Source organism: Streptomyces albus subsp. albus (assembly GCF_000719865.1).
Taxonomy (GTDB): Bacteria; Actinomycetota; Actinomycetes; order Streptomycetales; family Streptomycetaceae; genus Streptomyces; species Streptomyces albus_E.
Genome location: NZ_JOID01000005.1, coordinates 1 through 57,671, shown reverse-complemented (window position 1 = coordinate 57,671; position 57,671 = coordinate 1). Strand labels below are relative to the sequence as shown.

Here is a 57,671-nt window from a genome sequence, read left to right as displayed (position 1 = left end):
CACCGCCCGGTGGCCGCGCCGCCACAGGGGCATGCCGGCGGCCACCTGGAGCCGGGTGCCGTCGCGCGTCTCCAGGAACTGGCCCAGCGGGTCGTCGGAGACGGCGGTCCACGGGAAGGCCGTGGCGTGCGGGCCGATGAGCCGGAACTGGTGGAGGGCGTCGGCCCAGCGGCCGCGGATGATCAGCACCAGGGCGAGGACGTTGCGGACCTCGGCGGGCCACGGGTCGCCGGGGGCGTAGCGGGCGGACATGCCGATGGCGAGTTCGACGGCGGCGTCGACCCGGCCCGGGGAGGCGATCTCCGCCAGGTCCGCGGACTCCGCGGCCGCGAGCCGGGCCGGGCCGGTGCCCCCGGTCCGCGGCCCGCCCGCCGGGGCCGCGTGGGCGAGGAGGGCCCGGGCCGGGAGGGCCTGGAGCAGGGAGCCGGGGAGCGCGGCCTCGGCGGCCCGCTCCGCGAAGTAGAAGCAGGCGTCGTGGCGGCGGGCGCCGAGAAGGACGTCGCCCTCCTCCCGGTCCGTGTCGTCCGCGCCGACGACGGCGGCCCCCGTGCTCCGGGCGCCTCCCGCGCCCTCCGCGGTGTGCCACCGCCCGCCGTCCGCCGGGTCGGTGGAACGGCAGCGCGCGGTCAGATAGCGCAGCGCCGCCACGTGGCAGCCGCTGTGGTGCGGGGAGCGGACGACGGCCTCCGACCAGAGGGCGTCGAACCCGGCCTGCGGGAGGCCGAGTCCGCGCGCCTGGTCCAGGGCGATCCGCCAGGGCACCGGGTCGTGCGGCGCGGCCGCCGCGGCGGCGCGGATGAGCGGGGTCGCGGCGTGCAGCCACTCCTCGCGATCGGCGCGCGGCCAGGCGCGGCGTACGGCGAGGGCGGCGCGGAGCAGGGCGACGTCGGGGTCGCCCGGGGCCGCGTCGGCCTGCCAGCGGCCGAACCAGCCGGGACGGGAGTGCGCGAAGCGCGCCAGGACGCCGGTGCAGCGGTCGCGGTACTCCCACTCGGCGCCGTCCCGGGTGGCGGCGAACAGGGCGGCGGCGGGCCGGTGGTCGCCCGCTGCTGCGGCGGCGAGCACGCCGGAGAGCCGCTCGTCGGGTGCGTCGAGCACCACCTCGTGGTCGGGAACGAGGCCGGCGGCGAGACTCGAGGCATGGCGGATCATGCGCGCAGTGGTCGTCAGCGCGCGGAAATAGACCATGCTCCCATTGAAAAGCGCAGGTCGTAGCGGTTCCAGCGGTTTACGGTGACGCTTCGGTATCAGAATTTCGGTTGCTTGAGGGATGGTCAACAAGCGGTAAAAAAACCGGAGTTCCGGCTGCCCCGGCGGCCCGGCGGCCGGTCAGTTGCGCCGCAGCAGGCGCGAGGCCCCGGCCGCGACGGTCGTGGCGAGCACCCAGCCGAGCAGGATCATCACCACCGACGCCCACTGGTGGAAGCCCGTCATCCGCCAGGAGGTGTCCTGGCCCAGATTGATCACCGGAAGCAGCAGGTCGAGGGCGTAGATCGCCGGGTCCCAGTGCGGGGCGCCCTCCTCGCTGATGGCCGGCGGCCTGGTCCGGGAGAACAGCAGCGCGCCGGCCGCCCACAGGAAGGCCATCCAGACCGCCGCACGGCCCGGCCGGTAGCCGTACGCCACCGTCCAGTCCTGCAGGAATCCCCACAGCTTCCCTGCCAGCGGCAGGGTTTCGCGGCGCCGCCGCTGCTTGGCGAGCAGCACCTCGCGGGCGTGGGCGTCCTCGCCGCTCGTCCGCAGCGCGTTCGACAACTGCTCGTAGGGTTCGGGGGCGTACTCCGGGGTGGCGGCCGCGACCCACTCCAGCCGCATCGACAGCGGGAACCGGCCGCGAGGGATCAGGCACTCGTACGTGAACCCCGCCATCGACAGACCGCCCGGGCCCGGCCAACTCGACGCCTGGTCCACCAGATTGACCACCTTGGCACCCGACAGGGTCACCCGGCCGCGGTGCGGGCGGTCGCACAGGAAGCGCAGCTCCGGCGTCTGGATGCGTCGCATGGACAGCTCCTGGTCGGCCTCCATGACGAAGCGCGCCTGTTCGAAGTCGACGGCGTCACCGAAGCGCCCGTCGTCCAGCCGCACCCCGCCCACGCATTCGAAACGCTGGAGCCGCACGCCGCTCCCGGGCGTGTTGACGATCCCGTACGGCGGTGTGGTGCCGGTGGCGAACGGTGAGCTGCTGAGCCCGGCGGCGGTCAGGTAGAGCGTGCGCTCGACGGTGAGCTGGGGGGCGTTGAGCGCCCGCCGTCCGTGCGGATTGCGCAGCTTGCTGCCGCGCAGGCTGAGCGAGACGCCGATCTGCGCGCCGCGCAGGCTCAGCTCGCCGTGCGACTCGATCAGCTCCGCCTGGAGGTCCTGGCCGACGGAGATGCCGTCGGCGACGATCGAGCGGCCCCGGCGGTCGCGTTCCACGGTGATCTGGTTGAGCAGCAGATCGGTGCCGATCTGGGCGTCGGTGAGCCGGATGCCGTGGGGCACGGTGCAGCGCGGCAGATGCAGATCCCCCTCGGTCTGCAGCCGCGCGCCCTCCAGCCGGGGTATCCGGCAGCCCACCAGCCGCAGCGTGGTGAAACGGGACTCCGGCAGCAGGATCTCCTTCTCGAAACGGCAGCCGTGCATCTCGACGTACGGATCGACGGTGCCGCCGGCCAGGTCCAGGACGCCGGTGACGTAGGCCCCGTTCAGCTTGAGCGCGGTCACCCGCCCCGGCTGCGGCGGCGGGCCGTCCAGCAATAACAGCGCCAGCACGCGGGCGCGCACGGTGCGGTCGGGACCCCAGCGGTGCTGCCCGTCCGGATCGTCGTGGAGCGGATTCCTGGTGCGCAGATCGTGCGTGCTGCCGTTGCGGAACGCCTGCCACATCCCCCACTCCGCCGGGGTCAGTTCAAGAGATGCCGGCGGCTCGCCGTCCCCTGGCACGGTCACTCGCCCGTCCTCCTCCGTCGTGCACGGCCGTCCCGGCCCGTACAGCTGTCCCATGCCCGCTGGGTAACCGTATGAAAGCCGATGGTCACGAGTGACTCCGGGGTCCCGTATCAGCGAGTGATACGGCTGCCCGGTCCGCGTGCCGGGTCTGAGACACTTGACCTCGTGATCTCCCGAATCGATCTGCGCGGCGACGCCCTCCCCGAGGGGGCCGCCCTGCGCGACCTGCTGCCACGAGCCGAGTTCGACGTCGAGGCCGCCCTGGAGAAGGTGCGGCCGATCTGCGACGACGTGCGCCATCGGGGCTCGGCCGCGGTGATCGACTTCAACCGGCGGTTCGACGGTGTCACCCCCGACCGGACCAGAGTCCCCGCCGAGGCCCTCGCCCGGGCCCTGGAGGAGCTGGACCCGGCCGTCCGCGCCGCGCTGGAGGAGTCGATCCGCCGCGCCCGGCTCGTCCACCGCGACCAGCGCCGCACCGACCACACCACGCAGGTCGTGCCGGGCGGCAGCGTCACCGAGCGCTGGGTGCCCGTCGAGCGCGTGGGCCTGTACGTGCCGGGCGGCCTCGCCGTCTACCCGTCATCCGTTGTGATGAATGTGGTGCCCGCGCAGGAGGCGGGCGTCGAGGGCATCGCCGTCAGCTCCCCGCCGCAGGCGGCCTTCGGCGGCCTGCCGCACCCGACGATCCTCGCCGCCTGCGCCCTGCTGGGCGTGGCGGAGGTGCACGCCGCGGGCGGCGCCCAGGCCATCGCCATGTTCGCCTACGGCACCGACGAGTGCCTGCCGGTGAATCTCGTCACCGGCCCCGGCAACATCTACGTCGCCGCGGCGAAGCGGCTGCTCAAGGGCCGGATCGGCATCGACGCCGAGGCCGGGCCGACCGAGATCGCCGTCCTGGCCGACGCCGGGGCCGACCCGGTGCACGTCGCCGCCGACCTGATCAGCCAGGCCGAGCACGACACCCTCGCCGCCTCCGTCCTCGTCACCGACTCCGCGGAGCTGGCCGAGGCCGTGGAGGCCGAGCTGAAGACGCAGGTCGCCGCGACGAAGCACGTGGAGCGGGTCACCGCGGCCCTGGCCGGCCGGCAGTCCGCCATCGTGCTGGTCGACGGCATGGACGAGGGCCTGCGCGTGGTCGACGCCTACGCCGCCGAGCACCTGGAGATCCAGACGGCCGACGCGGCGGCCCTCGCCGCCCGGGTCCGCAACGCCGGCGCGATCTTCGTCGGCCCGTACGCCCCGGTCTCGCTCGGCGACTACAGCGCCGGCTCCAACCACGTCCTGCCCACCGGCGGCTGCGCCTGCCACTCCTCGGGGCTGTCGGTGCAGTCCTTCCTGCGCGGCATCCACGTCGTGGACTACAGCCGCGAGGCGCTCGCGGAGGTCGCCCACCACGTCGTCACCCTCGCCGAGGCGGAGGACCTGCCGGCGCACGGGGCCGCGATCACGGCCCGCTTCCCCGGCGGGCCGGGGGCGGACGGAGGGCCCGGGAGCAAGTGAGCGTGAACACCCCGGCACCCTGGGACGCCCTGCCCATCCGGGACGAACTGCGCGGTCAGTCCGCCTACGGCGCCCCCCAGCTCGACGTGCCCGTCCGGCTCAACACCAACGAGAACCCGTACCCGCTGCCCGAGCCGGTCGTGCGGCGCATCACCGAGCGCGTCACCGAGGCGGCCCGCACCCTCAACCGCTACCCGGACCGGGACGCGGCCGAACTCCGCACCGAACTGGCGCGGTACCTCACCCGCACCTGCGGGCACGAGGTCACGCGCGAGCAGGTGTGGGCGGCCAACGGCTCCAACGAGGTGCTGCAGCAGCTGCTGCAGGCCTTCGGCGGCCCCGGCCGCACGGCCATCGGCTTCGAGCCCTCCTACTCGATGCACGCCCTCATCGCGCGCGGCACCGGCACCGGCTGGATCTCCGGCCCCCGCCACGCCGACTTCCGCATCGACGTGGAGGGCGCCCGCGCGGCCATCGCCGAGCACCGGCCCGACGTCGTCTTCATCACCTCCCCGAACAACCCGACCGGCACCGCCGTCGAGGCGGAGACCGTCCTCGCCCTGTACGAGGCGGCCCAGGCAGCGAAGCCGACGCTGGTCGTCGTCGACGAGGCGTACGGCGAGTTCAGCCACCGCCCCTCGCTGCTGCCGCTGATCGAGGGCCGGCCGCTGCTGGTGATCAGCCGCACCATGTCGAAGGCCTTCGGCGCGGCCGGGCTCCGGCTCGGCTACCTCGCCGCCGACCCGGCCGTCGTCGGCGCCGTCCAGCTCGTGCGGCTGCCGTACCACCTCTCGGCCGTCACCCAGGCCACCGCGCTCGCCGCGCTGGAACACACCGACACCCTGCTCGGTTACGTGGAACAGCTGAAGTCGGAACGGGACCGCCTGGTTACGGAGTTGCGCGCGGCCGGCTGTGAAGTGACCGACTCGGACGCCAACTTCGTCCAGTTCGGCCGCTTCGACGACGCCCACAAGACCTGGCGGGCCCTGCTGGAGCAGGGCGTCCTGGTCCGCGACAACGGCGTGCCCGGATGGCTGCGCGTCACCGCCGGAACCCCGGCCGAGAACGACGCCTTCCTCGACGCGGTCCGCGCCGTGCTGCACCGCCCGGGGACCGCACCAGACCCCCGGAGCACCGGGAACCCCACCAAGGAGACGAACCGATGACCCGCGTGGGCCGCGTGGAGCGCACCACCAAGGAGACCAGCGTCCTCGTCGAGATCGACCTGGACGGCACCGGCAAGGTCGACGTGTCGACCGGCGTCGGCTTCTACGACCACATGCTCGACCAGCTCGGCCGGCACGGCCTCTTCGACCTCACGGTGAAGACCGAGGGCGATCTGCACATCGACAGCCACCACACCATCGAGGACACCGCGCTGGCGCTCGGCGCCGCCTTCCGGAAGGCCCTCGGCGACAAGGTCGGCATCTACCGCTTCGGCAACTGCACCGTCCCGCTGGACGAATCGCTCGCCCAGGTCACCGTCGACCTCTCCGGCCGCCCGTACCTCGTGCACACCGAGCCCGAGAAGATGGCGCCGATGATCGGCGAGTACGACACCACGATGACCCGGCACATCCTGGAGTCCTTCGTGGCCCAGGCGCAGATCGCCCTGCACGTCCACGTGCCCTACGGGCGCAACGCGCACCACATCGTGGAATGCCAGTTCAAGGCCCTCGCCCGCGCGCTGCGCTACGCCAGCGAACGCGACCCGCGCGCCGCCGGCATCCTGCCGTCCACGAAGGGCGCGCTGTGACGGGGCTGTCCACCGTCCTGATCGTCGTGGGGCTGTTCCTGCTCGGCGGGGTGATCTCCTTCGCCAGGCAGGGGCTGCCCAAGGGCGTGATCGTGCTGCTGGCGATCAGTTCGGCGATGTGCCTGGCGGCGGGCATCATGCGGCTGGAGGGAGTATGGGAATGACCGGCACGGACACCGGCCCCGGCACCGGCCGGGGCACGGGCACCGGCAAGAAGGTCGTCGTCTTCGACTACGGCTTCGGCAACGTTCGCTCCGCGGAGCGCGCCCTCGCCCGGGCCGGCGCCGACGTCGAGATCACCCGCGACTACGACCGCGCCATGAACGCCGACGGACTGCTCGTCCCCGGCGTCGGCGCCTTCGCCGCCTGCATGCAGGGGCTCAAGGAGGCACGCGGCGACTGGGTCGTCGGCCGGCGGCTGGCCGGCGGCCGCCCCGTCCTGGGCATCTGCGTCGGCATGCAGATCCTCTTCGCCCGCGGCATCGAGCACGGCGTCGAGACCGAGGGCCTGGACGAGTGGCCGGGAACCGTCGGCCCGCTGCGCGCCCCCGTCGTCCCGCACATGGGCTGGAACACCGTGAAGGCGGCCGAGGGTTCGCAGGCCTTCGCCGGCCTTGACGAGGACACCCGCTTCTACTTCGTCCACTCCTACGCGGTCGGCCAGTGGGACTTCGAGGCCGGCAACGCCTCCATCCGCCCGCCGAAGGTCAGCTGGACCACGCACGGGGAGCCGTTCGTGGCCGCCGTGGAGAACGGCCCGCTGTGGGCCACCCAGTTCCACCCGGAGAAGTCCGGCGACGCCGGCGCCCAGCTGCTGCGCAACTGGGTCGACACCCTCTGACCCCGGTGCCGCACCGCGCGCGGCGGGGGCCGCCGCCCCGGTGCGGCACCCCGCCACCGCGCACCTCTCCCCGTCCGCCACGACACCGAAGGCACGCCACGCCATGACCACGCACCGCCTCGAACTCCTCCCGGCCGTCGACGTCCGCGACGGCCAGGCCGTCCGCCTCGTCCACGGCGAGTCCGGCTCCGAGACGTCCTACGGCGACCCGCTCTCCGCCGCCCTCGCCTGGCAGAAGGCGGGCGCGGAGTGGCTGCACCTCGTGGACCTCGACGCGGCCTTCGGCACCGGCGACAACCGCGAGAAGATCGCCGAGGTCGCCCGCTCCATGGACATCAAGGTCGAGCTGTCCGGCGGCATCCGCGACGACGCCACCCTGGCCGCCGCCCTCGCCACCGGCTGCACCCGCGTCAACCTCGGCACCGCCGCCCTGGAGACCCCCGAGTGGGTCGCCAAGGTCATCGCCGAGCACGGCGACCGGATCGCCGTCGGCCTCGACGTCCGCGGCACCACCCTCCGCGGCCGCGGCTGGACCCGCGACGGCGGCGACCTCTACGAGACCCTGGCCCGGCTCGACTCCGAGGGCTGCGCCCGCTACGTCGTCACCGACATCGCCAAGGACGGCACCCTCCAGGGCCCCAACCTGGAACTGCTGCGGAACGTCTGCGCCGCCACCGACAAGCCCGTCGTCGCCTCCGGAGGCGTCTCCTCCCTGGACGACCTGCGGGCCATCGCGGCTCTGGTGCCGGAGGGTGTCGAGGGCGCCATCGTGGGCAAGGCCCTCTACGCCAAGGCGTTCACGCTGGAGGAGGCGCTCGCCGCGGTGTCGTGAGCGGTGACCGGCCGCGGCGCGCACCGCACCGCACCCACAGCACTGCCGCGGCCGGGGCGTACCGCCCGCCCGTTCGTCCGCCCGATACCGTCCCCGCCCGCCCCGCCCGCCCCGCCCGCGCAGCTTCGAGGAGCAGAACCGATGCCGATGCCCGGATCCGGACCGTCCGACGCCACACCGCCCTCCATACAGCGCGTGCAGACCGACAGCCCCTGGGAGGAGTCGATCGGTTTCGCGCGGGCCGTCGCGGCGGGGGACCGGGTGCTGGTCTCCGGCACCATGCCGCTCGTCGCGGGCGATCTGGTCGGCGAGGGCGACCCGTACGAGCAGGCGCGGACGGCCTTCCGCAACGCGCTCGACGCGCTGGCGCGGTTCGGCCTCGGCGCCGAGTCCGTGATCCGCACCCGCATGTATCTGACCCACGCCCGCGACGTGGAGGCGGTCGGCCGCGCCCACCAGGAGCTGTTCGGCGCCGTGCGGCCGGCCGCGACCCTCGTCGTGGTCTCCGGCTTCGTCGACTCCCGGGTGCTGGTCGAGGTGGAGCTGGAGGCGTTCCGCGGCGACGACCGCTCCGGGCCGGCCGGCGCCGCGGCCCCCGCGTAGGACGTATCCGCGCAGAACCACCCCGCACAGACCGAAGAACGAGAAGGAGACCGAGCGACATGACCCTGGCGGTCCGAGTCATCCCCTGCCTGGACGTGGACGGCGGCCGGGTCGTGAAGGGCGTCAACTTCCAGAACCTGCGCGACGCGGGCGACCCCGTCGAGATGGCCAAGCTGTACGACGCCGAGGGCGCCGACGAGCTGACCTTCCTCGACATCACCGCCTCCTCGGGCGACCGCGAGACCACCTACGACGTGGTCCGGCGCACCGCCGAGCAGGTCTTCATCCCGCTCACCGTCGGCGGCGGCGTCCGCTCCACGGAGGATGTCGACAAGCTGCTGCGCGCCGGGGCGGACAAGGTCGGCGTCAACACGGCGGCGATCGCCCGCCCCGAGCTGATCCGGGAGATCTCCGAGCGCTTCGGCAGCCAGGTGCTCGTCCTCTCCGTCGACGCCCGCCGCTGCCCGGAGGGCACCACCACCGCCTCCGGCTACGAGGTCACCACCCACGGCGGGCGGCGCGGCACCGGCATCGACGCCGTCGAATGGGCCCACCGGGCGGCCGAGTTGGGCGCCGGCGAGATCCTGCTGAACTCGATGGACGCCGACGGCACCAAGGACGGCTACGACACCGAGATGATCAAGGCCGTGCGCGCGGAGGTCACCATCCCCGTGATCGCCTCCGGCGGCGCGGGCAAGCTGTCCGACTTCGCCCCGGCGGTCGCCGCCGGCGCGGACGCGGTCCTGGCCGCCTCGGTGTTCCACTTCGGCGACCTCCGCATCGGCGAGGTCAAGAACGCCCTGCGGGACGCGGGCCACCCGGTCCGCTGAGAGGCCGGGCCGCCGGGGCCGCGGACGCACTCTTGGCGTCCAGCGCGCGGAGGATACGGGCCAGGTCGGCCGGGGCCGCCGCGAGGCGGACCCGTCGGCCCGCGTCGTCGAGTTCGGCGATGTGCCAGCTTCGGGGGACGACCTCGCTGTCGTCGCCCCGGACCCGGCGCACTTCCCCGACGGTGAGCCGCCCCACCGGTATCGGTCTCGCCGCGAACCGGCCCGGGCCGGAGTGGGGCGTCACCGCGGGCGGGCCGCCGCCCAGCACGATGTGGTTGCCGAAGCGGTGCGGGTTGTAGTCGGTCTCCTCCAGGAAGCGGGCCCGCAGGAAGACTTCCCCCTCGCCCTCCTCTTCCCCCGCGGACTGCCCGGCCGCACCGGCCTCTCCGGGACCGCGCACCCTGGTGGCGCGCCAGGCGAGGACGAGGAGTCCCAGTGTGACGAGCGAGCCCGCGGCTGCCCACGTGACCGCCACCGAAGAGGTGAACAGCGTCGTGGGGTGGAGGTAGCAGAGCGGCAGCAGCCACAGCGCCGTACCGGCGAGCGCGCCCACGAACGGAAGCGCCGACGGCAGCACTTCGTCATCGGGTAGCCGCCGCCCGCGCAGCCGCAGCAGCACCCGGGCCCCGGGGTAGCCCGCGGTGAGGACGAGCACGGCTGCGAAGACGGCCACGTCACCGGCGGGGATGACGCGCTTGCGCCACACATGGCGCTCCCCGGCGACCTCCATCACCTCGCGGCGCCAGACGGTCAGTTCGACGCCGTCGCCGGGCCGGAACGCCTGTGCGGCCTCTTCCGAAACCGGGAGCCGCTCCAGCGGCCGGCCGTCGCTGAAATACAGATGGCTGGGCTGCCTGGGCCCGTTGACCTCGGTCCGCTCGATCACGGCCGGCAGGGTGGAAAGGCAGTCCGCCCGCGGCTCCGCGGTGGAGGCTTCCACGGCGCACGGAACGGCCGACCGCCACGCCCGCATCTCCGACGCGGTGCCCGGTACGAACGACGCGGCCACGCCCGCGCCGGCGAGCAGCAGGACGCACAGGATCAGCGACCCGGCCCAGCCGCGCCCGGCGGTGCGGGACGAGACCACGGGCAGATGGTCCGACTCCGGGGCCCCGTAGCGGCGGTGCAGCGCGCGGAGCGCGTCCAGTTTCGCGTCGAACTCCAGGTCGGGGGCGGCACCGCTGCTCGGCAGCGGAAGCAGCCTCTTGCGTCCGTCGCGCAGCACCAGGCCGACGCGGCGGATCTCCTGGGAGTGGAACGCCCCCGCGGACTGGAGCTGTACCCGCAGGTCGGCGATGTCGCGCCACGGCACGCTCCGGTGGCGCAGCAGCGTCCTGAAGTGCAAGCCGTGGGCGTCACCGCGCACTTCGGCGCTGACCCCGCGGACCGAGGCGAAGCCCACCAGTGCGAAGAACAGGCCGAGGCCCAGCCACACGTCCAGGAAAGTGCCCCGGGAGGCCGCTCGTGCCAGGGCCAGGAGGGCCCCGGCCACCCCGAGGCCGAGGAAGAAGAACCCCAGGGCGCGGCGGTAGGGCGAACGGCAGATCACTTCCGGTGCGGTGGTCATGCGGGGAAGCGTGCCATCAGCCGCGCCGCGCGTTCTTGTCCGGTGTACGGCAGCGTTCCGGCCCGGGATGTTGCCGCCTTGCCCGTCAGCCGGGTTCCGGAGCAACGGGATCCGGCCGACGGCGGGCCCATGGCGCTCGGCCACGGCGCAATGCAGGTCGTACCGCGACCGGGCCGACGCCCGCGCCGAGATGACACAGTGGACGAATGACCGGTGGAGAGCAGGCTCGGCACGGCAGCCCGCAGCGCTACGCGGAAGCGTTCCTGCGGGCCGCCCGGCCCGCCCTGGAAACCTTCCTGGTCTGCCGGGGCGCGCGGCTGGAGTCACTGGACATCGAGTACTTGACGGAGGACGGGGACGAGGAGAACGCCGTCCGCGCCGTCTGCGCGGTGGCCGCCGTCACCTTCCGCGGCCGCCGCTTCTCCTACCGGCGGGGTATCTGGCCCCCGGCCCACCCGGCGCCCACGACCGCCGCGATCTACGCGACGGTCCTGGAGGAACGGCTGCTGACCCGTCCGCGTCCCCCGCGCGTCTCCGGGACGGACGCGGCGATCGAACCACCAGTCGCACTGTGAGGCGGCGGCCCCGTGGGCAGGGCTGCTCGCGTCCGCCGTCCGTTGGGCAGCCGTCGCCAGGCGGGCCGGGGCGGCGCTCAGGCGCGCAGATGCGCCGCCTGTGCGGTGAAGGCCGTCCACGCGTCAGGGGAAACGACCAGCGGGTGGCGCTCGGTGTCCTTGGAGTCCCGGACAAGGACGGCTTCGGGACGTATGGCGACCTCGACGCAGTTGTCGCCGCCGCCGCCGCTGTAGCTGCTCTTGAACCACACCAGTTCAGCCGTGTTCATAGCGCTCCTCGAATCTGCTCCAGCAGGCTCGTGGTGGCCTGTCGGCTCAGAGCCTGTGCGCGCATCTTGCCATAGCGCTGAAGCATCGAACTGGCTGCTTTCGGGTCGGTGATGAGGGCGCTGCTGTCGTGGCCCTCGACGTAGCCGATCCACCGGTTCTCGACTGTCTCCGCCAGATACATCGGCCCTTCGAAGCCGGAGTGATCCTCCTGCTCAAGCGGCATGACCTGGATGTCCACGTTCCGCAGGCGTCCCTGCTCGAGAAGATGGTCGATCAGTGCCCTCGTGACGTCGGTACCGCCCAGACGGCGCGTCAGCAGAGCCTGCTCGATGATGAAGCTGAACGTCGTGTTCGGCCGTTCGGCGAAGAGCCGCTGTCTGGACAGCCGGGCTGTCACCTGGCGCTCGAACTGCTCTTCCGTGAGCGGCGGCAGGCGGCGTTCGAAGATCTGCCGGATGTACGGCTCGGGCTGCAGCAGTCCCGGAACGACCCGGCACTCATAGGCATACAACGACACCGCCTCCTCCTCGATCCCGGCCCACTGCCGGAACCAGGAGGCGAGTCCTGCCTTGCGGGTGAGGCTGCGAGCCGCCGCGCCCAGGACGCGGGCCGCCATCGGGCCCAGCACATCCTCCGAGCGGTCGACGAGATTGAGGGGCGGGAACCGCTTGCCCTGCTCGATCTTGGCGATGTACGGCTGGGAGAACTGCACCCGGGGCGCGAACTCCTCCTGCGTCAGCCGCGCTTCCTCCCGCAGCGCCTTCAGCACCGCGCCGAAGGTCTTGAGGCTGTCGGACACCTCGGGCTCACCGTTCGCACAGCCGCGGCCCTCACCGCCGGTACCTCCGCGCCCGTTCCCGCCGCCCCCGTTGTTCGCTGCCATCGCCGCTCCGCCTTTCCGCCGCGCTCCCGCGCCACTCTCGGTGCGTCGATCGTCACGCAGCGGCATGGCTCCAGTCCAGCGAATCGGCTGATACAGCGCGAATCTGGGTCAGCGTCGTTCCTGGTCAACTGCCGTGACGGGCCGGAACGCTGGCTGTCATGACAGCACCACGCACCCAAGTCCCCGTCACCGTACGTACGTTCGCGCACCGCTGCCCGTCCACGCGGCGCGGTGCCCGGCTCGCCCGGCTGCTGGCCGGGCATCAGCTCGTCGACTGGGGGCTCCCGCGCGGCACCTGCGCGTTCGACGGCGCGACCCTCGTCATCGCGGAACTCGCGTCGAACGCCGCGCTGCACGGCCTCGTCCCGGGCCGGGACTGCGCGCTGCGGCTCGCGTACGACACCGGGACCGGCGTGCTCCGGATCGAGGTGTCCGACACCCACCCCGGCCGCCCCGTCCGTGTCGAGCCCTCGCCCGGCTACGACCGGGGGCGGGGGCTGGCCCTGGTCGAGGCGGTCGCCCTCCGCTGGGGCGTGCAGGAGCGGAACGGGCCCGGCAAGACGGTGTGGGCGGAGTGCGCCGTGGCGGCGGCCTGCGAGAACGCGGACCGTTGAGGGGCCGGCCGGACGCACCGCCTGTACGCGCACCCGGGAGCTTGGCGTTTAACGTCGGTGCATCCGGACGCCCAGGTTCGTTGGCAGCATCGCGAAGGTCACGCGTTCGCCGACCGGGCCCGCTGTTGTGTCGGCCTCCAACTCGAAGTGGTGGCACACCATGGCGACGACCATGGTCATCTCGATGAGGGCGAGGTTGCGTCCGGGGCAGAACCGGGGCCCGCCTCCGAAGGGCAGGAACGGTGATACGCCGTCCGTTCGCGGGGCGGAGGGGGACAGCCAGCGCTCGGGCTCGAATGCGCCGGGGTCCGGGTACCTGCTGTCGTCAACATCCGAACCGTGTGTCAGCAGCGGCATGACAAGGGTTCCGGCCTTCAGATGCAAGGCGTCCGCTCCGTCCGCAACGGTGATGTCACGGACGGCCTGCATGATCAAGAAAGGGCTCGTCGGGCGCAGGCGGATCGATTCGTGGACCACCGCCTCGGCATAGCGCAACCGGGACAGGGCGGCCGGGTCGGCTCGGAGTCCCGTGTCCCCCAGCACCGCCTCCGCCTCTTCCCATACCTTCCGCTGCACCTCGGGATGGGCGGCCAGGTAGTACAGCGCCCATGCGGCAGCGGCGGCAGTGTTGTCCTCCCCCGCTACGATCATGTTGACCACGGCGCTGACGACGTCCTTCTCCGCCAGTTGTCCGCCGCCGTTCGCGCCTGCCTCGGCGAGCGCCTCCAGGTAAGTAACCGGCTCCCGCCCTTCTGCCACGCTACGCCTGGCCTGGACGTACTGCTTCTCCACCAGGCCACGGAGCTCCGCAATGGTGGCGTCCAGCCTGCGGTCGGCGGGCAGGCGGACCCACCGCCAGTACGGGATCGGGCTGGAGATCCGGCGCCCGAGTTGCTCGAAAGCCAGTGGCAGGCGCCCGGCCAGGCCATCGCTTTGCTGTGGTCCCAGGGCGTCCAGATCGTGGCCTGAGAACAAGGCCGTCGACACTTCGACCGTGTAGCGCATCAGGTCGTCGAGGACGTCCACCCGCGCAGCCTCCTTGGCGGCCCAGAGCGTCCGGAGCCGCTCGACAGACCGGATGATCACGGAGAAGGAGTCACGCAATGCCTCGGCACGTAAGCCCCGCATTGCGATCTGGCGCATGCGGTGCCAGTCCTCGCCTTCCGCATCGAACAGACCTGGAGCGCCCATCTCGTGGATGAGTTGCGCCAGCAGCGGAGCCCGCCGGAATGCTCCCGGTCGCTCGCGCAGAACTGTCTGAACGATGTCCGGCGACGAGGTGACGACCAGGGGAGTACGGCCGAACCGGATCCGGTAGACCGGGCCGTACGTGTCCCGCCAGTCATGGAGCACGCGGTGCATGGCCGGACCGCGCGCCAGGGCCGGGAGGTGACCCAGCAGGGGAAACGCCGACGGCTCCGGGAGGTCGTTGACAGTGAGCATGCTCTCGGTCCTTTCCATGGCACATCGCGCCTGGGCACACAGGTTGACGCCTGTTAACCGCGACTGAAGTTAACAGCTGTCAACCTGTCATGTCGAGTGCCGTCGGCCTCGGATGACCGGAGCGGGAAGGGGGACCGCTGAAACGCCGAAAGGCGAAGAGGGAGACGAGGGGCGGCCTGGTGACGGCGTTCAGGCAGTGAAGCCCCACAGGATGAAGAGCCGGTCGACGTGTGTCTCCACGTCCGGCCACGCCAGGTGTGGTTTGTGGATGCGCAGGGAGACCACTCCGTGCATGCCGACCCAGAGATCCTCAGCAGTGACGCGCTCGTCCGCGCCCGCTCCTCTGGCCAGTTGGCCGATGCCTCTCAGGACAACGTCCGCCGCCCCGCTCTGTACGTAGTCCTCGCCCAGTTGGCCGGCACTCTCAAAACGCAACTGGTACAGCCCCGGGTTGGCGATGCCCCAGGCCAAGTAGGCAGCGGCGATGCGGCGGAGGCGGTCGAGAGGAGGCAGCTTCGGATCGTCGGCCTCGGTCAGCGCAGCGACGAAGAGGGCATCGGTGCGCAGGAGAACGGCTCGGTTGAGTTCACTCTGCGAGGCGAAGTGGCGGTACACCGCAGTGGCGGACACCCCACAGGCCCGGGCCGCCGATCGCAAGGACGGCACGGTGAGAACCAGGCCGGGAGAGGCCAGTTCAAGGGCCGCGTCCAGCAGCCGGTCACGCAATGCTTCGCCAGACACCCGCCACATCCCTCATTCGGTCGAGTTCGTTCGCAAGAACTTAACGCGGCGCCCCGGAGAGACCCATCGCCTTGCTCCTCACTCAAGATCCTGTTCTACGTGGCCGCACCACGGTGCCGCTTCCGGGAGGGCTTTGCAGTAGGCAAATTGCCCTGCAAGCCCTTACTGAGCCCGGGCGCGGAAACGTACTGGTCCGGACGGCGCCGTCCCGGATGCCGCCGGGGAGGAAAGGGGCGAGGATCGTCTGATGTGACGAACACCGGGCCACACCGCGACGGGAAGGGCTCCTTCGGTGGAAACGGTGGCACCGCCGGGGCCGGCGGGGCCCAGCGAGTGGAGACCTTGTCGGACGGGGTCTTCGCCATCGCCATGACGCTCCTGGCGCTGGACATCTCCGTACCGGCGGGCCTGGACAGCGCGGGCTTCCACCAGGCGCTGAGTGATGTGCTGCCGAACATCGCCGCTTACGCGCTCAGCTTCGCCGTCATCGCCCAGTTCTGGCGCGATCACCGCAGCATCCTCGGCGCCGCGCCCGCGGCGGACGGCGCGGCGCTCGGTCTGACGCTGCTGGGACTCGCTCTGGTGGCTCTCCTGCCGTTCCCGACGTCCCTGCTCGCCGAGTACACCGACCAGGCACTGGCCGTGGCGGTCTACTCGGGCACGGTGGCGGCCATCAATGCCGTTCACACGGCCTTGGTGGTCGCCGTTCGCCGCAGCGAGACGGTCCGGGACCGCGCCGGACCGGCCGACGGGGGCCCGACGGCGAGGAGGCGGCGGCTCGCCGTGGACTCGGGGGTCACCGCCGTGGTCTTCGGTGCCGCCGTGCCGGTGGCTTTCGTCTCCCCGGGGGCGGCCATGTGGTCCTGGCTCGCACTGGTCCCGCTGAACTTCGTGATCGGCCGCAGACGACGGCGTACGCGGCGGGAGGCCACGCACCGGGAGCCCGCGGAGAGACCTCCCGAGGTGTGACACCGGCGGGATCGGGCCGGTGTCACACCGCGGTCCGGACGACGCGTACAGGCCACGCGGCCGACGGCTCCCCGGAGCGCCGAGTACGCCTGCCGTGCCGCCGGAGGCCGGCCGGGTCGGGCTCCGGGTCAGCCGCCGCCCAGCTCCCGCGCCAGGCTCTGGATCTCCTCCGCGATACGGCGCTGGAGGCCGCCGCCGAACGTGACGCGGGTGGCGCCCAGTTCGCCGAGTTCGCGCGGGGTGGGGCCGCCGGGGACGGCGATCGCGTTGAGCGGTCCGCCGATGCCGGCGGCGAGTTCGGGCAGCAGCTCCGGCGGGGCGAGGATCGGGTAGACGCAGTCGGCACCGGCCTCGCGGTAGAGCCGGCCGCGTTCGATCGCCGCCCCGGTGTCCGGCACACCGCGGAGGAAGGTGTCGACACGGGCGTTGACGAACAGGGCGTCGCCCGCCGCTTCCCGGACCTCCGCCAGCCGGTCGGCGTGCCGCCGGGGGTCGGCGAGCCGCCGGTCCGCCGGATCGGAGTCCTCCAGATTGCAGCCCACCGCCCCGGCCTCCAGCAGCCGTTCGACCAGCTCGGCGGGCGGCAGGCCGTAGCCGTCCTCGACGTCCGCCGAGACGGGGACAGAGACGGAGCGGGCGATCCGCCCGATCGCCGCGAACATCTCCTCCGGCGGAGTGCCGCCGCCGTCCGGATAGCCGAGGGCCGCCGAGACGCCCGCGCTGGGCGTGGCCAGGGCCGGGAAACCGGCGGCCTCGAAGGCCCGCGCGCTCACCGCGTCCCAGGGGCCGGGGAGGACCAGCGGGGCGGAGGGCGCCCGGTCGTGGTGGAGGGCGCGGAAGGTCTCGGCCCGCGAAGCGGACCCGTGGGTGCCGCCGGCGGTGTCGGTCGTCGCAGTCATGTGCGTCAGCGTAGGCAACTGCGCTGGGGCGCGGGGCCGTTCGAGACGGGGTGGTCCCGGCCGCCCGTCCGGAGAAGGTTCCGCGCATCCCGAGGGGCCGGGAGGGAAGCCCGGCTCGCCTCCGGTGTCGCTGGCGGGGAGAGGCGGCCCCTCGGACACGGGGTCGTTCGAGGACGCTCGAGAACGTTCGAGCACAGGGGCCCGTTGCGGCCGGGGAGCCGGTCCCGCGCACCCGGGCCCGGCGGAAACGAGCCCGGCGGAAACACCGCCCCGACACCGTTGATTCGGGCGCGGTGCGGCACGGTATCGCCGGGCGCGTGCGGGGGGAAGCACGGCCCCCGGCCCACCGCGCCCGTTACGTCACGTCGGAGGCCCCGGGGCCGGGCGCCCCTCCAGGGGTCCGAAGACCGCGACCGCGTCCTCCGCGGAGTTGCGGGCGTGGACGTATTCGTCCGCCCAGGCGGCGGCGTCCGGGAAGGCCGACTCGGCGGCGATCCGCGCGCACGCCGCCGCGTAGTCGTACGGAGTGCGGCGCAGCTCCACGCCCGGGCCGAGCAGGGCCCAGTGGGCGCCCCGGCGGCCATAGGGCATGCCGACGCTGCCCGGGTTGACCACCAGGCGGCCGTGCACGAGCCGGGCGAACGGCATGTGCGTGTTGCCGCAGACGACCACCTCGACGCCGGTGTCCACACCGGCCAGGACCTCGGCCCAGCGGCCGGCGGAGGAGTCGGTGAGGATGACCTCCGCGTCGTCGCGCGGGGTGCCGTGGCAGAACAGCACGCGGCCGAGGCCGTCGATATCCAGTTCGGCGGTGAGCGGCAGACCCGCGAGCCGCTCGGTCTGGTCCGGGCGGAGCTGCTCGGCCGCCCAGGCGGAGACCGGGATGCCGGCGGGCGCTCCCTCCACCAACTCCCGGTCGGCGTTGCCCCGGATCCACAGTGCCCGGTCGCCGAGCGAGTCCAGCAGGTCCAGCGTCTCGACGGGCTGCGGCCCGGCGGCCATGTCCCCGGTGAGCACGATCCGGTCGGCGGACCGGACGGCGGGCTCGGCGAGCACGGCCTCCAGGGCGGGCAGCACCCCGTGGATGTCGGACAGTACGGCGACTCGCTGCGTCACGGCGCTCATGGCGGAGACGGTAACGGCGCCGGGCGCGGCCCGTGGCCGGTTCACTCAGCGCGAAGCCCCGCGCCGTCCCGGCCGCCGAAGCCGGCCGCGCGGCCGTCCCCGGCCCCGGCGGTGCGCCCCAGGGTCTCCAGTGGAACGCGCCGCCCTCGCCCGCACCCGGCCGCAGCGGACCGGGAGCGCGTTCCACGATTCCCCGACGAGAGCGGATGTCCGGACTCGACCGGAGCGAGTCGCTGAACCTTCTCGTATCCGGTTTGTCTCCGACCGGACTTCAGCCGGCGGTCGAAGACATCGCCCGGCACCGGCGGCATCTCCGTCAGCGTCGCCGGGTGAGTGCCCTGGCCCGCAGTCCGCACCGGGAAACGGCGCGAGCACCCTCCTCGCACCCCCACGGTGGGCCACAGGGGTGAACCGCGAGGCCCGGGCCGTGTGCCCCGGCCCGGGGCCGCCGGCCGCCCGCGTCAGCCGCGTCAGATGCCGAGCTTGGCCGCGTACGCCTTGGCGACGGCGTCCTTGTCGCCCTCCGTCTCCACGCGCGCCTGCTCCTGGCGGCCGTAGAGGAAGAGCAGCAGCTCACCCGGTTCGCCGGTGACGGTGACCACCGGCGTGCCGCGGTGGGCCACGGCCGTGCGGCCGTCCGGGCGGCGCAGCACCAGGCCGACCGGCGACTTGCGGCCCATCATCCGGGCCGCCTTCTCGATACGGGACCACAGGGCGTCGGCCAGGACCGGGTCCAGCTCGCGCGGCGTCCAGTCCGGCTGGGCGCGGCGGATGTCCTCGGCGTGCACATAGAACTCGACGGTGTTGGCGGCCTCGTCGATCTGCTTCAGGGTGAACGGCGACATCCGGGGCGGGCCGGTGCGGATGAGCTGGATCAGCTCCTCGTACGGCTTGGCGCCGAACTCGGCCTGCACCCGGTCCAGTCGCGCCGCGAGCGGCTTGACGAACATGCCCGCGGCCGCGTCGGGACGCCGCTCGCGCACCACGAGGTGCACGGCGAGGTCGCGGGTGGTCCAGTCGCCGCACAGGGTCGGGGCCCCCGGGCCCGCGTTCTCCAACAGATCGGCCAGGAGCAGACGTTCACGCTTCGCATGGGTCGACATACCGCCACCCTACGACCGCGCCGGGGGAGCGGCCACGATGCCGCGCTGTGTTCGGGGGACAGTGGGGGAGAACCCCGAGCGAGGTCGGGGGCGGTCTCGGGGGCGGACCGGCCCGGGCCCCGGGACGGGTCGGCCGCGTGTCCCGTGCCCCCGCGCCGCCCCGGCCGTGCGGCGGATTTCCCGGTGCCCCGGACGTGGCGGCACAATGGCGCCCATGTCCAGCGACTCCCGTGACTCCGGCGACCGCGCCGCCGCCCCCGCCGGCTCCTCCGGCCTCGACCCCGCCGTCGCCGCGCGGCTCAAGCGGAACGCCGAAGGGCTCGTCCCGGCCATCGCGCAGCAGTACGACACCGGCGAGGTGCTGATGCTGGGCTGGATGGACGACGAGGCCCTGCACCGGACCCTCACCACGGGCCGCTGCACCTACTGGAGCCGCAGCCGCGGCGAGTACTGGGCGAAGGGCGACACCTCGGGCCACGTCCAGCACGTCAAGTCCGTGGCGCTCGACTGCGACGGCGACACCGTGCTCGTCAAGGTCGACCAGGTGGGTGCCGCCTGCCACACCGGCGACCGCACCTGCTTCGACGCCGACGAACTGCCGCTCGGCCCGGCGGCCTCCGCCTGACCGGCCGTCCCATCCGGCCGTTACGTCCGGCTGTCTTCGGTGGCCGCCCGGTCCCGCGAGCCCGGTGCCCGGCCCGGGACCGCACCCGGCGGGGCCGGCGTGGAGGGCCCGCCGTGGGGACGGCGGCCGCGGCCGCATGCTGGAACGGCCCCGGCCGGGTCCGCCCGGCCCACTAGGATCCGGGCCCATGAGCACCGGTGCCGCCACGATGGATCTCACCACCTTCCGCAAGCTGGCGGCCGACCGCCGCGTCATCCCCGTCAGCCGCAGGCTGCTCGCCGACGGGGACACCCCGGTCGGCCTGTACCGCAAGCTGGCGGCGGAACGCCCCGGCACGTTCCTGCTGGAGTCCGCGGAGAACGGCCGCTCCTGGTCGCGCTACTCCTTCGTCGGCGTCCGCAGCGACGCCACCCTCACCGTCCGCGACGGCGAGGCGCACTGGCTCGGCACGCCGCCCGTCGGCGTCCCCACCGGCGGCGATCCGCTGGAGGCCCTGCGCACCACCGTCGACACCCTGCACACCCCCCGCGACCTCGGCGATCTCCTCGGCCTGCCGCCGTTCACCGGCGGCATGGTCGGCTACCTCGGCTACGACATCGTCCGCCGCCTGGAGAAGGTCGGCGACAGCACCCGTGACGACCTCGGGCTCCCCGAGCTCACCATGCTGCTCACCTCCGACCTCGCCGTGCTCGACCACTGGGACGGCACCGTCCTGCTCATCGCCAACGCGATCAACCACAACGACCTCGACACGGGCGTCGACGAGGCCTACGCGGACGCCGTCGCCCGCCTCGACGCGATGACCGCCGACCTCGCCCGGCCCCTCCCCGGCGGCGCCGCCGTCGTGCCGCCCTCCGAACTGCCCGAGTTCACCCAGCGCTGGGGCGGCGCCGCGTACCAGGAGGCCGTGGAGGACATCAAGGAGCGCATCCGGGCCGGGGAGGCGTTCCAGGTCGTCCCGTCCCAGCGGTTCGAGACGCCCTGCCCGGCCTCCGCCCTGGACGTCTACCGGGTGCTGCGCGCCACCAACCCCAGCCCGTACATGTACCTCCTCCGGTTCGACGGCTTCGACGTCGTCGGCTCCAGCCCCGAGGCGCTGGTCAAGGTCGAGGACGGGCGCGCCATGCTGCACCCCATCGCGGGCACCCGGCCGCGCGGCGCCACCCCGCAGCAGGACGCCGCGCTCGCCGAGGAACTGCTGGCCGACCCCAAGGAGCGCGCCGAGCACCTGATGCTCGTCGACCTCGGACGCAACGACCTAGGCCGGGTCTGCGAGCCGGGCAGTGTCGAGGTCGTGGACTTCATGTCGGTGGAGCGGTACAGCCACGTGATGCACATCGTGTCCACCGTCACCGGCCGCATCGCCGAGGGCCGGACGGCCTTCGACGTGCTCACCGCCTGCTTCCCGGCCGGCACGCTCTCGGGCGCCCCCAAGCCCCGCGCCCTCCAGATCATCGAGGAGCTGGAGCCCACCCGGCGGGGCCTGTACGGGGGCTGCGTCGGCTACCTCGACTTCGCGGGCGACTCCGACACCGCGATCGCCATCCGCACGGCGCTGCTGCGCGACGGCACCGCGTATGTGCAGGCCGGGGCGGGGGTCGTGGCCGACTCCGACCCGGTCTCCGAGGACACGGAGTGCCGCAACAAGGCGGCGGCGGTGCTGCGCGCGGTCCGGATGGCCTCCGGGCTGCGGTAGGGCCGGGCCGCGGCGGGCCGTTTCCGGGCCCCGCCCGGGCTCCGCCCAGCCGCCCGCACCGGGGCGGGGCGCCCTTCGCCGGGCGGTACTCCGGCGCCCCAAAGGGCACTTGGTCCTCCACCGGGGGGCAGCCGGACGACGCGGGGATCCCCGGAGGCGTCACGGGGCAGTCCCTGCGAGTTGCTCATCCCCGGCCCTCCCGCACCCACCTCGGAAGCCGCGTACTGCCACGGGACGAGTGCCGCCTCGGGTCCCGTACCGCCCCGTGTCCCATACCCCCCGTGACCCGTGCCGTACCGGGTGCCCCACCGCCCCGGGTTCGGGCGGCGGGGCGGTACGGGTCATAGTGGAAACGTGAGTCCCGTACCCGAGCCGCGCAGTCATCCCGAACCCGAGCACAGCGAAGCCGAGCACAGCGAACCCGGACACAGCGAACCCGGACCCGGCGAACCCGGGCGTCCCACATCCGGCTCGCACCGGACCGGGCCCGAGCCGGCGCCCGATCCGGCGGCCGGGCCCGCCGCCGGCACCGGCCGTCGCAGCCTCGCCGCCGCGCTCGCCCTCGGCGCCGCGGGCGCGGCCCTCGCCCTGGTCGCCGGAGGACAGACCTGGTCCGAGGCCACGACCACCGCCGCCCAGGGGGCGCTGCGGGTCAGTGCCGAAGGCCGGGACGTGACGGGGGCGCCCGCCGCGCTGGCCATCGTCGGACTCGCCGCGCTGGTCGCCGTGTTCGCCGTACGCCGCGCGGGCCGCACCGCCGTCGCCGCGCTGCTGGCGCTCAGCGGGGCGGGCACCGCCGTCGGCTCCCTCCTCGGCCGCGCCGACACCGGGGCCCTGGAGGCGGAGGCGGCCCGGGTCACCGGCCTGGTCGGCGCCGGTGTGGAGAACGTCACGCACACCGTCTGGCCGCTGGCCTCCACCGCGGCCGGGCTGCTCCTGCTGCTCGCGGGGCTGATCGCCCTGCGTCACGGACGCCGCTGGCCCGCTATGTCGGGACGGTACGAGCGTCCGGCCGGTGGGGTGCGCCAGGGCGCCGCCGCGCCCGACCCGGAGCGCCCCGACGAGATGTGGCGCGCCCTCGACCGGGGCGAGGACCCGACCCGCGACCGCTGAAGCCACCGCCCTCGCCGGCCCGGGACCGCATCCGGGCCATACCCGGGCCGCCCCGGTGGCCCGCGCCCTCGCGACGCTCCGGGACGGCACCCCGGCGCGACGGCGTCACAGCCCGTCGGGAAGAATGGACGGCGAGCGTTCACCGCGCCCGAGCCAGGCGCACACAGAGCAACGAGGAGAACTCATGGCGGGCACCGACCACGGACACACCCCGGCCGCCTGGACCGGCGTCATCATCGCCTTCATCGGTTTCTGCGTGGCCAGCGCCTTCACCGTGATGGCCAGCCCCGTGGGCTTCTGGGTGGGTATCGCCATCGTCTTCCTGGGCGGCATCGTCGGCTGGATGATGAAGAAGGCCGGCATGGGCCAGGACGCCTCGCGCGAGCCGCAGAAGCGGCAGCAGCCGCAGCACTGACCCGACCGGTCCGCGGGTGGCGCACGGCGCCCCCCCGCGAGCCGGGGCGAGACCGTGAAGGCGCGGCCCCGTGGCCCGTACGGCCGTATGGACGGCGTACGAGGGCCCGGGGCTGCGCCTTTCCGCGTCCGCGGCGAGACTCGGCTTCGTGAGCGACCAACCCGCACACCCCGCACCGCGCCGGGCCCGGGCCGTGCCCCCGCCCGGGGCCGCGGCCCCGGCTTCGCCCGTGCCTCCGGACTCGGCCCGGGACATCTGTCCGGCCACGCCCGCGGCTTCGCGCCCGGGTCCGCCCGTGCACCGGCCCGGGGCCGCGGCCCCGTGTCCGGGTCCGCCCGCGGCTCTGCCCGGGCGTCCGGATTCCCCCGCCGCCTCGGCCGGGCGCCGGGCTCGGTCCGTGCCCGTGTCCCCCGCCCTTTCCGCTCCGCGCCGGTTTCCGCTGCCCCGTCCGAGCATCCGGTGACGGGCCGCACCTCGGCTCCGGGTCCGCCGACGGGCACTGCCGTGTCCGGCCCGGCTGCGCCACCCGGTGGCGGCCGTCACCCGGCCGGCCGTGCCGGGCGGCTTCTTCCGTTCCGCCCGAGGGCTCTGGCCGCGCCCTTGGGGGCGCTCGCCGCCGGTGCGGCCGCTCTCGGCTGGGTCGGGGCCGTGGATCCGGGCGTGCCGGGGCGCTACCCGGTGTGCCCGCTGTTCCACGCGACCGGCCTTCTGTGCCCCGGCTGCGGCGGTCTGCGCGGTGTCCACGCCCTCGCGCAAGGCGATCCGGCCGCCGCGTTCGGCGCCAACGCGCTGGCCGTGCTGGCCGTGGCAGCGGCGGCTGTCGTTTGGGGGATCTGGGCCGTACGAGCTCTGCGCGCCGCCGCTGGGCCCGTGCGCGCCGCCGGGCCCACCCGGGCTGCCGGGGCCACGCCGAGCGGGAGTGCCGGACCGAGCGGGCGTTCCGCATGGGGCACGACCCCCGTGAGCCCCGCCGGCCCCATGGACTCCGCGGATCCAACGACTCCGGCGGCCCCGCGGCGTACCGCGCGTACCGTGCGAACCGCGCGGAGCCGGCTGCCGTGGTGGGCCGCCGGGGCGCTCGTCACGGGCTTTACGGTTGTCCGGAACCTGCCGTTCGGCGCGGGCCTGGCACCGTGAGAACCGGAACCGGTAGCACCGGGTTTGTCCACGTGTCGGGACCCCGGGCGCCCGGATGTGAAGGGTGTGCGCCCGGCCGGATACCATCGCAGAGTCTCGCGCAGTCGCGGGCGGGGCGGTGCCCGGCGGGCACCGGACGGCCGCGATCGCTCCACCACCGTCCCGGAAGGGGGCCGCTCCCGTGAGTGTGCTCGACGAGATCATCGAGGGAGTCCGTGCCGACCTCGCGGAGCGGCAGGCGCGCGTGAGCCTCGACGAGCTCAAGGAGCGGGCGGCCGGGGCCCCTCCGGCCAAGGACGGGGCCGCGGCGCTCCGCGGTGACAGCGTCAAGGTGATCTGCGAGGTCAAGCGCTCCAGCCCGTCCAAGGGCGCGCTCGCCGCGATCGCCGACCCGGCCGGGCTCGCCGCCGACTACGAGGCGGGCGGCGCGGCCGTCATCAGCGTGCTGACCGAGGAGCGGAAGTTCGGCGGCTCGCTCGCGGATCTGGAGGCCGTCCGCGCCCGGGTCGACATTCCCGTGCTGCGCAAGGACTTCATCGTCACCTCCTACCAGCTGTGGGAGGCCCGTGCCCACGGCGCCGACCTCGCCCTGCTCATCGTCGCGGCCCTGGACCAGCCGGCCCTGGTGTCGCTCATCGAGCGCGCCGAGTCGATCGGTCTGACGCCGCTCGTCGAGGTGCACGACGAGGAGGAGGTCGAGCGGGCCGTCGTCGCCGGGGCCCGCGTCATCGGCGTCAACGCGCGGAACCTCAAGACGCTGGAAGTGGACCGGTCCAACTTCGGCCGGATCGCCCCGGTCATCCCGGACCACGTCGTCAAGATCGCGGAATCGGGCGTGCGCGGACCGCACGACCTGATCGCGTATGCCAACGAGGGCGCGGACGCCGTGCTCGTCGGGGAGTCGCTGGTCACCGGCCGTGACCCGAAGACGGCGGTGTCCGACCTCGTGGCGGCCGGCGCGCACCCGGCCCTGCGGCACGGGCGCGGCTGAGGAGCCCCGATGACCCGTTCCCCGTACGCACGGCTCGCCCGCGGCTGCCGGCCGCGGGGCTGCCGCGCGCCCGCGCGGCGGGTGCGGGGGCGGCGGGTGCGGTACCACATCGGCAGTGAGCCGGGGCAGATCAACGGCATGCGATGGCGTGCCGCGGCCACGCGTACGCCCGCCGGCGCGGTCTGACACCGCCCGGCGCCGCCCGCTCTTGAGCGGACCGCCCCCGGGTTGGCTGCCCTCCCGGTCTCTCCCGCCCATCGCTCGGCTTCCGGACCCGACACCCGGGGCCCGCGCTGCCGGGCATTCGGCCGGCACCCGGCGGCCGGGGCCCGGACACCGAGCCCCGGAGCCGCGGAGAGGGTCTGGACCGGTCCGGATCGGTGCCTGTCCCGGGAGTATCCGGACCCGGGAGCGGCTCCGGCCACGGTTTGCCGGAACGATCCGAGTCGGAACCCGGCTTCCGGACCGTTCGGTCCCGGAGACCGGCTCGGCTCCGTTCTCCGGGCCGTGGTCCCGAGCCGGACCCGGCCGGACCGGGGACAACCGAGTGCTCGGGGGTGCCGGGAACAGGCCGGTGCCCGGAGTCCCGGGTCATCCCGGTTCCCCCGGACCCGGACCCGGACCCGCGACCTCGGCAGCGGCGTGCGATGGCGTGCGGCGCCGGATACCCGGCCGCTGCTCACCGTCCCGTCCGCGCCTGCGGCCCCGGGCCGGGGAGCCGGAACCGGGCGGCGGTGCCGCCCCCGGCCGGGCGTACGCGAGCCTTCCCCGCGGAGCGTTCCCTTCCACCACTGTCACCACCCACCAGCCGGGGCCCCGCGCCCCGTCACGAGGAGTACCGCAGATGTCCTCCGATTTCTTCATTCCGGACCCCGAGGGTCTGGTCCCCAGCCCCGAGGGCTACTTCGGCGCGTTCGGCGGCAAGTTCATCCCCGAGGCGCTGGTCGCCGCCGTCGACGAGGTGGCCGCCGAGTACGCCAAGGCCAAGGCCGACCCCGCCTTCGCCGCCGAGCTGGACGAACTGCTCGTCAACTACACCGGCCGCCCCAGCGCCCTGACCGAGGTCCGGCGGTTCGCCGAACACGCCGGTGGCGCCCGGGTCTTCCTCAAGCGGGAGGACCTCAACCACACCGGCTCCCACAAGATCAACAACGTGCTGGGGCAGGCGCTGCTGACCCGCCGCATGGGCAAGACCCGCGTCATCGCCGAGACCGGCGCCGGTCAGCACGGGGTCGCGACGGCCACCGCCTGCGCCCTCTTCGGCCTCGAATGCACCATCTACATGGGCGAGGTCGACACCAAGCGGCAGGCGCTCAACGTGGCGCGGATGCGGATGCTCGGCGCCGAGGTCATCGCCGTCAAGTCCGGCAGCCGCACCCTGAAGGACGCCATCAACGAGGCGTTCCGCGACTGGGTCGCCAACGTCGACCGCACCCACTACCTCTTCGGCACGGTGGCCGGGCCCCACCCGTTCCCCGCCCTGGTCCGCGACTTCCACCGGGTGATCGGCGTCGAGGCGCGCCGGCAGATCCTGGAGCGCGCCGGCCGGCTGCCGGACGCGGTCGCGGCGTGCGTGGGCGGCGGCTCCAACGCCATCGGCCTGTTCCACGCGTTCATCCCCGACGCGTCCGTCCGGCTCGTCGGCTTCGAGCCCGGCGGGCACGGCGTGGAGACCGGCGAGCACGCGGCGACCCTCACCGAGGGCACCTCCGGCATCCTGCACGGCTCCCGCAGCTACGTCCTCCAGGACGAGGACGGCCAGATCACCGAGCCGTACTCGATCTCCGCCGGGCTCGACTACCCGGGCGTCGGCCCCGAGCACGCCTACCTCAAGGACACCGGCCGCGCCGAGTACCGCGCGGTCACCGACGACGAGGCGATGCAGGCGCTGCGGCTGCTGTCGGAGACCGAGGGCATCATCCCGGCCATCGAGAGCGCGCACGCGCTGGCCGGCGCCCTCGTCCTCGGCCGCGAGCTGGGCCCGGACGGGCTGGTGCTGGTCAATCTCTCCGGCCGCGGCGACAAGGACATGGAGACCGCCGCGCGCTACTTCAAGCTGTACGACCCGAGCGACGAGATCGAGGCCGAGTGATGGCGGGCAACCTGGAACTCCTGGAATCCGTCCTGGCCAAGGCCAAGGGGGAGGGCCGGGCCGCGCTGGTCGGCTATCTGCCCGCCGGTTTCCCGACCGTGGACGGCGGGGTGCGGGCCGTCACGGCGATGGTCGAGGGCGGCTGCGACGTGGTCGAGGTCGGGCTGCCGCACAGCGACCCGGTGCTGGACGGGCCGGTCATCCAGACCGCCGACGACATCGCGCTGCGCGCCGGGCTGCGGATCACGGACGTGATCCGCACGGTCGCCGAGGTGCACGCGGCGACCGGGGCCCCGGTGCTCTGCATGACGTACTGGAACCCGGTCGACCGGTACGGCGTGGAGCGGTTCGCCGCCGATCTGGCCGAGGCCGGGGGAGCGGGCTGCATCCTGCCCGACCTCCCCGTCGAGGAGTCCGCGGTGTGGCGCGCGGCCGCCGCGAAGCACGGCCTGGCCACGGTCTTCGTGGTCGCGCCGAGCAGCCGGGACGAGCGGCTGGCGAAGATCACGGCGGCCGGCAGCGGCTTCGTCTACGCGGCCTCGCTGATGGGCGTCACCGGCACCCGTGAGTCCGTGGGCGAGCAGGCCCAGGACCTGGTGCGCCGCACCCGGGCCACCACGGAGCTGCCCGTCTGCGTCGGCCTCGGGGTCTCCAACCCGGAGCAGGCGGCCGAGGTCGCGGCGTTCGCCGACGGCGTGATCGTCGGCTCGGCCTTCGTCAAACGGCTGCTGGACGCCCCGGACCTGGAGACCGGGCTCGCCGAAGTCCGCCTCCTGGCGGGGGAGTTGGCGAAGGGCGTGAGCCGCGGGGCCTGACCGCCCGGACCGCGGCGGCGGTACGGCGGGGGAGCGGTGCGGCACCCGGGGGCGGTACGGCCCGGGAGCCGCACGGCCCGCGAGGGGCGCAGCGGCGCGGCGGGGGAGCGGAACGGGGAGGCGGCACACGCGCCTCCCCGTTCCGCTGTCGCGGCTCTCGGCGCTGTCGGCCCGCTGCTCTACGCTGGCCTCACCCCCCACACCCCCTCCCGGCCGGTTCGCCGCGCGCCCCGGCCGTACGCCCCCGTGCGCCGACCCGAGGAGATGTGAGGACCGTGACCGCAGAGTCGCCGGCCGCCGGCCGAGCCGCGGACGAGCCCGGGCTGTCCGCGATATCCGAGGAGGAGTGGGCGCGGTTCGCCGCGGGGAGCGCCGGGCCCGGGTGGCCGCAGGCGCGCGGGCAGCGCTGGTGGGGGGTGGCGGCCGGCCTGGTCTTCGTCGTCCTGCTGGTCGCGGTGGTGGCCGACCAGGCCCGGGCCCTCTCCTGACGCCGTTCCCGGCCCTCCGCCACCGGCTGCGGAGTTCCCCGGCCCCCGGGTGGGGTGCCTCACGCCGCGCAACAGGAAGGTCCGCACAGCGGTGTGCGGACACCCCTCCGCTCCAGCGATCGCTCCAGCGATGCTCCCGCACCGCCCCGGAGTGCGGAGGAGAAAGCCCCGGCACGTGCACCGGGCACCGGCGCCGCGCGCCGCGATGACGGAACAGCCCAGGGTGCATCCCGCGACCGCCCGGCGAGGGCCGTCCACGGAGGGCGGCGGCGCGGCGCCCCGCCGGGCGCGGCCCCGTTACGGAGCCGTTGCCGGGCTGGTTGCCCGGCACCCCGCCCGGCACGGTAGCGTCGGGACCGCCATGGACCTCGCATACATTCCCAGCCCGTCGACCGGCGTGATCGAACTCGGTCCGATCCCGCTGCGCGGCTACGCGTTCAGCATCCTCATCGGCGTCTTCGCCGCCGTCTGGATCGGAGGCCGGCGCTGGGTCGCCCGCGGCGGCCTGCCCGGCACGGTGGCCGACATCGCCGTCTGGGCCGTGCCGTTCGGTCTGGTCGGCGGCCGTCTTTACCACATCTTCACCACGTACGAGCCGTACTTCGGTGAGAACGGCAACTGGGTCGACGCCTTCAAGATCTGGGAGGGCGGGCTCGGCATCTGGGGCGCCATCGCCCTCGGTGCCGTCGGCGCGTGGATCGGCGCCCGGCGCCGCGGCGTCCCGCTCCCGGCCTACGCGGACGCCGTCGCGCCCGGCATCGCCATCGCCCAGGCCATCGGCCGCTGGGGCAACTGGTTCAACCAGGAGCTGTACGGCAAGGCCACCGATCTGCCCTGGGCCCTGAAGATCGACAAGGGTCCCGAGCCCGGGCTCTACCACCCCACGTTCCTCTACGAATCGCTGTGGTGCGTCGGCGTGGCGCTGCTCGTGATCTGGGCCGACCGCCGCTTCAAGCTCGGCCACGGCCGGGCCTTCGCGCTGTACGTCGCCGCGTACACCGTGGGCCGCGGCTGGATCGAGTACCTGCGGATCGACGAGGCGAACTACGTGCTCGGGCTGCGCTTCAACGTCTGGACCTCGATGGTCGTCTTCCTCGGGGCGGTCACCTACATGATCGTCTCCTCCCGGCTGCGTCCCGGCCGGGAGACGGTGGTCGAACCGGCGGCGGAGGAGGCCCGCGCGGCGGAGGCCGCGGGCGCCGCCCGCGACGGCGAGACGGACGAGACGACGGACGGCGAGGCGGACGGCGAGGTCGGCGAGGAGCCCGGGAAGGGCGGCGGGCCCGAGAAGGACGCCAAGGACGCCAAGGCCGCCGAGGACCCCAAGGCGGTCGAGGACGCCGGGCCGGCCGGCGGTGCAAAGCGCGAGGGCCCGGGTGACGGCGACGGCACCGCCGGCTCCGAGACCGGCGCCGCCAAGAAGCTCTGAGACGGAGATCACGGACCCACCGAGACGGCGGCGGACCCTTCCGGGGGTCCGCCGCCGTCCGGCTGTCCGCACCGCCCCGAGACGGCCCGCACCCCGGCCCCGGAAACCGCCCACAGCACCCGCCCCCGCACCCGCCCTCCAAGAAAACCGCAGGTCAGGCAGGTAAGTTCGGCCTTCCTTGCTGGCGCCGCCGATGGCATCGCGCGTACCGTCGAGGCCAGGGGGAGCCGCCGGGCTGTCCCGGGGAAGGGAGCACCACACCGATGGCCAGCAGCAGCGCAGCCGCCGACAACCTCGCCGAGAACGCCACCGAGAGTGTCACCGAGGACAAGCCGCACGACGCGCACCGGGACAACCACACCCACCGCGACGTCAACGGCGGCTGGCTGCGCCCCGCGGTCTTCGGCGCGATGGACGGCCTGGTGTCGAACCTGGCGCTGATCACGGGTGTCGCGGGCAGCAACGTCGCCTCGCAGACCATCGTGATCACCGGGCTGGCCGGTCTCGCCGCCGGAGCCTTCTCCATGGCCGCCGGCGAGTACACCTCCGTCGCCTCGCAGCGCGAGCTGGTCCTGGCCGAACTGGAGGTCGAGCGCGAGGAGATCCGGACCAACCCGGCGGAGGAGGAGCGGGAGCTGGCGGCGCTGTACGTCTCGCGCGGCGTGGAGCCGGAGCTGGCCCGCCAGGTCGCCGAGCAGCTCTCCCGCGACCCCGAGCTGGCCCTGGAGATCCACGTCCGGGAGGAGCTCGGCGTCGACCCCGGCGACCTGCCCTCGCCGGCGGTCGCCGCCGTCTCGTCCTTCGGGGCCTTCGCCGTGGGCGCCATCCTGCCGGTGCTGCCGTACCTGCTGGGCACGGAGCGGCTGTGGCCGGCGGTGCTGGTCGCTTTGGCCGGGCTGTTCCTCTGCGGCGGTCTGGTGGCGAGAGTCACGGCGCGCTCGTGGTGGTACAGCGGCTTCCGGCAGCTCATACTCGGTGGTGCGGCCGCCGCGGTGACGTACGGCCTCGGCTCTCTCATCGGAACAGCCGTAAGCTAGGATCACCGGCCGCGCGCCCGCCGCGCCGGCCGGCCTCCGGGCCGGGAAAATCTTGTTACTCGCGGGTTTCGACCGGCGTCCGGCTGGGCATGAGCCGGAAGCGCTACGGGCAGTGCCGCCCGTCCGGCGCCGGAGAAGACCAGGGCGGGCCGCTCCAGTCACTCCCCCCACCACCGCTCTGAACTGGTGGTGTCCGCATGATGGAACGCCGTTTTCGCGTTGCGGGACAGCCGCCATCATGTAACCTGCACGAAATTCGCAGAGGGCCAACGTCGTCCCTCGGCACTGACACTGCCACGACGACGACGGGAGAGCCGATGCGCACGCCGCGCCTGCTGTCCGAGCACCCCGCGCCCAGCGGTGGGAACACCGCCTGGTCGCCCCTGGCCGGGCGCCCCGACCCGCAGGGCATGTACGACCCGCGCAACGAGCACGACGCCTGCGGCGTCGGCTTCGTGGCCACCCTCACCGGTGAGGCGAGCCACGCCATGGTCGAGCAGGCCCTCACCGTGCTGCGCAATCTGGAGCACCGCGGAGCCACCGGATCCGAGCCCGACTCCGGCGACGGCGCGGGCATCCTGCTCCAGATCCCGGACGCCTTCTTCCGGAACACCGTCTCCTTCGAGCTCCCCGAGGCCGGCGCCTACGCCGTCGGCATCGCCTTCCTCCCCGCCGGTGACGGCGAGGCCGCCGGCCGCGTCGAGGCCATCGCCGCCGAGGAGGGCCTGACCGTCCTCGGCTGGCGCGAGGTGCCCGTCGCCCCGCAGATGCTCGGCGCCGGCGCCCGCGCCACCATGCCGGACTTCGCCCAGCTCTTCGTGGCCGACGGCGAGAACACCGGCCTGGCGCTGGACCGCAAGGCGTTCCTGCTCCGCAAGCGCGCCGAGCGCGAGGCCGGGGTGTACTTCCCGTCCCTCTCCGCCCGCACGATCGTCTACAAGGGCATGCTCACCACCGGGCAGCTGGAGCCGTTCTTCCCGGACCTCTCCGACCGCTCCTTCGCCACCGCGATCGCGCTGGTCCACTCCCGCTTCTCCACCAACACCTTCCCGAGCTGGCCGCTCGCCCACCCGTACCGGTTCGTCGCGCACAACGGCGAGATCAACACCGTCAAGGGCAACCGCAACTGGATGCGGGCGCGCGAGTCGCAGCTCGCCAGCGACCTGTTCGGCGAGAAGGCCGCCGAGCGCGTCTTCCCCGTCTGCACCCCGGACGCCTCCGACTCCGCGTCCTTCGACGAGGTTCTGGAGCTGCTGCACCTCGGCGGCCGTTCGCTGCCGCACAGCGTGCTGATGATGATCCCGGAGGCGTGGGAGAACCACACCTCGATGGACCCGGCCCGCCGGGCGTTCTACCAGTACCACGCGACGATGATGGAGCCCTGGGACGGCCCCGCCTGCGTCACCTTCACCGACGGCACCCAGGTCGGCGCCGTTCTCGACCGCAACGGCCTGCGCCCGGGCCGGTACTGGGTCACCGACGACGGCCTCGTCGTGCTCTCCTCCGAGGTCGGCGTCGTCGACGTCGACCCGGCCAAGGTCGTCCGCAAGGGCCGCCTCCAGCCCGGCCGGATGTTCCTCGTGGACACCGCCGAGCACCGCATCATCGAGGACGACGAGATCAAGGCCGAACTCGCCGCCGAACAGCCGTACCAGGAGTGGCTGGAGACCGGCCTGATCGACCTGGCCGACCTGCCGGAGCGCGAGCACGTCGCCCACACCCACGCCTCCGTCATCCGCCGCCAGCAGACCTTCGGCTACACCGAGGAGGAGCTGCGCATCCTCCTCGCGCCGATGGCCAGGACCGGCGCCGAGCCCATCGGCTCCATGGGCACCGACTCGCCCATCGCCGCGCTCTCCGACCGGCCCCGGCTGATCTTCGACTACTTCACCCAGCTGTTCGCGCAGGTCACCAACCCGCCGCTGGACGCCATCCGCGAGGAGCTCGTCACCTCCCTGATCTCCTCCCTCGGCCCGCAGGGCAACCTGCTGGAGCCGACCGCCGCGTCCTGCCGCAGCGTGACCCTGCCGTTCCCGGTGATCGACAACGACGAGCTGGCCAAGCTCGTCCACATCAACGCCGACGGCGACCTGCCCGGCTTCAAGGCCGTCACCCTCTCCGGCCTCTACCGGGTGAACGGCGGCGGCGAGGCGCTGGCCGCGCGGATCGACGAGATCTGCGCCGAGGCCGCCTCCGCCATCGAGGACGGCGCCCGGCTGATCGTCCTCTCCGACCGGCACTCCGACGCCGAGCACGCGCCGATCCCCTCGCTGCTGCTCACCTCCGCCGTCCACCACCACCTCATCCGCACCAAGCAGCGCACCCAGGTGGGCCTGCTGGTCGAGGCCGGCGACGTCCGCGAGGTCCACCACGTCGCCCTGCTCATCGGCTACGGCGCCGCCGCCGTCAACCCGTACCTGGCGATGGAGTCGGTCGAGGACCTGGTCCGCGCCGGCACCTTCCTGCCCGGTGTCGAACCCGAGACGGCCATCCGCAACCTGATCAAGGCGCTCGGCAAGGGCGTCCTCAAGGTCATGTCCAAGATGGGCATCTCCACCGTCGCCTCCTACCGCGGCGCGCAGGTCTTCGAGGCCGTCGGCCTCGACGAGGCCTTCGTCGAGAAGTACTTCCACGGCACCACCACCAAGATCGGCGGCGCCGACCTGGACGTGATCGCCCAGGAGGTCGCCGCCCGGCACGCCAAGGCGTACCCGGCCTCCGGCATCGCCGCGGCCCACCGCGCCCTCGACATCGGCGGCGAGTACCAGTGGCGCCGCGAGGGCGAGCCGCACCTCTTCGACCCGGAGACCGTCTTCCGGCTGCAGCACTCCACCCGCACCCGCCGCTACGACATCTTCAAGCAGTACACCCGGCGGGTCGACGAGCAGTCCGAGCGGCTGATGACGCTCCGCGGCCTGTTCTCCTTCAAGTCCGGCCGCCCCTCGATCCCGATCGACGAGGTCGAGCCCGTCTCGGAGATCGTCAAGCGCTTCTCCACCGGCGCCATGTCGTACGGCTCCATCTCCCAGGAGGCGCACGAGACCCTCGCCATCGCCATGAACCAGCTCGGCGGCAAGTCCAACACCGGCGAGGGCGGCGAGGACCCGGACCGCCTCCACGACCCGGCCCGCCGCTCCTCGATCAAGCAGGTCGCCTCCGGCCGCTTCGGCGTCACCAGCGAATACCTCGTCAACGCCGACGACATCCAGATCAAGATGGCCCAGGGCGCCAAGCCCGGCGAGGGCGGCCAGCTGCCCGGCCACAAGGTCTACCCGTGGGTGGCCAAGACCCGGCACTCCACCCCCGGCGTCGGCCTGATCTCCCCGCCGCCGCACCACGACATCTACTCCATCGAGGACCTCGCCCAGCTCATCCACGACCTGAAGAACGCCAACCCCCAGGCGCGCATTCACGTCAAGCTGGTCTCCGAGGTCGGCGTCGGCACCGTCGCCGCCGGCGTCTCCAAGGCGCACGCCGACGTCGTGCTGATCTCCGGCCACGACGGCGGCACCGGCGCCTCGCCGCTCACCTCCCTCAAGCACGCGGGCGGCCCCTGGGAGCTCGGCCTCGCCGAGACCCAGCAGACCCTGCTGCTCAACGGGCTCCGCGACCGCATCGTCGTGCAGACCGACGGCCAGCTGAAGACCGGCCGCGACGTCGTCATCGCCGCGCTCCTCGGCGCCGAGGAGTTCGGCTTCGCCACCGCGCCGCTCGTCGTCTCCGGCTGCGTCATGATGCGCGTCTGCCACCTGGACACCTGCCCCGTCGGCATCGCCACCCAGAACCCGGTGCTGCGCGAGCGGTTCAGCGGCAAGGCCGAATACATCGTCAACTACTTCCAGTTCATCGCCGAGGAGGTCCGCGAGCTCCTCGCCGAGCTGGGCTTCCGCACCCTGGAAGAAGCCGTCGGCCACGCCGAACTGCTCGACACCTCCCGGGCCGTCGGCCACTGGAAGGCGCAGGGCCTCGACCTGGAGCCGCTGCTCCACGTCCCGGACCTGCCGGCCGGCGCCGCCCGGCACCAGGTGACCGAGCAGGACCACGGCCTGGGCAAGGCCCTCGACAACGAGCTGGTCAAGCTCGCGTCCGACGCCCTCAACGCACCGAGCGCCGAGGAGGCCCAGCCGGTCCGGGCGCGGATCGCGATCCGCAACATCAACCGGACCGTCGGCACCATGCTCGGCCACGAGGTGACCAAGAAGTTCGGCGGCGCCGGACTGCCGGACGACACCATCGACATCACCTTCACCGGCTCCGCGGGCCAGTCCTTCGGCGCCTTCGTGCCGCGCGGCGTCACCCTGCGGCTGGAGGGCGACGCCAACGACTACGTCGGCAAGGGCCTCTCCGGCGGCCGGCTCGTCGTCCGCCCGGACCGCGGCGCCGACCACCTCGCCGAGTACTCCACCATCGCGGGCAACACCATCGCCTACGGTGCGACCAGCGGCGAGATCTTCCTCCGCGGCCGGGTCGGCGAGCGCTTCTGCGTCCGCAACTCCGGCGCCACGGTCGTCTCGGAGGGCGTGGGCGACCACGGCTGCGAGTACATGACCGGCGGCCACGCGGTCGTCCTCGGCGAGACCGGGCGCAACTTCGCGGCCGGCATGTCCGGCGGCATCGCCTACGTCATCGACCTGGACAAGGACAACGTCAACCCGGACCTCGTCTCCGCCGTCGACGCGCTCGACGCCGACGACGCGCGCTGGCTGCACGACGTCGTGCGGCGCCACCACGAGGAGACCGGCTCCACCGTCGCCCGGGCCCTGCTCGACGACTGGGACGCGGCCCTGCCCCGCTTCGGCAAGGTCGTCCCCGCCACCTACAAGGCCGTGCTCGCCGCCAAGGACGCCGCCGAGCGAGCGGGACTCTCCGAGTCCGAGACCCACGAGAAGATGATGGAGGCGGCGATCAATGGCTGACCCGAAGGGCTTCCTCACCACGGGACGCGAAGTGGCGCAGACCCGCCCCGTCCCCGACCGCGTCAAGGACTGGAACGAGGTCTACGTTCCCGGCTCCCTGCTGCCGATCATCAGCAAGCAGGCGAGCCGCTGCATGGACTGCGGCATCCCGTTCTGCCACAACGGCTGCCCGCTCGGGAACCTCATCCCCGAGTGGAACGACTACGTCTACCGCGAGGACTGGACGGCGGCGAGCGAGCGGCTGCACGCCACCAACAACTTCCCGGAGTTCACCGGCAAGCTGTGCCCCGCGCCGTGCGAGGCCTCCTGCGTCCTCGGCATCAACCAGCCGCCGGTGACCATCAAGAACGTCGAGGTCACCATCGCCGAGCAGGCGTGGGAGCGCGGCGACGTCACCCCCCAGCCGCCGGAGCGGCTCTCCGGCAAGACCGTCGCCGTCATCGGCTCCGGCCCGGCCGGCCTGGCCGCCGCCCAGCAGCTCACCCGGGCCGGGCACACCGTCGCCGTCTTCGAGCGCGCCGACCGCATCGGCGGCCTGCTCCGCTACGGCATCCCCGAGTTCAAGATGGAGAAGCGCCACATCAACCGCCGCATCGAGCAGATGCGCGCGGAGGGCACCCGCTTCCGCACCGAGATGGAGATCGGCCGCGACATCAACGCGGCCAAGCTGCGCAAGCGGTACGACGCCGTCGTCATCGCCGTCGGCGCCACCACCGCCCGCGACCTGCCCGTTCCCGGGCGGGAGCTGAAGGGCGTCCACCAGGCGATGGAATACCTGCCGCTCGCCAACAAGGTGCAGGAGGGCGACCTCACCGTCTCCCCGATCAGCGCCGAGGGCAAGCACGTCGTCGTCATCGGCGGCGGCGACACCGGCGCCGACTGCGTCGGCACCGCTCACCGGCAGGGCGCGGCCTCCGTCACCCAGCTGGAGATCATGCCCCAGCCGGGCGAGGACCGGGCGCCGCACCAGCCCTGGCCGACCTTCCCGATGCTCTACAAGGTCACCTCCGCGCACGAGGAGGGCGGCGAGCGGGTCTACTCCGTCTCCACCACCCACTTCGAGGGCGACGAGGACGGCAACGTCCAGTGGCTGCACCTGATCGAGGTCGAGTTCAAGGACGGCAAGCTGGAGCAGAAGCCCGGCACCGAGCGGAAGATCCCCGCCCAGCTCGTCACCCTCGCCATGGGCTTCACCGGCACCGACCGGGAGAACGGCATGGTCGAGCAGTTCGGCCTGGAACTCGACGACCGCGGCAACATCGCCCGGGACGAGAACTACGCCACCAACGTCGACGGCGTGTTCGTCGCCGGTGACGCCGGGCGCGGCCAGTCGCTCATCGTCTGGGCCATCGCCGAGGGCCGCTCCGCGGCCCGCGGCGTGGACCGCTACCTGACCGGCGGCAGCTCCCTGCCCGCCCCGATCCGCCCGACGGACCGCGCGCTGACGGTCTGACGGCCGGGACCCCCGCCGCTGAGCGGGGGCGACGGAGCGAACGGCGCCCGCTTCTCCCACCGCGGAGGGGCGGGCGCCGCGGCGTTCCCGTACGAGGAGACGGCCGCCGGCCGCGCCGGCGGGGAGTGCCGGTCCGCGGCCGGCAGGGGCACAGCCGTCGGGGGCACGGCCGGCAAGGGAGCGGTCAGCAGGGAAGCAGAGCGGCCGTCACCACCGGGCCGCAGAACCGCGTCGCGGCCTTCCCCGTCTTCGCCGCCTCCTCCTGCACCGGGGCGACCCAGGTCAGGAGCACGGCGGCCGCGATGGCCAGGACCCCGGCCAGCGCCAGACCGCGGGCCCACCCCACCATCAGCCAGATGTCGCGGGTGCGCTCGAGCTCGTAGGCGAGAACCCGGGTGGCGTCCAGGGTCGGGGTGGAGCCGGGCGGGCCGTGCGCGGCGGACACGGTGAGCCACGAGGCCGCGATCAGCGCGGCGAACGAGACGGCCAGCAGACCGATCACCGCCCACCGCCACCAGCCCGGCAGATCCATGAGGTTCTCCCGGCCCTTCAGCACGAACACCGCGCCGATCAGCCCGGTCAGCGAGGCGATGAAGTTGCGGTAGCCCTCCGCCTGCTGCCGCGCGGCCCGGAGCTGCTCGTGCGGCTCCACCATGGCCCGCAACCGGCGGTCGGCGGCGGCCAGCTGCTCGGGCGTGAACCGCCAGGGGCCGTACGGGCCGCCGGGGCCGGGTGCGCCCGGGGGAACCGGGGGACCGCTCATCGCCCGCCGTCCGCTGCCGCGCCGATGCCCGGCAGGCCGCCCTCCGGGAGCTCGATCAGCAGATGGGCGCCGCAGCCCGCGCTGTCCTCGTCCGCCGGCCGGCCGACGTGGGCCCGGCCGCAAAGGCAGCGGGTGTAGAGCGGGGCGAGATCCTCCCGGCCGCCCCCGCGGCCTTTCCTCTTCCGCCGCAGGGCTTTCAGCCCGCCGCCCTTCGCCACGTAGGCGTACTGGTTGAGTTCCCAGCGGCGGACCATGGCGCCGTGGCACTCCGGGCACTCCCCGGCGGCCTCGTACACCCCCTCGCCGATCCGCCGCCAGGTGAACCCGACTACGACCTTCTCGGTCTGCGGGTCCCACTCCACCGAACTGTGGCCGGTCATCACGGTGCTCCTGTCGTGCGGGGAGAATCCGGCAAGGTTAAGCCGAAGAGCGCCGCGTAACGGGTGAGGCGCTCCAGTACCTGAGCGGGGGAGAGGTCCGTCTCCTCGGAACAGAGCAGAACGTGGTCCGGGTCCACCGCGCCGGAGAGCGCGGGCGCCCGGCCGGTGAGCCGCTCGGTGAGGACGATGACGTCCCGCCAGTCGGGAACGGTGTCCCGCTCCTCGCCCTCCGGGGCCCGGACGGTCACGTCGAGGCCGAGCTCGGCGAAGGGCGCGTACCGCTCATGGGTCTTGGCGAGCGGCCACCCGAACCGGCCCGCGACGAGGACGAGTTCGAGCGGGCCGAGGATGCCGGGGCCGAGCAGGGCGGGTTCGAAGGCGGCCCGGTCGCAGACCTCGGGTTTGAGACCGTCGAGAACCGCCTCCTCCGAGGCGAGGATGGGAGCGTCGAGCGAGGGAGCGCCCAGCGCCGCGTACTGCGCGAGGTGACGCGCACTGCGGCCGACGGTGGTCCCCGATCGGAGCGCGTGCTGAAGGAGGCGGGCGATGGTCAGCGTCTCCGTGAAGCTGTAGGCCCCTTCCGTGTGCCCTTCCCGGAACAGGGCATCCCGGTCCGCGCCGAGAGGCCGAAGGCGGGCCACCGAGTCGGGAACCCGCACGACCCGGAGCGGCAGGCCGAAATCCGCGGCCTCGCGTACCACCCGCTCCCAGGCGGTTCCGAGATCTGTGTCGAGCCCGTCCGCGAGCGCGACCAGGAACGCTCCGGTGAGCCCTTCGCCGTCGAGGTCCGCGAACTCCCCGACCGCGGGGAGACCCGCCTCCGAAGTGAGAGAGGAGGGCAGGAAAACGGGAAGTGCCGACGTGGTGGGGAAGACCGCTTCGGGCGGTGCCCCCAAATCGGGCATCCCGAGCGCCACCAGCCGGTCCCACGTCTCCTGTAAGGGGTCCGTGTCATCGGCCCGTGTCTCCTGGCTGGCGTGGAAGGCGGAGACGATGGTCCACGGTCCCAGTGTGAGAGCGGATGCTCGGAGAGCCTCGGCCAGCCAGGCGGGCACGGTCCAGCCGGCCACCTCCGCCGGTATCTCGGCGGCGGCGATACCTGTGACCGCGCGGACGGCTTCGACGCGCCGCGCGATCTCGGCGAGGGGCTGCCGCAGTACCGCAGAGCCGAGCAGCAGGTGACGAAGTCCTGCCTCGCCGTCCAGCCAGGGAAACAATCTATCCAGATCCACGGAGAGCAGCGCTGTTGTGTCCGGATCGAAATCGTGCTCGGACGGTATCCCCGGTGCGGAGTAAGAGAATCCCAGTGCAGCCATTTCCCGGGCGGACCGGACGATTTGGTGCGGCCGTGAGGAGCCCCGCACCGCCCTGGTCAACAGGTCTGCCGCCGTGATCGCGCCAGTGCGCCAGTCAGTCTCACCCCCGGGCCGGTCCCTCCGCGCGAGACAGTCGGCTTCGGCCCGGCTGGGCTTGTGGTCACCGATGGTGCCGAGCGCGGGAGGGGCCGGGAGCCGCCCGTCCAGTGTTCGCAGGCGGTGCAGGCGCTCAGCTGCGACCGCCAGGGTTTTCCCGTGCAGAGCGGCGGCGGCGAGCAGGGGGGCGTGCTCGGCGGGACACCGCCCCGGGACATGACCGGCTTCCTCGCGGATGCTCCGGTACCCGTCGTAGATGCGCACGTCCAGTTGGTCGGGGCAGTAGTCGGCGAGCGCCCGGATATCCGGTGCGTCGGGGACGTGGGCACCGGCCACGGCGTAACGGCGCAGTGCCCGCAGGGTGTCGGACAGGGAGAGTCGTGCCGACGCGGCGGCTTTCAGAGCCGGACGCCAGTCCCCCGTGGACATGACGCGATCGCTGAAGATCACCGCGTCCAGGGCGACAGGGCTCGGATACCGCGCGAAGGACAGCCGCTGGCTGCCGGTCGTGGCCTCGTGCGCGGCCATCAATGCGGTGCGGCGCCACAGAGTGGCGACGGGGCTGGCGTTCTTCCTGCCGGATTCGAAGCCCGCCTCGAACCAGGGGGTGTTGAGCAGCGTCATGTCCGAAGGGAAGCAGCCGCTGTGACGCAGGGGCACGACGACGGTGTACGTCGACAGGAAGGTGTCGCCGGGCGCCGTCTGGCCCGTGGCGAGCGGCAGCAGATGTTCCAGAAGCCCGATGGCGATCTCCGGCTCACGCCCGGGGAGCTCCCACATCCAGGAGAGATCGACCCGCTCCCAGCCGGGCGCGGCGGCCACCACGGACACCCGGTCCAGCAGGGACTTCCGCACCTTCTCCTCGTCGTACGACAGCAGCCGGTTCCGGTCGACACTGGGGACCGGCTCGTGGTGGTCACGGAGATTCACGACGTAGCCGGAGACCTCCGGAGCCTCCCCGATGACCACCCCGTCCAGCAGCAACTGGCCTTTGCCCTGGACGAACCAGCCGTCCCCATGGGCGCGCACCGGGCCGCCGGGCCAGGTCCGGGACGGCCGCAGCTGCCCCGGGTCCCAGTCGGCGCGTCTCTCCTCCTCGCGGGGATCGTCCGGGGACAGCTCGACCGCCGTCACCTCGTAGTCGCTGTACCACAGCAGGGATTCCAGGGAGTCGACCAACGACGGCCGCTCGCCCCCCTGGTGCGCCAGGAACAGCCGCACCCGCGTCCCTCCGTACCGGGGCGCACCGGCCTCCGGCCGGATCTGGAGCAGCCCCGAGCCCGACTGGATGTCGGCCCGGAACTGCTCGCGGTAGTCCGGCTCGCCGTACTCGTTCACCGGACACGTGCGGACCTCCACCTCCTCCGCGAGCATGAAGTAGCTGAACACCCCGATGCCGAAACGGCTGTTCAGATGGACGTCGTCGAGCCCCGCCCGCCGCCAGTTGCGGCGCTCCTGGACGAAGTCCGGGTCCTGCTCGTAGCGCCGGCCCGCCCGGGCGAACATCGACGTCAGCTTCTCGCGGGTCATCCCGGAGCCGTTGTCCTCGCACTCGATGTACGGGCGCCCCTCCTCGTCCACCCCCTGCCGGAACACGATCCTCGGCTGCCAGTCGTCGGAGTGCCCGCTGCGCCGTTTCCGGCCGTACCGCACACGCATCTCGCGGTACCGGCAGGCGTCGAGGGCGTTCTGGTACAGCTCCCGCACCGCCAGCATCGGATCGCCGTAGAGCTGGGTGCCCATGAGCAGCGGCCGGATCTCGTCCTCGGCCAGCCGGAACCGCTCCAGCGGCTCGGTGTACTTCCGGTCGCGCGGCTTCAGCAGCCCGGTGGAGACCCGGCGCGGCAGGCCGCGCAGCAGCGGGGCCCGGCCCTGGTGGTGCCGGTGGATCTCGCGGAACGCCGTGTCGGCGCGGGCGGCCAGCTCCTCCACCGCCGCGTGCAGGGCGGGATGCGGGCACCGGAAGCTCACCTCGACGCCGTGCCGTTCCTGCTCGCCACTGCGTTTCCCCGGGTCGTACCGCAGACCCTCCGAGAGAGAGATCACCGCGTCGGACGGCGAGAGGGGCGTGCGCGCGGCGAGGTGGTCGACCAGCACGCTGGACAGCGTCCGCGTGTCCACGGCCAGCAGGGCCGCGCCCCACAGCAGGGTGGCCAGTTGCTCACCCCGCCAGCGGGTGCCCTGGACCGGGGGATGGTCGTTCCAGCCGTCCGGCGCGTCCGGGTCGTTGATGCGGGGGCTGCCGCCCGGGCGCACGGAGACATGCCCGAGCACCTGCCGGAGCTGGCTGCTGATCTCCTCCCGGGGCTGGGCGACCGGCCCGCACCAGCCGGGCGCCGGGGTCGCCGCGAGCACGGCGGACACGGCGACGTCGAAGAGCTTCTCCGCCGACGCGTACTGGCCCGTGCACTCCCAGACCAGGTCCCAGTCGGCGACGAAGCGGTGCCGCAGCCACTGGTCGGCGGCCCGGGCGGCGGCGAGCTGGCCGCGCTCACGCAGGGTCGCGGCCGTGCGGCGCACCAGGTGGTGCGCCCGGCCCATGTCCCGCAACTCGCTGCGGACCAGCTCGGCATGGGCGTCGGGGCCGCCGGGCTCCGGACCGCCCGCCGTCCCACGGTCCGCGTCCTCGGGCGGCAGCGCGCCCAGTTCGTCCATGACGAGGGCCACGATGCCCTCGTGGACGATCGGCGCGGCGAGCAGCGCGGCCGTCTCGGGCGGCGACAGCCGCTCGTCCTCCCGCAGCCCGGCCTGCACGGCCAGCTCCCCGAGCTGTCCGATCAGCCGCTCGGGGTAGCGGGGGTCGTCCCACGGGTCGGGGCGCCGGGCGAGGGTATCGGTGCGCAGACCGACGACCAGCCGCACCAGGTGACGTAACCGGTCCAGCACCGGCTCCCGCACGCTGCCGGCGTCCGCGGTGACGTCCCACAGCGCCGACTTCTCGACGGCCTCGGTCCAGCGGTGCGTGGTCTCCGACCCGTCGCACACCACGGCCGACCGGGCCGACTCCCACGACCAGTCCGGGACCCGCCGGTCGACCCGCGGCGGCACAATGCCGTCCCCGGCCGCCCTGCCCGCGACCGTGCCGACGTACTCGTACACCTCGCCGATCGTCTTGGGGGAGGCGCTCGCCGACAGCGCCTCGGCGAGTGCCCGGCCGAACCAGCTTCCCCCGGCGTCGGCGTAGGCCGCCTCGCCCGGGCTGCAGCTGTACAGCCACACCACCGAGCCGTAATCGCCGGAGAGCCTCTGCTCGTCGTCGTGCTCGAACGGCACGACTCCTTCCTCCCGGCAGGCGTCCAGGCAGACGAGGGCCGTCACACCGGGGGAGAGCCCGGCGAGCAGTTCCCCCGGGGCCGTCTGGAGCAGCGTCCGGGGGTTGACGCAGGGCTGACCGTCGCGAGCGGGGCCGGGCTGGGCGTCGGCGGGGACCAGATAATGCCGTTCGTCCAGGGTGACGCCGTGGCAGGTGAGATAGACCAGGGCGGTGTCCCCCGGCTCGCAGGAGGAGAAGAAGGCGCCGAGGGCCCCGATGATCCCGTTGCCGCCCACATCCCGGCAGTCGGGGTCGGGGTGGTCCTGGTGCAGCGACCGCACCTCGTATCCCGAGCCCTTCAGCGCCGCGCCCACCAGCTCGATGTCCTGCGGCACGCAGTCCAGCGCCGGATAGGCCGCGGCCAGACCGGGATCACGGTGCAGCGCCCGGGTCTCCCTGACACCGATCAGCAGCGCCCGCCGGCGGCCGGTGCCCCGCGTGGAATCCGAATCCGTCACTCCCCGCCCCCTGTTCAGCCGTGACCCGGCCGATGATTCCAGACGGGTCGGACACCGGGGGCGCTTCCCGGCACATCCGCCGACGGACGGCCCGCGCGTTCCGCCGCCCGGTGAGGATGTCACCCGGGCGGACCGCCCCGCTCGCGGGAGCCGCGAACGGGAGGTACTTCTCGGAGGGTCGCCGCGGCTCACCCACCGGGCCCCGCTGCTGGGGCGGGCCCCACGGGTCCTCGGCAACACCGCCACCGCCCCGGGCCCCGCCGCTGACGGCGGGGGACCGGGGCGGCGCGGCGGGCGGGGTCAGGCGTAGACCTTCTCGACGAACTCGGCGAGCATCTCGTCGCTGATGTTCCGGGCCAGATCGTGCTCGGTGACGATGCCGACCAGCCGGTGGCCGGCGCCGGTGTCGATCACCGGAATCCGCTTGATCTGGTGCCGCTCCATCGTGTCCAGCGCCTCGCTGATCGACGCGTCCACATCGATCCAGAACAGCTCGCCGGCCAGCTCACCGGCGCGGACCTGATTCAGGTCCTTCCCCTCGGCACAGCACTTGATCACGATGTCACGGTCCGTGATCATGCCCTTGAGCCGGTCGTCCTCCCCGCAGATGGGCAGGCTGCCGACGCCGAGATCACGCATCATGCGCGAGGCGTCGGACATGTTCTGGCTCTCGCCGATGCACTGGGTCCCCTCCGTCATGACGTCGCGGACCGTCAGGTTCTGCTTCGCTGCCATATCGGAGCATCCTCTCTGCTTCCAGGCGTATCCGGATCTCTACGGGTCTCCCGTTCGGCCCCGTTCCATGCGAAACCCTCCCCATCGATCACAACACGGATGGCCGCGGCCCACCTCCCGAACGGACGCGGCCCCGATTGGCCCGCTCTCCCACCCCGGAAATGGCCCAGGTCCGGGGCCACTGCGCTCCCTACCGTGGTGCCGCGGCCACACCCCGCACACCCCCGGCCACGCACCCCAGGAGCCACATGCCCGCCCGCATCCTGCCGCCCGCCGGACCGCCGCGGCGCCTCGCGCTCGCCCAACTCGTCAACTCGGTCGGCGACGGCGCCTACTACGTCTGCTCCACCCTGTACTTCGCCCGCATCGCCGGACTCCCGCCGGCCCTCATCGGCCTCGGACTCACCCTGGCCTGGGCCGCCGCCGCCCCGGCCGGCATCCTCCTCGGCCATCTCGCCGACCGCCGCGGCCCCCGGACCGTCTCCGCGCTGCTCGCCGCCGCCACCGGACTGGCCGTCGCCGGCTTCCTCCTCGTCCGCTCCTTCCCCGCCTTCGTCGCGACCGCCTGCCTCTACGCGATCTGCCAGAGCGGTCTGGCCGCCTCACGGCAGGCGCTGCTCGCCGGACTCGTACCGCCCGCCGCACGCACCGGCGTCCTGGCCCACCTGCAGTCCACCCTCAACGCCGGACTCGCCGCCGGAGCCGCCCTCGGCGGCATCGCCCTCCACCTCGGCACCCCCGCCGCCTACCGCGCCGCCCTCGCCCTGGACGCCGCCGGATTCCTGCTCTGCGCCCTCCTCCTGCTGACGCTGCCCCCGGTGGCCCCCACCCCCGCCGGCCCGGCACCACGCGGCGGCGCGCGGCTCGCCGTCCTCCGCGACCGGCCCTACGCCCTGGTCACCCTCCTCCAGGCCGTCATGCTGCTGCGCATGCCGCTGATCAGCATCGCCATCCCGCTGTGGATCGCCGAACGCACCGCCGCCCCCGGCTCCCTGACCGCGCTGCTGATGCTCCTCAACACCCTCGCCGTGACCCTCTTCCAGGTACGGATCGCCCGGCACGCCACCGGCCTCGGCCCGGCCGTGCGGCTGCTGCGCCGCTCCGGCCCGGTGATGCTCGCCGCCTGCGCCGTCTTCGCCGCCGCCGCGGCCCCCGCCACCGCGCCGGTCGCCGCGGCCCTCCTCTGCGCGGCCGCCGTCCTGCTCGTGACCGGCGAGATGATGCAGTCCGCCGGCGCCTGGCAGATCGCCTTCGGCCTGGCCCCCGAAGGACGGCAGGGCCAGTACCAGGGGTTCTTCGGCAGCGCCACGGCCGTCGCCCGCATGGCGGGACCGGTCCTGCTCACCGCCCTCACGGTGAACTGGGGACCACCCGGCTGGCTGCTCCTCGGCGGACTGTTCCTGCTCGCCGGGACGGCCATGGGCCCCGTGGTCCGCCGGGCGTCACGTATCGCAGTCCAGGACGCTCCCGCACAGCCCGCACCGCACCCGCACCGGCCCCCGCACGGGAACCCGCAGCCGCTGACAGCAGACCGGGCAGGGAAAGGTCACCCGTAGCGGCGGGCCGGGATCGAAGGAGTACGGGGCGTCCGGAAGCGAAGGCGGCGGCGCCGCCCCCGGCTCGGCGGCCGCCCGGCGGGCCCGCCCGTACCGCAGCCGCGCGAACCGGCTCGCACCGGACAACGGCGGCTGCCGCTCGTCGGCCCGGGCCCGCGCCAGCCCTTCGCCGTACGCCGTGTACGCCTGCGGGCTGGTGAACCAGGGCGCGGGATCCTCCCCGAACAGCAGGGCCCGCTTGGCGAGGACGTAGCCGTACTCCTCCGGCGTCAGATAACCCAGCTTCTGCGACGTCAGCGCGTCCTGCCGGAAGGCGTCCAGCAGCAGCCAGCCCACCCCCAGATACGCGGCCGCCGTATCGGTGAGGATCTCGTTGTCGTCCGTCGCGGGAAAGGACAGCCCCAGGCGGTGCAGGAACACATGCGTGATCTCGTGCGCCAGGGCCGCGCCGATGTCCCGCCGGTGCCGGCCGAAACGCGCGTTGAGCTCGACGTCGTACTCGGGACCGGCCGCCAGTTCCACATTCGCCGCGTCCGCCATCTCACGGAAGGCCACCACCACCGGCGCCTCCGGCAGCCCCAGATGGCGCACCATCACCCCCGCCACCCGCTCCACCCCCGCGCGCAGATCCTCCTCCTCGGAGAAACCCACCTCGACGGGGAGCACACTGGCCGTGAAGGACCGCACCGACGGCACCGCCCGGTGCAGCGCGGTGACGGCCGCCCGCACCGTCTCCAGACGCGGATAACCGTGCTCGACCTCGCTCCCGGGCATCACGCCCCAACTCTAGCTTTGATCTTGCGCAGTGCTCCGTCCTTCAGGGCGGAGGTGAAGTGCATCTCAGGGCTGCTCTGACCTCGGCTGTGGGCACGGATCTGCACTGTTGTCCCGGGTTCACGACGGTTGTCGCACGGGGCGCTGCTGGTTGTCGATGTACTGGCGTACGACGGTCAGGGGTGCCCCGCCGCAGCTTCCGGCGAAGTAGGAGCCGGACCAGAAGTGCCCGCCCCACAGGTACCGGCGGACGTGGGCGTCGCACTCCTTGCGCAGGAGCCGGGCGGAGACGCCCTTGAGGGAATTGACCAGTTTGGAGAGCTGGACCTTGGGCGGGTAGTGCACGAGCAGGTGGACATGGTCCTTTTCGCCGTTGAACTGCTTCAGCTCGGCCTCGAAGTCTTCGCAGACCTCCCGCATGATCTCTTCGCAGCGCGTCAGCATCTCACCGGTCATGGCCTTGCGCCGATACCTGGTGACGAACACCAAGTGGGCGGGAAGGTTGTAAACGACATGACGCCCGGTGCGGACCTCGCGATTTGGATCCCAGCGCGGTGACAAAGCCCAGACGTTACCGTGACCGTGTGACTACGGAACGTGTGCAGGGGAAGTGGCAGCTCGGGCATCGTGCCCGGCTGGCCCTGACCCCTGTACAGGTCCGGCTCGTTGACGCCCAGGCCCATGCCGCACGGGCGACGTGGAATCTCCTGCACGACTTCTGGACGATGACGCCGAAGTGCCGCCGGTCCCTCCAGGCCACGGACGAGGCCATCCGGCAGGCCCGCAAGGAGATCGACTGGCTCGGCGTCCTGCCCGCCCAGGCAGCCCAGGCGGTACTGAAGGCGTACCACCAGGCATGGAAGAACTGCTGGGAAGGCCGGGCTGACGAGCCGAACTTCAAGGCCCGCCTCCGTACGGTGATGTCCGTGGACATCCCGCAGGGGCGTGACCTGCAGATCACGCGCGTGCACCGCCGCTGGGGCATGGTCAATATCCCCAAGGTCGGCCGGATCCGCTTCCGCTGGACCAAAGATCTCCCGGTCGGCAAGCACGCCGACAAGGACAACCGGATCACCGGGGCGCGGCTGGTCAAGGACGCCCTCGGCTGGCACATCGCGTTCCGCGCCCAGACCCTCGACACCGTGCCGGAACCGCGCACCGGTCCAGAGGCCGGCATTGACGCCGGAGTCAACATCCCGCTCGCCCTGTCCGACGGCAACCACCAGGACCACGGCCGCCCCGCACGGCTCCCGAACGGCACAGCCGACCGGGACAAGTGGCTGAACACCGGCGAGAAGGCCAAGCTGCTTCGCCTGGAGCAGCGCGCCGCGCACCGCAAGAGCTTCCGCAAACGCGGCGAGAAGACCTCCCGCCGACTCCGGAACACCTACGACCAGATCAAGCGGCTACGCGCAACAGCCACGCGCCGTGCCACTGACTGGCAGCACCGGACCACCACCGAACTCGCCCGCACCTACGGCGTGATCGTGGTGGAAAAACTGGACATCCCGAACATGGTCAAGTCCGCCAGGGGCACCATCGCGAACCCGGGGAAGAACGTCGCGCAGAAGTCCGGTCTGAACCGTTCCATCAGCCAGGAAGCATGGGGCCGCACCGTGACGATGCTGACGTACAAGACCGCCCGCCACGGCGGCACCCTGCACAAGGTCCCCGCCCCGAACACCTCCCTGCGCTGCTCCGCATGCGGCTTCACCACACCGGGCAGCCGGGAGGACCAGGCCACGTTCGTGTGCAAGAACCCGGACTGCGGATGGTCGGGCAATGCCGACCACAACGCAGCCCGGAACGTCTTGCAACTGTACCGGACGGGCCACGCGCTCGTCCCGACTGCCGGGAGGGCAGTCGTCAGGCGCACGCGTGGCGTCAAGCCCGCCACCGCAAGGTAGGAGGGAATCTCCCGGCTTCAGCCGGGAGAGCACTTCAAGGCCCACAGAATGGACGCCCCCGGCGGCGGCCGCCCGCCACTGTTACGGTGACGCCCTGCCCGTGATGAGTGACCGGAGAGCTCCACGATGACGAACCAGCACGACACCGACCCCTCCGTCCGGGCCGAACTGGAGCGGCTCCGGGAGAGCATCGACAACATCGACGCCGCGGTCGTCCACATGCTCGCCGAGCGCTTCAAGTGCACCCAGCAGGTCGGCCGGCTCAAGGCCGAACACCGCCTGCCCCCGGCCGACCCGGCCCGCGAGGCCCGCCAGATCACCCGCCTGCGCCAACTCGCCGAGAGCGCACGCCTCGACCCGGCCTTCGCGGAGAAGCTCCTCAACTTCATCATCGCCGAGGTCATCCGCCACCACGAAACCATCGCCCGCTCCTGAGGCACCCGGCACCCAACGCCCGCTCCCCACAGCCCCGGACCCAGAAAAAGCCGACGGGCGACGGAAGGGGCGGGCGCCCCGGATCTACGGAAAGCCGGCAGGCGACGGGAAGGGCCGGGGCCGTCCACCGCTCCCGGCTCCACGGAAAGCCGTCGGACGACGGAAGGGTGGGGGCCCCGGATCCACGGAAAGCCGACGGGTGACAGGAGGGGTCGGGGCCGTAGGAGGGGGGTCCTCCACGCTGCCGTGTATTTGTGGCCGCGGGCCCCGTTCACTGATCCCGGCACGGGCCCAGGCGGCCGTAAATAGACGGTGGAGGACCCCCCTCCGGAGGCCCCGGCCCCGGCACCCCGAACTGTCCCGCCCCCGCACCCGGGTGCCCGGGACCCCGCAGTGGCCCCGCCCGACCACGGCACCCCGCGCCCCCGCCCAGCCCCGCCACGCAGAACGGGCCCCCGGACCCCGGGCACCCCGCACCCCGGGCACCCCGCACCGGCCCCGCGCCCCTTTGGCAGCATGGGCGCCATGCCCGCACTGACGCGCGACGAAGCGCGAACCCGAGCCCGCCTCCTCGACGTCCGGGGCTACACCGTCGACCTCGACCTCACGCGCGGCGACGACCTGTTCGGCTCCACCACGGTCATCCGCTTCACCGCCGCCACCCCGGGAGACACCTTCGCCGAGGTCGCCCCCGCCCGGCTGCGCCGCGTCCTCCTCGACGGGCGCGAACTCGACCCGGCGCTGCTGCGGGGCAACCGGCTGCCGCTCACCGGCCTGACCGCCGGGGCGCACGAACTGCGCGTCGAGGCCGACATGCGCTACTCCCGCACCGGCGAGGGCATGCACCGCTTCACGGACCCCGCCGACGGCGAGACCTACGTCTACACCCAGGGCTTCCTCGACGACGGCCCGCGCATCTTCGCCGCCTTCGACCAGCCCGACCTGAAAGCCGTGTTCGAGGTCTCCGTCACCGCCCCGGCCGGCTGGACAGTCCTCTCCAACGCCGTCACCACACCGGCGGACACCACACCGGACGGAAACCCTGCCGAAGACCCGGCCGAGAACATCACCGAGAACTCCGCCGAGAACCCCGCCCCCACCCGATGGCGGGCCGCCCCCACCCCACCCATCAGCCCCTACCTCCTAGCCGTCGCCGCCGGCCCCTGGACCTCCGTCCGCACCGAACACGCCGGGCTCCCCTTCGGCGTACACGTCCGCCGCTCCCTCGGCCCGCACCTCCACCGCGACTCCGGCGAGATCCTCGACATCACCCGCCGCTGCTTCGACCGGTACCACGAGATCTTCGACGAGCCCTACCCGTTCGACTCCTACGACCAGGCGTTCGTGCCCGAGTTCAACTACGGCGCCATGGAGAACCCCGGCCTGGTCACCTTCCGCGACGAACACATCCACCGCTCCGCCGTCACCGACACGGAGCGGCAGGCCCGCGCCATGGTCATCGCCCACGAGATGGCCCACATGTGGTTCGGCAACCTCGTCACCCTCCGCTGGTGGGACGACATCTGGCTGAACGAGTCCTTCGCCGAGTACCTGGGCTTCCAGACCCTCACCGAGGCCACCCGCCACCGCGACACCTGGACCGACTTCGCCGTCACCCGCAAGGGCTGGGGCTACGACGCCGACCAGCGGCCGACCACCCACCCCGTCGCCCCCGCCCCCGAGGACGTACCGGACACCGCCTCCGCACTCCTCAACTTCGACGGCATCTCCTACGCCAAGGGCGCCTCCGCCCTCCGCCAACTCGTCGCCCGCCTGGGGGAGAAGGACTTCCTCGCCGGCATCAACGACCACATCACCCGGCACCGGTTCGGCAACGCCACGCTCGCCGACTTCATCGACTCCCTGGCCCGCGCCTCCGCCGAGGACGTGCACGGCTGGGCCGAACGCTGGCTCCGCACCACCGGCGTCGACACCCTCACCGCCGAGGTCACGGCCGAGGCCGGCCCCACCACCGGCCCCGCCACCACCGGCCCCGCCACCACCGGTGAAGCCACCACCACGGGCGAAGCCGACGCAGACGGCGCCACCCTCGCCGCGCAACCCGCGTGGCGGCTCACCGTGCGCCACACGGGCACCCGCCCCCACCGCATCACCGTCACCACCTACGACCACGACCAGGTCCACGACCAGGTCCACGACCACGACCCGGTCACGACCACCGCGGAAGACGCAGCCCCCGCCGAAGGCGCAGCCCCCGCCGCGGGTGCGGCTCCCGCCGAAGGCGCGCCCCCCGCGGAAGGCACGGCCCCAACCGCAGACGCGGCCACCACCGGCCCCGCCCCCGCCGGCCGGCTCACCCTCCGGGACCGCTTCACCACCGACGTCCCCGCCGACGGCGACGCCCCCGCCCGCACCCTCCCCGGCCGCCGCCCCCCACTCGTCCTCCTCAACGGGGACGACCTCGACTACGCCAAGATCCGCCTCGACCCCCGCTCCCGGCACACCGCCCTCGCCGCACTCTCCGGACTCCCCGACCCGATCACCCGCGCCGTCGTCTGGAACACCGCCCGCGACATGGTCCGCGACGGCGAACTCGCCCCCGCCGCATACCTGCGCGCCGTCCGCGCGCACCTCCCGCACGAGACCGACCTCGCCATCGTCCAAGGCGTCCTCGGCTTCGCCCGGCAGGAGATCGCCGACCGGTACCTGCCCCCGCCGGACCGCCCCGAGGCCCTCGCCGCCCTCACCGCCGTCTGCCGGGCCCTGCTCGACCGCACCGCCGACGGCAGCGCCCCCGGCCTCCGGCTCGCCGCCGTACGCGGCTGCCTCGACAACCTCGCCGACACCGGCGAACTCCGCGCCTGGCTCACCGCCGGCACCGTGCCCGGGGGGCCCGCCCTCGACCCCGAACTCCGCTGGCGGCTGCTCCTGCGCCTCACCGTCCTCGGCGCCGCCGGCCACGGCGACATCGACACCGCGCTCGCCGCCGACCCCGGCGCCACCGGCCGGGAAGGCGCCGCCCGCTGCCGCGCCGCCCTCCCCGACCCCGCAGCCAAGGAGACGGCCTGGAACGCCCTGTTCCACTCCGGCGAACCGTCCAACCGGATCGTGAAGGCCACCGCCGAGGGCTTCTGGCAGCCCGAGCAGCGCGAGATCCTCACCGGCTATGTCCACCGCTACCACCCCGCGGCCGTCGCGGCCGCCGCCCGCCGCGGGCCCGCGATCGCGACACTCCTCGGCAGTGAGGGCTACCCGGCCCACGCCGTCGACGAGGAAACCCTCCGCCTCGGCCGCCACTGCCTGCGCCACGACGACCCCGCCCCGGCACTCCGCCGGAAACTCGCCGACCAACTCGACGACCTGGCCCGCATCCTGCGCGCCCGGGCCACTGCCGGCCCGGCCGTCACCTGACGCGGGCCGGCCCCTCTGCCCGGGACACCCGGCCAGGGCAGAGGGCCGGGCCCCGCCGGGTCAACGCCCCACTGGCCCACGGCTCACGGCCAACCGGGCAGGCGAACCAACAGGCCAACCGGGCCAACCGGGCCAACCGGGCCCCGGGCTAAGGCACCCGCAGCACCAGCAGCGCGATGTCGTCCGCCGACCCCTCCGGCGCCACCTCCACCAGCAGCCGGTCGCAGAACTCGCCCAGCGGCCGCCCCACCAACTGCTCCGCCCGCTGCCGCAACCGTTCCAGACCGGTGTCCAGAGACTGCCCCGGCGCCTCCACCAGCCCGTCCGTGTACAGCACGACCGTGGTGTCCGGCGTCAGCGGCACCGTCGCGTCCACCCGCGGCGGACTGGCCTCCGTGCCCAGCAGCATGCCGTGCCCCTCCCACAGGAAGCGGGCCTCCCCGTCCGGCGTGATCAGCAGAGGCGGCGGATGCCCGGCGTTCGACCACCGCAGCAGCCACGGATCATCGCCCCCGCCCTCCAGCCGGCACAACACCAGGGTCGCCATCGGCACATCACTGATGTGCCCCAGGGCACTGTCCAGCCGGTCGACGATCAGACTCGGCACGTCCCGCTGGTCCCACACGAACGCGCGCAGCATATTGCGCATCTGCGACATGTTCGCCGCCGCCTGCAGGTCGTGCCCGATCACATCCCCGATCACCAGCGTCGTCGCCCCGTCCGGCATGACGAACGCGTCATACCAGTCACCGCCCACCTGCGAACCGTGCGGCGCCGGCAGATAGCGGGCCGCCATCTCCAGCCCCTCCACCCGCGGCAACGGCGTCAGCAGATGCAGCTGCATGGTCTCCGACACCCGCCGCTGCCGGTCGTACAACTGCGCGTTGTCCACCGCCAGCCCCGCCCGCCGCGCGATGTCGTCGATCAGCTCCAGATCCTCCCGGTCGAACGGCTGTTCCTGATCGGCCCGGCCCAGCGTCAACGCCCCCAGCACCCCCCGGCCGCCGCGCAGCGGCGCCATCACCGCCGAGTGGATCCCGGTGAAACGGAACAGATCACTCTGCACCTGATGAATGGCCGAGTCCGGCACACCGGCATAATCCTCCGGGCCCGCGATCAGCGCCGAGGCGCCCCGCAGCACCCGCTGCAGCGGCGAGCGGGACTCCCACGACAGATGATCCGGCAGCGGCCCCTCCAGCTCCGTGACGCTCACATGCCGGCCGTTCTCGTGATGGACCACCGCGACCCGCAGCACATCCTCCTGCTCACCCAGCAGATCCACCACCGCCCAGTCCGACAGCCGCGGCGCCACCAGCCGCACCAGCCGCCGCAGCGCCTCCCGCACATCCAGCGTCGACGTCAGGACCGTCGTCACCTCCGACACCAGCGACAGCCGCTCCGCCCGCTTGCGCAACGCCGCCAGATGGGCCTCCCGGCGCCGCACCTCCTCCTCCTGCTCGGTGATGTCGAAGAACGTCACCACGGCGCCGGCCTGCTCGCCCTCCACCAGATACGGGGCCAGCAGCCACCCCACCCGCAGCAGCGTCCCGTCCCCCCGCAGGAACCAGGCGGCCTGCGTCCTCGTCGGCAGACCCGCCTCCATCGCCGCCAGCAGCGGGCACTGCGAACGCGGCTGGAGACTCCCGTCCGCCTCCCGGTGCAGCAGCTCATGGACGTCCGCGCCGATGAACCGCTCCGGCGGCAGCCGGACGATCTCGGCACCCCGCGGGTTGACCACCAGGATGCGCCCCCGGGAATCCATCACCCACACCCCGGCGTCCAGGCCGTAGAACATCGCCTGGAGCAGCTCCTCGCCGGGCAGCGGACGGTAGTCGGCGTCGCCGGACGGATACCCGGGATCAACCATCAACGGGCACTCCTGCGGAACTGGGAAACGGGAAGGGATACGGAACCGGGGGAGAGGAAAGGGGACGGACGGACAGAGGGACGTTAACGGACCGGACGAGGGGGTGGAAAACGGGACAATGGACGGAGTGGACGGGGACGGGCGGCGGACGCACCGCAGAGGTACCCCGCTCCGCCCGTTTCACGCGCGGAGCGGCACCGCGGACGCCCCGGCCCGCGGACCACCGCCCGGAACGCCCCCGTACGCCCATTACCACCACCGCCGGAAACCCGCATCCCACGGCACCACCCCGCGCCCGCACCCCGCACCCGCGCCCCGGAGCCCTCCGCACCCGCCCCCGCGCCCCGGAGCCGCCATCCCGCTCCGGACCGTGACCCCACCGCCGCACCCCGCCCTCCGGACACACCCGGACGGAAGCCGCGAACACACCCGGACGAACCCGCGCCCCACCACCGCCCCGGGCACGGCCGCACCACCGCCACGTCAACACGACGCCCGCCCCATCACCCCCGCACCGGAACGCCGCGCACTCCGTAACCACGCCTCAACACACTGCGATTTTATGGGAGTTGGCCCGTTCTGTTCGGTCCCGCGGTGAACCCGGCACGACCAAGAAGCGTGTAGAGGAGTATGAGGCACACCCCGCCCGACCGGGGCACCCCACTGGTTCGTGTGCCTCCATACCTCGACCAAAGGGCTCCTTCATGTCGCTCGGCGCCTCCCGCCCCCCGCACCGCACCGGCCCCGCCGCACCCCCGGCCGGCCCCCGCGCCACGCCGCGCAACGACACCGCCCCACCACGCGACGACACCACCCCACCGGCACCGTCACCGGACGGCCTCGCCGGCGGCCCCCACGGCCCCGACACCCTCGAACCCCTCCTCCACACCGTCCTCGACGCCCTCCGCACCGGCAGCCGCGACCGCCGCGGCCCCCTCCCCGCCGGCGGCCCCAAAGTCGTCACCGACCGCCTCCGCACCACCCTCGACCCCGCCCTCCCCGAACACGGCACCGGCCCCCACGAAGCCCTCCGCACCCTCGTCCACGCCCTCGCCGAAGGCGCCGCCGACCCCGCCGACCCCCACTGCGCCGCCCACCTCCACTGCCCCCCGCTCGCCGTCGCCGTGGCCGCCGACCTCGCCGCCACCGCACTCAACCCCTCCATGGACTCCTGGGACCAGGCCCCCGCCGCCACCGCCCTCGAAACCGGCCTCACCCGCGCCCTCGCCGCCCTCGTCCACCCCCGCAGCCCCCAGCCCGACGCCCTCGTCACCAGCGGCGGCACCGAATCCAACCTCGTCGCCCTCCTCCTCGCCCGCGAACGCGCCCGCGCCCACGGCGCCCGCACCGTCCAAGTCGTCTGCGGAACCAACGCCCACCACAGCGTCCACCGCGCCGCCTGGCTCCTGGGCCTCCCCACCCCCCTCACCGTCGCCTGCCACGCCGGCCGCATCATCCCCGCCGCCCTCGACCGCGCCCTCGCCGACACCGCCGGACCCGCCCTCGTCGTCGCCACCGCCGGCACCACCGACGAAGGACTCATCGACCCGCTGCCCCAACTCGCCCGCATCGCCACCACCTACGGCGCCGAGCTCCACATCGACGCCGCCTACGGCGGCCCCCTCCTCTTCAGCGACACCCTCCGCCACCGCCTCGACGGACTCGACCACGCCATCAGCGTCACCCTCGACCTGCACAAACTCGGCTGGCAACCCGTCGCCGCCGGACTCCTCGCCGTCCGCGACACCGCCGAACTCGAACCCCTCACCCACCAGACCGACTACCTCAACGCCGACGACGACACCGAAGCCGGACTCCCCGACCTCCTCGGCCGCTCCATCCGCACCACCCGCCGCCCCGACGCCTTCAAAATGGCCGTCACCCTCCGCGCCCTCGGCCGCACCGGACTCGCCCGCCTCGTCGAACACTGCGTCCACTCCGCCGAACAACTCGCCGCCCTCACCGACCGGCACCCCGCCCTCCGCCGCCGCCCCGGCCCCCTCGGCATCAGCACCGTCCTCCTCCGCCCCACCGCCGCCGACCAGCTCGCCGAAACCGACGGCGACGAAGCCGGAGACGCACTCGTCGCCGACGTACGCCGCCGCCTCCTCACCGCCGGAACCGCCGTCATCGGCCGCGCCCGCGCCGAAGACACCGACGGCCGCGTCCGGCTCTGGCTCAAGGCCACCCTGCTCCACCCCGACACCCGCACCACCGACCTGGAGGCCCTCACCGACACCATCGCCGCCGCCTGCCCCTGACCGCACCCACCCCGACCGCACCGGCCACCCCGACCGCACCCGCCGCCCCCGACCACACCGGCCCCGACCGCACGGCGCAACCGGACGACGGCCCACCCCGGCGGAACACCCCGCCGACACCGCACCCCACAGTCGTCACACCGGCAACCACCCCCCACGCACAGCGGCAGCCACCGACTTCTCACCGACGGTGCGACGTACCACACGCCACACCCGACCCACCCCCCACCCTGACCAGGCCCGACCGCACCACCCACCGCGGACCACCGACCCCACCAGGGCACGGACGGCCCGGCCGGCGCAACGGCCCCCGGACAGAAAGAGAACCGATGAGCATGACGCTTCCCGCCCGCGCCACCACCGGCCACCACCGGCCCGGCGACCCCGCGGCCATCGCCGACGCCATCACCACCGGCAACCTCCTCCGCTGCTGGATCCGCGAAACCGGCACACCCAGACCCACCGACGGCATCCTCCGCCTCCGCCTCCCCGCCTCCGGCACCACCATCGAAGCCCCCGTCATCCACTGGTCACCCACCGGCCACCACCGCTTCGGCCGCGCCCGCCTCCGCACCGGAACCAAAGCCCCCGCCCCCCTCATCGCCTCCCTCCTCGGCATCGAAATCGCCGCCGGAGACCCCACCTCCGTCACCGACCTCACCAGCCGCGTCACCGACTCCGCCCACCGCACCGCACACATCCTCCGCACCCGCCCCCACACCCCCACCACCCCCGGAACCACCCCC

The 57,671-nt window shown here is 73.3% G+C and carries 47 protein-coding genes and 1 pseudogene (1 of these 48 running past the window's edge); 31 read left to right on the top strand and 17 right to left on the bottom strand.

The genetic code is table 11. The features are described 5' to 3' along the window. Together IF83_RS0105865 and IF83_RS0105860 are read right to left on the bottom strand one after the other, a co-directional pair. Positions 1 to 1,188, bottom strand: partial view of a hypothetical protein gene (locus IF83_RS0105865; RefSeq protein WP_030542954.1) — the 5' portion only. The gene continues 15 nt to the left of window position 1, outside the view; only the first 1,188 of its 1,203 coding nucleotides appear in the window; its start codon is at positions 1,186 to 1,188; its stop codon lies beyond the left edge, outside the window. A 141-nt stretch (positions 1,189 to 1,329) separates the two neighbouring features. Continuing rightward, positions 1,330 to 2,931 carry a hypothetical protein gene (locus IF83_RS0105860; protein ID WP_030542953.1) on the bottom strand — a complete coding sequence of 534 codons (1,602 nt, stop codon included), beginning with the start codon at positions 2,929 to 2,931 and terminating at the stop codon, positions 1,330 to 1,332. A gap of 165 nt (positions 2,932 to 3,096) precedes the next feature. Between IF83_RS0105860 and hisD the strand changes: the two genes are divergently transcribed. The 8 genes from hisD to hisF all read left to right on the top strand — a co-directional run bounded on the left by hisD (position 3,097) and on the right by hisF (position 9,296). Further along, a complete protein-coding gene (hisD, locus tag IF83_RS0105855) occupies positions 3,097 to 4,434 on the top strand; it encodes a histidinol dehydrogenase (RefSeq protein WP_051722488.1) in 1,338 nt (445 codons plus the stop codon). Positions 4,435 to 4,436: 2 nt separating this feature from the next. Continuing rightward, positions 4,437 to 5,600, top strand: coding sequence for a histidinol-phosphate transaminase (locus tag IF83_RS0105850; RefSeq protein ID WP_078843202.1), 1,164 nt, complete (start codon positions 4,437 to 4,439; stop codon positions 5,598 to 5,600). Beyond that, positions 5,597 to 6,190: an imidazoleglycerol-phosphate dehydratase HisB gene (hisB, locus tag IF83_RS0105845; protein ID WP_030542950.1), complete on the top strand. Its 594-nt coding sequence runs from the start codon at positions 5,597 to 5,599 to the stop codon at positions 6,188 to 6,190. The genes IF83_RS0105850 and hisB overlap by 4 nt, the downstream gene beginning before the upstream one ends. Beyond that, on the top strand, positions 6,187 to 6,354 hold the full coding sequence (locus IF83_RS34020; protein ID WP_030542949.1) for a hypothetical protein: 168 nt from the start codon (positions 6,187 to 6,189) through the stop codon (positions 6,352 to 6,354). The genes hisB and IF83_RS34020 overlap by 4 nt, the downstream gene beginning before the upstream one ends. Further along, a complete protein-coding gene (hisH, locus tag IF83_RS0105835; protein WP_051722487.1) occupies positions 6,351 to 7,031 on the top strand; it encodes an imidazole glycerol phosphate synthase subunit HisH in 681 nt (226 codons plus the stop codon). Before IF83_RS34020 ends, hisH begins: the two co-directional genes overlap by 4 nt. A 103-nt stretch (positions 7,032 to 7,134) precedes the next feature. Next, complete coding sequence (gene priA, locus IF83_RS0105830; RefSeq protein WP_030542947.1) at positions 7,135 to 7,863, top strand: bifunctional 1-(5-phosphoribosyl)-5-((5-phosphoribosylamino)methylideneamino)imidazole-4-carboxamide isomerase/phosphoribosylanthranilate isomerase PriA; 729 nt, start codon at positions 7,135 to 7,137, stop codon at positions 7,861 to 7,863. Positions 7,864 to 8,004: 141 nt separating this feature from the next. Continuing rightward, positions 8,005 to 8,466 carry a RidA family protein gene (locus IF83_RS0105825; RefSeq protein WP_244176873.1) on the top strand — a complete coding sequence of 154 codons (462 nt, stop codon included), beginning with the start codon at positions 8,005 to 8,007 and terminating at the stop codon, positions 8,464 to 8,466. Positions 8,467 to 8,525: 59 nt separating this feature from the next. Continuing rightward, positions 8,526 to 9,296, top strand: a complete 771-nt coding sequence (gene hisF, locus IF83_RS0105820; RefSeq protein ID WP_030542945.1) for an imidazole glycerol phosphate synthase subunit HisF — start codon at positions 8,526 to 8,528, stop codon at positions 9,294 to 9,296. Here hisF and IF83_RS0105815 read toward each other — a convergent pair. Further along, positions 9,256 to 10,863, bottom strand: coding sequence for a PH domain-containing protein (locus IF83_RS0105815; RefSeq protein ID WP_037678847.1), 1,608 nt, complete (start codon positions 10,861 to 10,863; stop codon positions 9,256 to 9,258). The two genes, hisF and IF83_RS0105815, sit on opposite strands and share 41 nt — an antisense overlap. 206 nt (positions 10,864 to 11,069) lie before the next feature. Here IF83_RS0105815 and IF83_RS32955 point away from each other — a divergent pair, with 206 nt between their 5' ends. Further along, a complete protein-coding gene (locus IF83_RS32955) occupies positions 11,070 to 11,438 on the top strand; it encodes a hypothetical protein (RefSeq protein ID WP_030542943.1) in 369 nt (122 codons plus the stop codon). 77 nt (positions 11,439 to 11,515) lie between these two features. Here IF83_RS32955 and IF83_RS0105805 read toward each other — a convergent pair whose 3' ends face one another. Together IF83_RS0105805 and IF83_RS0105800 are read right to left on the bottom strand one after the other, a co-directional pair. Then, a complete protein-coding gene (locus tag IF83_RS0105805; protein WP_030542942.1) occupies positions 11,516 to 11,707 on the bottom strand; it encodes a DUF397 domain-containing protein in 192 nt (63 codons plus the stop codon). After that, the gene (locus IF83_RS0105800) at positions 11,704 to 12,591 is read right to left on the bottom strand and encodes a helix-turn-helix domain-containing protein (protein ID WP_030542941.1); all 888 of its coding nucleotides are present in this window, start codon (positions 12,589 to 12,591) and stop codon (positions 11,704 to 11,706) included. Before IF83_RS0105800 ends, IF83_RS0105805 begins: the two co-directional genes overlap by 4 nt. 158 nt (positions 12,592 to 12,749) lie before the next feature. Here IF83_RS0105800 and IF83_RS0105795 point away from each other — a divergent pair, with 158 nt between their 5' ends. Beyond that, a complete protein-coding gene (locus tag IF83_RS0105795) occupies positions 12,750 to 13,205 on the top strand; it encodes an ATP-binding protein (RefSeq protein WP_030542940.1) in 456 nt (151 codons plus the stop codon). A gap of 48 nt (positions 13,206 to 13,253) precedes the next feature. On the opposite strand, the gene IF83_RS0105790 is transcribed toward IF83_RS0105795, so the two are convergent. Both IF83_RS0105790 and IF83_RS0105785 read right to left on the bottom strand, forming a co-directional pair. Then, positions 13,254 to 14,648 (bottom strand): cytochrome P450, encoded by a 1,395-nt coding sequence (locus tag IF83_RS0105790; protein ID WP_158711002.1) that lies wholly within the window; start codon positions 14,646 to 14,648, stop codon positions 13,254 to 13,256. A 189-nt stretch (positions 14,649 to 14,837) separates the two neighbouring features. Further along, positions 14,838 to 15,389, bottom strand: a complete 552-nt coding sequence (locus tag IF83_RS0105785) for a TetR/AcrR family transcriptional regulator (protein ID WP_158711001.1) — start codon at positions 15,387 to 15,389, stop codon at positions 14,838 to 14,840. Between the two features lie 249 nt (positions 15,390 to 15,638). Here IF83_RS0105785 and IF83_RS0105780 point away from each other — a divergent pair, with 249 nt between their 5' ends. Then, complete coding sequence (locus IF83_RS0105780) at positions 15,639 to 16,358, top strand: TMEM175 family protein (protein WP_244176871.1); 720 nt, start codon at positions 15,639 to 15,641, stop codon at positions 16,356 to 16,358. Between the two features lie 128 nt (positions 16,359 to 16,486). Here IF83_RS0105780 and IF83_RS0105775 read toward each other — a convergent pair whose 3' ends face one another. From IF83_RS0105775 to IF83_RS0105765, 3 genes are all read right to left on the bottom strand, one after another. Continuing rightward, complete coding sequence (locus IF83_RS0105775; RefSeq protein ID WP_030542936.1) at positions 16,487 to 17,257, bottom strand: isocitrate lyase/PEP mutase family protein; 771 nt, start codon at positions 17,255 to 17,257, stop codon at positions 16,487 to 16,489. Between the two features lie 360 nt (positions 17,258 to 17,617). Further along, the gene (locus tag IF83_RS0105770) at positions 17,618 to 18,382 is read right to left on the bottom strand and encodes a metallophosphoesterase family protein (protein ID WP_030542935.1); all 765 of its coding nucleotides are present in this window, start codon (positions 18,380 to 18,382) and stop codon (positions 17,618 to 17,620) included. 470 nt (positions 18,383 to 18,852) lie between these two features. Beyond that, positions 18,853 to 19,485: a TIGR03085 family metal-binding protein gene (locus IF83_RS0105765; protein ID WP_030542934.1), complete on the bottom strand. Its 633-nt coding sequence runs from the start codon at positions 19,483 to 19,485 to the stop codon at positions 18,853 to 18,855. A 214-nt stretch (positions 19,486 to 19,699) separates the two neighbouring features. Between IF83_RS0105765 and hisI the strand changes: the two genes are divergently transcribed. The 14 genes from hisI to IF83_RS0105700 all read left to right on the top strand — a co-directional run bounded on the left by hisI (position 19,700) and on the right by IF83_RS0105700 (position 37,692). After that, positions 19,700 to 20,110: a phosphoribosyl-AMP cyclohydrolase gene (hisI, locus tag IF83_RS0105760; protein WP_030542933.1), complete on the top strand. Its 411-nt coding sequence runs from the start codon at positions 19,700 to 19,702 to the stop codon at positions 20,108 to 20,110. A gap of 187 nt (positions 20,111 to 20,297) precedes the next feature. After that, positions 20,298 to 21,806, top strand: a complete 1,509-nt coding sequence (locus IF83_RS0105755) for an anthranilate synthase component I (RefSeq protein ID WP_078843200.1) — start codon at positions 20,298 to 20,300, stop codon at positions 21,804 to 21,806. Between the two features lie 354 nt (positions 21,807 to 22,160). Further along, a complete protein-coding gene (locus IF83_RS0105750; protein WP_078843199.1) occupies positions 22,161 to 22,919 on the top strand; it encodes a TIGR02234 family membrane protein in 759 nt (252 codons plus the stop codon). A gap of 184 nt (positions 22,920 to 23,103) precedes the next feature. Beyond that, positions 23,104 to 23,334 carry an HGxxPAAW family protein gene (locus IF83_RS0105745; protein ID WP_030542930.1) on the top strand — a complete coding sequence of 77 codons (231 nt, stop codon included), beginning with the start codon at positions 23,104 to 23,106 and terminating at the stop codon, positions 23,332 to 23,334. An 87-nt stretch (positions 23,335 to 23,421) separates the two neighbouring features. Continuing rightward, positions 23,422 to 24,471 (top strand): DUF2752 domain-containing protein, encoded by a 1,050-nt coding sequence (locus tag IF83_RS34560; RefSeq protein ID WP_107046705.1) that lies wholly within the window; start codon positions 23,422 to 23,424, stop codon positions 24,469 to 24,471. Positions 24,472 to 24,652: 181 nt separating this feature from the next. After that, positions 24,653 to 25,462, top strand: coding sequence for an indole-3-glycerol phosphate synthase TrpC (gene trpC, locus IF83_RS0105740; RefSeq protein WP_030542929.1), 810 nt, complete (start codon positions 24,653 to 24,655; stop codon positions 25,460 to 25,462). 9 nt (positions 25,463 to 25,471) lie between these two features. Continuing rightward, positions 25,472 to 25,648, top strand: a complete 177-nt coding sequence (trpM, locus tag IF83_RS34015) for a tryptophan biosynthesis modulator TrpM (RefSeq protein ID WP_167343572.1) — start codon at positions 25,472 to 25,474, stop codon at positions 25,646 to 25,648. 658 nt (positions 25,649 to 26,306) lie between these two features. Beyond that, complete coding sequence (trpB, locus tag IF83_RS0105730) at positions 26,307 to 27,554, top strand: tryptophan synthase subunit beta (protein ID WP_030542927.1); 1,248 nt, start codon at positions 26,307 to 26,309, stop codon at positions 27,552 to 27,554. After that, a complete protein-coding gene (trpA, locus tag IF83_RS0105725) occupies positions 27,554 to 28,369 on the top strand; it encodes a tryptophan synthase subunit alpha (RefSeq protein ID WP_030542926.1) in 816 nt (271 codons plus the stop codon). Before trpB ends, trpA begins: the two co-directional genes overlap by 1 nt. 275 nt (positions 28,370 to 28,644) lie before the next feature. Beyond that, positions 28,645 to 28,857, top strand: coding sequence for a hypothetical protein (locus IF83_RS33620; RefSeq protein ID WP_158711000.1), 213 nt, complete (start codon positions 28,645 to 28,647; stop codon positions 28,855 to 28,857). Between the two features lie 361 nt (positions 28,858 to 29,218). Continuing rightward, a complete protein-coding gene (gene lgt / locus IF83_RS0105715) occupies positions 29,219 to 30,286 on the top strand; it encodes a prolipoprotein diacylglyceryl transferase (protein ID WP_030542924.1) in 1,068 nt (355 codons plus the stop codon). A 263-nt stretch (positions 30,287 to 30,549) separates the two neighbouring features. Further along, a complete protein-coding gene (locus IF83_RS0105710; RefSeq protein WP_030542923.1) occupies positions 30,550 to 31,323 on the top strand; it encodes a VIT1/CCC1 transporter family protein in 774 nt (257 codons plus the stop codon). A 317-nt stretch (positions 31,324 to 31,640) separates the two neighbouring features. Next, positions 31,641 to 36,239, top strand: coding sequence for a glutamate synthase large subunit (gene gltB / locus IF83_RS0105705; RefSeq protein WP_030542922.1), 4,599 nt, complete (start codon positions 31,641 to 31,643; stop codon positions 36,237 to 36,239). Then, complete coding sequence (locus tag IF83_RS0105700) at positions 36,232 to 37,692, top strand: glutamate synthase subunit beta (protein ID WP_030542921.1); 1,461 nt, start codon at positions 36,232 to 36,234, stop codon at positions 37,690 to 37,692. The genes gltB and IF83_RS0105700 overlap by 8 nt, the downstream gene beginning before the upstream one ends. A 184-nt stretch (positions 37,693 to 37,876) precedes the next feature. Here the strand turns inward: IF83_RS0105700 and IF83_RS0105695 are convergent, their stop codons facing one another. The 4 genes from IF83_RS0105695 to IF83_RS0105680 form a co-directional block, all read right to left on the bottom strand. After that, positions 37,877 to 38,455 carry a hypothetical protein gene (locus IF83_RS0105695; protein WP_107046704.1) on the bottom strand — a complete coding sequence of 193 codons (579 nt, stop codon included), beginning with the start codon at positions 38,453 to 38,455 and terminating at the stop codon, positions 37,877 to 37,879. Next, positions 38,452 to 38,835, bottom strand: a complete 384-nt coding sequence (locus IF83_RS0105690; RefSeq protein ID WP_030542919.1) for a hypothetical protein — start codon at positions 38,833 to 38,835, stop codon at positions 38,452 to 38,454. The genes IF83_RS0105695 and IF83_RS0105690 overlap by 4 nt, the downstream gene beginning before the upstream one ends. Next, positions 38,835 to 44,018 (bottom strand): HD domain-containing protein, encoded by a 5,184-nt coding sequence (locus IF83_RS0105685; RefSeq protein WP_030542918.1) that lies wholly within the window; start codon positions 44,016 to 44,018, stop codon positions 38,835 to 38,837. The genes IF83_RS0105690 and IF83_RS0105685 overlap by 1 nt, the downstream gene beginning before the upstream one ends. A gap of 300 nt (positions 44,019 to 44,318) precedes the next feature. After that, entirely contained in the window at positions 44,319 to 44,753 is a 435-nt protein-coding gene (locus IF83_RS0105680) for a CBS domain-containing protein (RefSeq protein ID WP_030542917.1), read from the bottom strand. 248 nt (positions 44,754 to 45,001) lie between these two features. On the opposite strand from IF83_RS0105680, the gene IF83_RS0105675 reads away from it, so the two are divergent. Beyond that, on the top strand, positions 45,002 to 46,309 hold the full coding sequence (locus IF83_RS0105675) for an MFS transporter (RefSeq protein ID WP_078843197.1): 1,308 nt from the start codon (positions 45,002 to 45,004) through the stop codon (positions 46,307 to 46,309). Here IF83_RS0105675 and IF83_RS33615 read toward each other — a convergent pair. After that, positions 46,196 to 47,083 carry a tautomerase family protein gene (locus IF83_RS33615; RefSeq protein ID WP_030542915.1) on the bottom strand — a complete coding sequence of 296 codons (888 nt, stop codon included), beginning with the start codon at positions 47,081 to 47,083 and terminating at the stop codon, positions 46,196 to 46,198. The two genes, IF83_RS0105675 and IF83_RS33615, sit on opposite strands and share 114 nt — an antisense overlap. Before the next feature lie 120 nt (positions 47,084 to 47,203). After that, on the bottom strand, positions 47,204 to 47,644 hold the full coding sequence (gene tnpA, locus IF83_RS0105665) for an IS200/IS605 family transposase (RefSeq protein ID WP_078843196.1): 441 nt from the start codon (positions 47,642 to 47,644) through the stop codon (positions 47,204 to 47,206). A gap of 23 nt (positions 47,645 to 47,667) precedes the next feature. Between tnpA and IF83_RS0105660 the strand changes: the two genes are divergently transcribed. The 3 genes from IF83_RS0105660 (at position 47,668) to pepN (ending at position 52,797) form a co-directional block, all read left to right on the top strand. Next, positions 47,668 to 48,990 (top strand): RNA-guided endonuclease InsQ/TnpB family protein, encoded by a 1,323-nt coding sequence (locus IF83_RS0105660; RefSeq protein WP_030542913.1) that lies wholly within the window; start codon positions 47,668 to 47,670, stop codon positions 48,988 to 48,990. 126 nt (positions 48,991 to 49,116) lie between these two features. Further along, positions 49,117 to 49,425: a chorismate mutase gene (locus IF83_RS0105655; protein WP_030542912.1), complete on the top strand. Its 309-nt coding sequence runs from the start codon at positions 49,117 to 49,119 to the stop codon at positions 49,423 to 49,425. 525 nt (positions 49,426 to 49,950) lie between these two features. Beyond that, positions 49,951 to 52,797: an aminopeptidase N gene (gene pepN, locus IF83_RS0105650; RefSeq protein ID WP_030542911.1), complete on the top strand. Its 2,847-nt coding sequence runs from the start codon at positions 49,951 to 49,953 to the stop codon at positions 52,795 to 52,797. 148 nt (positions 52,798 to 52,945) lie between these two features. Here the strand turns inward: pepN and IF83_RS0105645 are convergent, their stop codons facing one another. Beyond that, positions 52,946 to 54,664: a SpoIIE family protein phosphatase gene (locus IF83_RS0105645; RefSeq protein WP_030542910.1), complete on the bottom strand. Its 1,719-nt coding sequence runs from the start codon at positions 54,662 to 54,664 to the stop codon at positions 52,946 to 52,948. A 704-nt stretch (positions 54,665 to 55,368) separates the two neighbouring features. On the opposite strand from IF83_RS0105645, the gene IF83_RS0105640 reads away from it, so the two are divergent. Continuing rightward, on the top strand, positions 55,369 to 56,925 hold the full coding sequence (locus IF83_RS0105640; protein WP_078843195.1) for a pyridoxal phosphate-dependent decarboxylase family protein: 1,557 nt from the start codon (positions 55,369 to 55,371) through the stop codon (positions 56,923 to 56,925). A 329-nt stretch (positions 56,926 to 57,254) separates the two neighbouring features. After that, positions 57,255 to 57,671: pseudogene (locus IF83_RS0105635) on the top strand (iron transporter); the annotation flags it as partial.

Coding starts and splice junctions, on each gene's coding strand:
- hisB (WP_030542950.1), top strand. CDS start 5,597: ATGACCCGCGTGGGCCGCGTGGAGCGCACCACCAAGGAGACCAGCGTC.
- IF83_RS0105815 (WP_037678847.1), bottom strand. CDS start 10,863: ATGACCACCGCACCGGAAGTGATCTGCCGTTCGCCCTACCGCCGCGCC.
- IF83_RS0105710 (WP_030542923.1), top strand. CDS start 30,550: ATGGCCAGCAGCAGCGCAGCCGCCGACAACCTCGCCGAGAACGCCACC.
- IF83_RS0105745 (WP_030542930.1), top strand. CDS start 23,104: ATGGCGGGCACCGACCACGGACACACCCCGGCCGCCTGGACCGGCGTC.
- IF83_RS0105775 (WP_030542936.1), bottom strand. CDS start 17,257: ATGACTGCGACGACCGACACCGCCGGCGGCACCCACGGGTCCGCTTCG.
- IF83_RS0105675 (WP_078843197.1), top strand. CDS start 45,002: ATGCCCGCCCGCATCCTGCCGCCCGCCGGACCGCCGCGGCGCCTCGCG.
- trpB (WP_030542927.1), top strand. CDS start 26,307: ATGTCCTCCGATTTCTTCATTCCGGACCCCGAGGGTCTGGTCCCCAGC.
- IF83_RS0105765 (WP_030542934.1), bottom strand. CDS start 19,485: ATGTCGACCCATGCGAAGCGTGAACGTCTGCTCCTGGCCGATCTGTTG.
- IF83_RS0105800 (WP_030542941.1), bottom strand. CDS start 12,591: ATGGCAGCGAACAACGGGGGCGGCGGGAACGGGCGCGGAGGTACCGGC.
- IF83_RS0105690 (WP_030542919.1), bottom strand. CDS start 38,835: ATGACCGGCCACAGTTCGGTGGAGTGGGACCCGCAGACCGAGAAGGTC.
- lgt (WP_030542924.1), top strand. CDS start 29,219: ATGGACCTCGCATACATTCCCAGCCCGTCGACCGGCGTGATCGAACTC.
- gltB (WP_030542922.1), top strand. CDS start 31,641: ATGCGCACGCCGCGCCTGCTGTCCGAGCACCCCGCGCCCAGCGGTGGG.
- IF83_RS0105795 (WP_030542940.1), top strand. CDS start 12,750: ATGACAGCACCACGCACCCAAGTCCCCGTCACCGTACGTACGTTCGCG.
- IF83_RS34560 (WP_107046705.1), top strand. CDS start 23,422: ATGGACGGCGTACGAGGGCCCGGGGCTGCGCCTTTCCGCGTCCGCGGC.
- IF83_RS0105645 (WP_030542910.1), bottom strand. CDS start 54,664: ATGGTTGATCCCGGGTATCCGTCCGGCGACGCCGACTACCGTCCGCTG.
- IF83_RS0105770 (WP_030542935.1), bottom strand. CDS start 18,382: ATGAGCGCCGTGACGCAGCGAGTCGCCGTACTGTCCGACATCCACGGG.
- IF83_RS0105755 (WP_078843200.1), top strand. CDS start 20,298: ATGAGCACCGGTGCCGCCACGATGGATCTCACCACCTTCCGCAAGCTG.
- IF83_RS0105805 (WP_030542942.1), bottom strand. CDS start 11,707: ATGAACACGGCTGAACTGGTGTGGTTCAAGAGCAGCTACAGCGGCGGC.
- IF83_RS0105640 (WP_078843195.1), top strand. CDS start 55,369: ATGTCGCTCGGCGCCTCCCGCCCCCCGCACCGCACCGGCCCCGCCGCA.
- pepN (WP_030542911.1), top strand. CDS start 49,951: ATGCCCGCACTGACGCGCGACGAAGCGCGAACCCGAGCCCGCCTCCTC.
- trpA (WP_030542926.1), top strand. CDS start 27,554: ATGGCGGGCAACCTGGAACTCCTGGAATCCGTCCTGGCCAAGGCCAAG.
- hisH (WP_051722487.1), top strand. CDS start 6,351: ATGACCGGCACGGACACCGGCCCCGGCACCGGCCGGGGCACGGGCACC.
- priA (WP_030542947.1), top strand. CDS start 7,135: ATGACCACGCACCGCCTCGAACTCCTCCCGGCCGTCGACGTCCGCGAC.
- hisI (WP_030542933.1), top strand. CDS start 19,700: ATGTCCAGCGACTCCCGTGACTCCGGCGACCGCGCCGCCGCCCCCGCC.
- IF83_RS33615 (WP_030542915.1), bottom strand. CDS start 47,083: ATGCCCGGGAGCGAGGTCGAGCACGGTTATCCGCGTCTGGAGACGGTG.
- IF83_RS0105680 (WP_030542917.1), bottom strand. CDS start 44,753: ATGGCAGCGAAGCAGAACCTGACGGTCCGCGACGTCATGACGGAGGGG.
- hisF (WP_030542945.1), top strand. CDS start 8,526: ATGACCCTGGCGGTCCGAGTCATCCCCTGCCTGGACGTGGACGGCGGC.
- IF83_RS0105825 (WP_244176873.1), top strand. CDS start 8,005: ATGCCGATGCCCGGATCCGGACCGTCCGACGCCACACCGCCCTCCATA.
- IF83_RS0105700 (WP_030542921.1), top strand. CDS start 36,232: ATGGCTGACCCGAAGGGCTTCCTCACCACGGGACGCGAAGTGGCGCAG.
- IF83_RS0105790 (WP_158711002.1), bottom strand. CDS start 14,648: ATGCTCACTGTCAACGACCTCCCGGAGCCGTCGGCGTTTCCCCTGCTG.
- IF83_RS32955 (WP_030542943.1), top strand. CDS start 11,070: ATGACCGGTGGAGAGCAGGCTCGGCACGGCAGCCCGCAGCGCTACGCG.
- IF83_RS0105695 (WP_107046704.1), bottom strand. CDS start 38,455: ATGAGCGGTCCCCCGGTTCCCCCGGGCGCACCCGGCCCCGGCGGCCCG.
- IF83_RS0105655 (WP_030542912.1), top strand. CDS start 49,117: ATGACGAACCAGCACGACACCGACCCCTCCGTCCGGGCCGAACTGGAG.
- trpM (WP_167343572.1), top strand. CDS start 25,472: ATGACCCGTTCCCCGTACGCACGGCTCGCCCGCGGCTGCCGGCCGCGG.